The sequence below is a fragment of the Streptomyces venezuelae genome, from assembly GCF_008642335.1.
GTDB classification, from domain to species: Bacteria; Actinomycetota; Actinomycetes; order Streptomycetales; family Streptomycetaceae; genus Streptomyces; species Streptomyces venezuelae_F.
Genome location: NZ_CP029191.1, coordinates 7,047,045 through 7,104,715 on the forward strand (window position 1 = coordinate 7,047,045; position 57,671 = coordinate 7,104,715).

The 57,671-nt window shown below is 70.6% G+C and carries 43 protein-coding genes and 2 pseudogenes (2 of these 45 cut by a window edge); 26 read left to right on the forward strand and 19 right to left on the reverse strand.

The window, feature by feature from the left end:
• Positions 1-629, reverse strand: the start of a protein-coding gene (locus tag DEJ49_RS31535) for an OmpL47-type beta-barrel domain-containing protein (RefSeq protein WP_223833252.1). 1,600 nt of this gene lie to the left of the window's left edge; 629 of the gene's 2,229 nt are visible here — the first part of the coding sequence; the start codon lies at positions 627-629; its stop codon lies beyond the left edge, outside the window.
• On the reverse strand, positions 629-3,154 hold the full coding sequence (locus DEJ49_RS31540; protein WP_150187262.1) for a ThuA domain-containing protein: 2,526 nt from the start codon (positions 3,152-3,154) through the stop codon (positions 629-631). Before DEJ49_RS31540 ends, DEJ49_RS31535 begins: the two co-directional genes overlap by 1 nt.
• Positions 3,155-3,377: 223 nt before the next feature.
• Here DEJ49_RS31540 and DEJ49_RS31545 point away from each other — a divergent pair, with 223 nt between their 5' ends.
• Positions 3,378-4,424, forward strand: coding sequence for a multicopper oxidase domain-containing protein (locus DEJ49_RS31545; protein WP_150188602.1), 1,047 nt, complete (start codon positions 3,378-3,380; stop codon positions 4,422-4,424).
• Here the strand turns inward: DEJ49_RS31545 and DEJ49_RS31550 are convergent.
• Positions 4,421-5,905, reverse strand: a complete 1,485-nt coding sequence (locus tag DEJ49_RS31550; protein WP_150187263.1) for a HEAT repeat domain-containing protein — start codon at positions 5,903-5,905, stop codon at positions 4,421-4,423. The genes DEJ49_RS31545 and DEJ49_RS31550 overlap by 4 nt on opposite strands.
• 148 nt (positions 5,906-6,053) lie before the next feature.
• On the opposite strand from DEJ49_RS31550, the gene DEJ49_RS31555 reads away from it, so the two are divergent.
• Both DEJ49_RS31555 and DEJ49_RS31560 read left to right on the forward strand, forming a co-directional pair.
• Positions 6,054-7,976 (forward strand): restriction endonuclease, encoded by a 1,923-nt coding sequence (locus DEJ49_RS31555; RefSeq protein WP_190329504.1) that lies wholly within the window; start codon positions 6,054-6,056, stop codon positions 7,974-7,976.
• Between the two features lie 91 nt (positions 7,977-8,067).
• On the forward strand, positions 8,068-9,135 hold the full coding sequence (locus DEJ49_RS31560; RefSeq protein WP_150187264.1) for a LacI family DNA-binding transcriptional regulator: 1,068 nt from the start codon (positions 8,068-8,070) through the stop codon (positions 9,133-9,135).
• Positions 9,136-9,181: 46 nt separating this feature from the next.
• On the opposite strand, the gene DEJ49_RS31565 is transcribed toward DEJ49_RS31560, so the two are convergent.
• The gene (locus tag DEJ49_RS31565; RefSeq protein ID WP_150187265.1) at positions 9,182-10,438 is read right to left on the reverse strand and encodes a glycoside hydrolase family 64 protein; all 1,257 of its coding nucleotides are present in this window, start codon (positions 10,436-10,438) and stop codon (positions 9,182-9,184) included.
• A gap of 236 nt (positions 10,439-10,674) precedes the next feature.
• Between DEJ49_RS31565 and DEJ49_RS31570 the strand changes: the two genes are divergently transcribed.
• Both DEJ49_RS31570 and DEJ49_RS31575 read left to right on the forward strand, forming a co-directional pair.
• Positions 10,675-11,469, forward strand: coding sequence for a VOC family protein (locus DEJ49_RS31570; protein WP_150187266.1), 795 nt, complete (start codon positions 10,675-10,677; stop codon positions 11,467-11,469).
• Between the two features lie 208 nt (positions 11,470-11,677).
• Positions 11,678-11,926, forward strand: a complete 249-nt coding sequence (locus DEJ49_RS31575; protein ID WP_150187267.1) for a WhiB family transcriptional regulator — start codon at positions 11,678-11,680, stop codon at positions 11,924-11,926.
• Between the two features lie 128 nt (positions 11,927-12,054).
• On the opposite strand, the gene DEJ49_RS31580 is transcribed toward DEJ49_RS31575, so the two are convergent.
• Positions 12,055-14,535 carry a hypothetical protein gene (locus DEJ49_RS31580; RefSeq protein WP_150187268.1) on the reverse strand — a complete coding sequence of 827 codons (2,481 nt, stop codon included), beginning with the start codon at positions 14,533-14,535 and terminating at the stop codon, positions 12,055-12,057.
• 143 nt (positions 14,536-14,678) lie between these two features.
• On the opposite strand from DEJ49_RS31580, the pseudogene DEJ49_RS31585 reads away from it, so the two are divergent.
• A pseudogene (locus tag DEJ49_RS31585) lies at positions 14,679-15,002 on the forward strand (response regulator transcription factor); the annotation flags it as partial.
• 17 nt (positions 15,003-15,019) lie between these two features.
• Here the strand turns inward: DEJ49_RS31585 and DEJ49_RS31590 are convergent.
• The 4 genes from DEJ49_RS31590 to DEJ49_RS31605 form a co-directional block, all read right to left on the reverse strand.
• Positions 15,020-15,991 (reverse strand): acyl-ACP desaturase, encoded by a 972-nt coding sequence (locus tag DEJ49_RS31590; RefSeq protein ID WP_150187269.1) that lies wholly within the window; start codon positions 15,989-15,991, stop codon positions 15,020-15,022.
• 162 nt (positions 15,992-16,153) lie between these two features.
• On the reverse strand, positions 16,154-16,930 hold the full coding sequence (gene ddaH / locus DEJ49_RS31595; RefSeq protein ID WP_150187270.1) for a dimethylargininase: 777 nt from the start codon (positions 16,928-16,930) through the stop codon (positions 16,154-16,156).
• Positions 16,931-16,971: 41 nt separating this feature from the next.
• On the reverse strand, positions 16,972-19,320 hold the full coding sequence (locus DEJ49_RS31600) for an ATP-binding cassette domain-containing protein (protein WP_150187271.1): 2,349 nt from the start codon (positions 19,318-19,320) through the stop codon (positions 16,972-16,974).
• Between the two features lie 10 nt (positions 19,321-19,330).
• Complete coding sequence (locus DEJ49_RS31605) at positions 19,331-20,974, reverse strand: ABC-F family ATP-binding cassette domain-containing protein (protein ID WP_150187272.1); 1,644 nt, start codon at positions 20,972-20,974, stop codon at positions 19,331-19,333.
• Between the two features lie 318 nt (positions 20,975-21,292).
• Between DEJ49_RS31605 and DEJ49_RS31610 the strand changes: the two genes are divergently transcribed.
• Positions 21,293-21,979 carry a GOLPH3/VPS74 family protein gene (locus tag DEJ49_RS31610; protein ID WP_190329505.1) on the forward strand — a complete coding sequence of 229 codons (687 nt, stop codon included), beginning with the start codon at positions 21,293-21,295 and terminating at the stop codon, positions 21,977-21,979.
• A 33-nt stretch (positions 21,980-22,012) separates the two neighbouring features.
• Here the strand turns inward: DEJ49_RS31610 and DEJ49_RS31615 are convergent, their stop codons facing one another.
• Positions 22,013-22,429, reverse strand: coding sequence for an SsgA family sporulation/cell division regulator (locus DEJ49_RS31615; protein WP_150187274.1), 417 nt, complete (start codon positions 22,427-22,429; stop codon positions 22,013-22,015).
• Between the two features lie 222 nt (positions 22,430-22,651).
• Here DEJ49_RS31615 and DEJ49_RS31620 point away from each other — a divergent pair, with 222 nt between their 5' ends.
• On the forward strand, positions 22,652-23,755 hold the full coding sequence (locus tag DEJ49_RS31620; protein ID WP_411757214.1) for a WD40/YVTN/BNR-like repeat-containing protein: 1,104 nt from the start codon (positions 22,652-22,654) through the stop codon (positions 23,753-23,755).
• Positions 23,756-23,784: 29 nt separating this feature from the next.
• Here DEJ49_RS31620 and DEJ49_RS31625 read toward each other — a convergent pair whose 3' ends face one another.
• From DEJ49_RS31625 to DEJ49_RS31640, 4 genes and pseudogenes are all read right to left on the reverse strand, one after another.
• Positions 23,785-24,084, reverse strand: a complete 300-nt coding sequence (locus DEJ49_RS31625) for a YciI family protein (RefSeq protein ID WP_150188604.1) — start codon at positions 24,082-24,084, stop codon at positions 23,785-23,787.
• Positions 24,085-24,153: 69 nt separating this feature from the next.
• Positions 24,154-24,438 (reverse strand): annotated as a pseudogene (locus DEJ49_RS36595) (N-acetyltransferase family protein); the annotation flags it as partial.
• Between the two features lie 13 nt (positions 24,439-24,451).
• Positions 24,452-25,888, reverse strand: a complete 1,437-nt coding sequence (locus DEJ49_RS31635; protein WP_150187276.1) for a flotillin family protein — start codon at positions 25,886-25,888, stop codon at positions 24,452-24,454.
• Positions 25,889-25,979: 91 nt separating this feature from the next.
• Positions 25,980-26,495, reverse strand: a complete 516-nt coding sequence (locus tag DEJ49_RS31640) for a hypothetical protein (RefSeq protein ID WP_150187277.1) — start codon at positions 26,493-26,495, stop codon at positions 25,980-25,982.
• A gap of 166 nt (positions 26,496-26,661) precedes the next feature.
• Between DEJ49_RS31640 and DEJ49_RS31645 the strand changes: the two genes are divergently transcribed.
• Entirely contained in the window at positions 26,662-27,351 is a 690-nt protein-coding gene (locus DEJ49_RS31645; RefSeq protein ID WP_150187278.1) for an endonuclease V, read from the forward strand.
• 80 nt (positions 27,352-27,431) lie between these two features.
• On the forward strand, positions 27,432-28,877 hold the full coding sequence (locus DEJ49_RS31650) for a glyceraldehyde-3-phosphate dehydrogenase (RefSeq protein ID WP_150187279.1): 1,446 nt from the start codon (positions 27,432-27,434) through the stop codon (positions 28,875-28,877).
• A 70-nt stretch (positions 28,878-28,947) separates the two neighbouring features.
• Here DEJ49_RS31650 and DEJ49_RS31655 read toward each other — a convergent pair whose 3' ends face one another.
• Positions 28,948-30,168, reverse strand: a complete 1,221-nt coding sequence (locus DEJ49_RS31655) for a saccharopine dehydrogenase family protein (RefSeq protein ID WP_150187280.1) — start codon at positions 30,166-30,168, stop codon at positions 28,948-28,950.
• A 179-nt stretch (positions 30,169-30,347) separates the two neighbouring features.
• Between DEJ49_RS31655 and DEJ49_RS31660 the strand changes: the two genes are divergently transcribed.
• From DEJ49_RS31660 to DEJ49_RS31680, 5 genes are all read left to right on the forward strand, one after another.
• A complete protein-coding gene (locus tag DEJ49_RS31660; RefSeq protein WP_150188605.1) occupies positions 30,348-31,481 on the forward strand; it encodes a CaiB/BaiF CoA transferase family protein in 1,134 nt (377 codons plus the stop codon).
• A gap of 106 nt (positions 31,482-31,587) precedes the next feature.
• A complete protein-coding gene (locus DEJ49_RS31665; protein ID WP_150187281.1) occupies positions 31,588-32,730 on the forward strand; it encodes an acyl-CoA dehydrogenase family protein in 1,143 nt (380 codons plus the stop codon).
• Positions 32,731-32,779: 49 nt separating this feature from the next.
• Positions 32,780-33,994, forward strand: a complete 1,215-nt coding sequence (locus tag DEJ49_RS31670; protein ID WP_150187282.1) for an acetyl-CoA C-acetyltransferase — start codon at positions 32,780-32,782, stop codon at positions 33,992-33,994.
• 254 nt (positions 33,995-34,248) lie between these two features.
• On the forward strand, positions 34,249-36,432 hold the full coding sequence (locus DEJ49_RS31675) for a 3-hydroxyacyl-CoA dehydrogenase NAD-binding domain-containing protein (RefSeq protein ID WP_150187283.1): 2,184 nt from the start codon (positions 34,249-34,251) through the stop codon (positions 36,430-36,432).
• Between the two features lie 112 nt (positions 36,433-36,544).
• Positions 36,545-37,276 (forward strand): hypothetical protein, encoded by a 732-nt coding sequence (locus DEJ49_RS31680; protein ID WP_150187284.1) that lies wholly within the window; start codon positions 36,545-36,547, stop codon positions 37,274-37,276.
• A 21-nt stretch (positions 37,277-37,297) separates the two neighbouring features.
• Here DEJ49_RS31680 and DEJ49_RS31685 read toward each other — a convergent pair whose 3' ends face one another.
• Complete coding sequence (locus tag DEJ49_RS31685) at positions 37,298-38,035, reverse strand: MerR family transcriptional regulator (protein WP_150188606.1); 738 nt, start codon at positions 38,033-38,035, stop codon at positions 37,298-37,300.
• A gap of 119 nt (positions 38,036-38,154) precedes the next feature.
• On the opposite strand from DEJ49_RS31685, the gene DEJ49_RS31690 reads away from it, so the two are divergent.
• The 5 genes from DEJ49_RS31690 (at position 38,155) to DEJ49_RS31710 (ending at position 44,070) form a co-directional block, all read left to right on the forward strand.
• On the forward strand, positions 38,155-39,966 hold the full coding sequence (locus DEJ49_RS31690; protein WP_150187285.1) for an AMP-dependent synthetase/ligase: 1,812 nt from the start codon (positions 38,155-38,157) through the stop codon (positions 39,964-39,966).
• Between the two features lie 159 nt (positions 39,967-40,125).
• A complete protein-coding gene (locus tag DEJ49_RS31695; RefSeq protein ID WP_150187286.1) occupies positions 40,126-41,595 on the forward strand; it encodes an amino acid permease in 1,470 nt (489 codons plus the stop codon).
• A gap of 201 nt (positions 41,596-41,796) precedes the next feature.
• Positions 41,797-42,192, forward strand: coding sequence for a hypothetical protein (locus tag DEJ49_RS31700; protein ID WP_150187287.1), 396 nt, complete (start codon positions 41,797-41,799; stop codon positions 42,190-42,192).
• Between the two features lie 71 nt (positions 42,193-42,263).
• Complete coding sequence (locus DEJ49_RS31705) at positions 42,264-43,058, forward strand: alpha/beta fold hydrolase (RefSeq protein ID WP_150187288.1); 795 nt, start codon at positions 42,264-42,266, stop codon at positions 43,056-43,058.
• A 67-nt stretch (positions 43,059-43,125) separates the two neighbouring features.
• A complete protein-coding gene (locus DEJ49_RS31710; RefSeq protein WP_150187289.1) occupies positions 43,126-44,070 on the forward strand; it encodes an oxygenase MpaB family protein in 945 nt (314 codons plus the stop codon).
• On the opposite strand, the gene DEJ49_RS31715 is transcribed toward DEJ49_RS31710, so the two are convergent.
• On the reverse strand, positions 44,058-45,572 hold the full coding sequence (locus DEJ49_RS31715) for a M1 family metallopeptidase (protein ID WP_150187290.1): 1,515 nt from the start codon (positions 45,570-45,572) through the stop codon (positions 44,058-44,060). The two genes, DEJ49_RS31710 and DEJ49_RS31715, sit on opposite strands and share 13 nt — an antisense overlap.
• Before the next feature lie 202 nt (positions 45,573-45,774).
• Here DEJ49_RS31715 and DEJ49_RS31720 point away from each other — a divergent pair, with 202 nt between their 5' ends.
• From DEJ49_RS31720 to DEJ49_RS31740, 5 genes are all read left to right on the forward strand, one after another.
• On the forward strand, positions 45,775-47,745 hold the full coding sequence (locus tag DEJ49_RS31720; protein WP_150187291.1) for a Xaa-Pro dipeptidyl-peptidase: 1,971 nt from the start codon (positions 45,775-45,777) through the stop codon (positions 47,743-47,745).
• The gene (locus DEJ49_RS31725) at positions 47,742-49,022 is read left to right on the forward strand and encodes a M14 family metallocarboxypeptidase (protein ID WP_150187292.1); all 1,281 of its coding nucleotides are present in this window, start codon (positions 47,742-47,744) and stop codon (positions 49,020-49,022) included. Before DEJ49_RS31720 ends, DEJ49_RS31725 begins: the two co-directional genes overlap by 4 nt.
• Before the next feature lie 136 nt (positions 49,023-49,158).
• The gene (locus DEJ49_RS31730; protein WP_150187293.1) at positions 49,159-50,838 is read left to right on the forward strand and encodes a BCCT family transporter; all 1,680 of its coding nucleotides are present in this window, start codon (positions 49,159-49,161) and stop codon (positions 50,836-50,838) included.
• Positions 50,839-50,965: 127 nt separating this feature from the next.
• Positions 50,966-52,000, forward strand: a complete 1,035-nt coding sequence (locus DEJ49_RS31735; protein WP_150187294.1) for an oxidoreductase — start codon at positions 50,966-50,968, stop codon at positions 51,998-52,000.
• A complete protein-coding gene (locus tag DEJ49_RS31740; protein ID WP_150187295.1) occupies positions 52,000-53,655 on the forward strand; it encodes an ABC-F family ATP-binding cassette domain-containing protein in 1,656 nt (551 codons plus the stop codon). Before DEJ49_RS31735 ends, DEJ49_RS31740 begins: the two co-directional genes overlap by 1 nt.
• Positions 53,656-53,686: 31 nt before the next feature.
• Here the strand turns inward: DEJ49_RS31740 and DEJ49_RS31745 are convergent, their stop codons facing one another.
• Positions 53,687-56,119 (reverse strand): Tex family protein, encoded by a 2,433-nt coding sequence (locus DEJ49_RS31745; RefSeq protein ID WP_150187296.1) that lies wholly within the window; start codon positions 56,117-56,119, stop codon positions 53,687-53,689.
• A gap of 296 nt (positions 56,120-56,415) precedes the next feature.
• Positions 56,416-57,309, reverse strand: coding sequence for an SCO6745 family protein (locus tag DEJ49_RS31750; protein ID WP_150187297.1), 894 nt, complete (start codon positions 57,307-57,309; stop codon positions 56,416-56,418).
• A gap of 112 nt (positions 57,310-57,421) precedes the next feature.
• Between DEJ49_RS31750 and DEJ49_RS31755 the strand changes: the two genes are divergently transcribed.
• Positions 57,422-57,671, forward strand: partial view of a GlxA family transcriptional regulator gene (locus DEJ49_RS31755; RefSeq protein WP_150187298.1) — the 5' portion only. It continues 758 nt past the right edge of the window; the window shows 250 of its 1,008 coding nt (coding positions 1-250); it begins with the start codon at positions 57,422-57,424; its stop codon lies off the right edge, out of view.

The following is a 57,671-nucleotide window of genomic DNA, read 5'->3' on the forward strand; positions in this document are numbered from 1 at the left end:
CAGGCACCGTCCGCCCCCACCGCGTACTCGACCTTGTCGACGCCCGAACCCTCGTCCGTCGCCGTCACCACCACCGTCGCCGAACCGACGTACGCGCCCTCGGAGTTGGTGGTCCCCTCGACCTTCGCCGCGGCCTCCGGCGCCTTGGTGTCCTCGCCGCCTCCTTCCGTCACGACCAGGATGCCCTGCATCGAACCGTGGCCGGGGATGGTGCAGTGGTAGCGGTAGCGGCCCGGGGTGAGCGTCACCTCGGCGGTGTGCTTGCCGCCCTTGTCGTCGTTGGGGTTGGCCATGATGTTGAGCGTGACGTCGTTGTTGAACTCCGGGTCGGAGGTGTCGAACGTCAGCGTGTGCGGCATGCCGGTCGTGTTGCCGGTCGCCTCGCTGTTCTCGAACACGATCGTCGTCGGACCCGCCACCGCCGTGGTCGGCGCCGACTTGTACTTGCTGATGTCGTTGTCGGCGGTCCACGTGAGTGTCTGCGCCTGCGCGGACACGCCCGTGTTGTCGGGGCGGGCCACCGCCGCCGTCGACGTCAGGCCGAGCACCATCAGGAGCGCGGCGAACAGCGCCGTGTACAGTCTTCGCCGTTGCGCCGACCGTGAGGTCCGCGACATAGGAGATCGCATCATCCCGCCTTCCTGGCCAGGTCGTCGGCGGCCGGTGTCGGCGCCCCGCCCTTGTACGTCACGCGCCACAGCGCCGACTTGGAGTCCGAGGTGAAGAAGCCGCGGCCGTAGTCGAGGACGTACAGCGAGCCGTCCGGCGCGAACTTCCAGTCCATGAGGTTCTTGATGCCGTCGTTGCCGACCGGAATGATCTTCTTCAGCGACTCGGCGTGGACGGGCAGACCGCCCTTGCCGACCGTCTTCGGGTCGGTCACCACCGCGTGCCGCGGCTGGTCCGAGTCGTAGAAGTCACCGACGAACCACTTGCCGTCCCAGTACGCGGGCCACTTGTCGGCGCTCGTGCTCGCCGCGTCGAAGCGGTAGACCGGGCCGTTCATCGTGGCCTGGCCGCCGCCCTTGAGCCACGGCAGGAGAATCTTCTGCTCCGCCGTCTTGTAGCTCGGCACACCCTTCGCGTCGCGCGGATAGTCGACGCCGCCGCCCTGCGGTGAGTACCAGATGTTGTTCGGCTCGGCCGGCGGGATGTTCACCAGGCCGTCGTTGTTCGGCGACTCGTTCTTGAGGTTCTCGCAGTCGTACCAGCCGAGCGGCTTCGACGGGTCCGGCAGATTCCGGTCGCGGTAGGGCTGGTTGTTGCCCATGCAGTACGGCCAGCCGCGGTTGGAGGCGTGGGTGATCGCCGCGAACGTGTCGTACTTCGCCGGGCCCCACGTCGTCGACGGCGCGCCCGCGTCCGGTCCCACCCAGCCCGCGTACAGCGTGTCCGTCTTCTTGTCGATCGAGATGCGCGCCGGGTTCCTGACGCCCATCACATAGATCTCGCCGCGCGTCTTGCCGCCGCCCTCGTCCGGCTCCTTGCCGGTGAAGAGGTTGCCCGACGGGAGCGTGTACGTCCCGTCGGGCTCCGGGTGGATGCGCAGGATCTTGCCGTTGAGGTTGTTGGTGTTCCCGGCCGTGCGGCGCGCGTCGGCGAAGGAGACGCCCTTGAAGTTCGGCTGCGGGTTGTTGCCCGAGTAACCGTCCGAGAACTGCGAGGAGTTGTTGTCACCCGTCGCGATGTAGAGGTTGTCCTTGGAGTCCCAGGCCATCCCGCCGCCCGCGTGGCAGCAGCTGTGGATCTGCACCGGCCACTTCAGGAGCACCTTCTCGCTGCCCATGTCGAGCTTGCCCGTGCCCTGGTCGTAGGTGAACCGGGAGACGTACCGCTGCGCCATGTGCGTCTCACGGTTGATCTGCGAGTGGGGTGTGTAGTGCAGGTACACCCAGCCGTTCTGCTCGAACTTCGGGTCGAGCTCGATGCCGAGGAGGCCCTCCTCGACCTTGATCAGCTCGTCGCCGCCGCCCTTGTTGCCGAAGACGGTCAGCGCGCCCGCGAGCGTCGACTTCTTGGTCTTCGGGTCGTAGACGTGGATCTCGCCCGTGCCCTTGCCGATGTCCGGGTTGTTCCAGTCGGTGACGACGGGCCGCGAGGAGTCCGCGCCGCCGCGGCCGATGTGGAAGACCTTGCCGTCGGGCGCGGTGACCAGACCGTGCGGCTCGCCGATCTGGTCGTTCTTGCCCGGCTGGTTGGCCTGCGTGAGGCGCTCCGCCTTGTAGTCGGCGTTGATCGTCGCCTGGCAGTCGGCGCGCGCGATGCGCGTGGTCCAGAGCAGGGCGCCGCGCAGATGGCTGCGGAAGTCCGCTTCGTCGTACGAGGCCGCGGTGCCGCCCATGCCCGTGTAGAAGGAGCGCCCGCCGTCGTAGTCGCGGCACCAGGACACGGGGTGGTCCCAGCCGTTCTTCCCGGTGCCAGGCTGGTAGGTCGACTCGCGGACGCGGGCGACCGTGTGGACGTCGCCCGAGGGGTTCTTCGTCCAGTTCAGCCACCGGTCGGGGCGCTTCCACTGGAGCGGCAGGCCCTTGGTCGCCGGGTGCTCGCGGTCGCCGACCTCGACGGTGGCGCGCTGGACGTCCGTCGGGCTCGCGTCGGCGGGACGGGCGCCGATCAGGCCAGTGAACCAGCTCGAATACGGTTCGGCGCGGGCCGCGTCGTGGATGCCGAGGAAGCCGCCGCCGGCCTCCATGTAGGCCTCCAGGCCCGCCTCCTGCTCGGCGTCGAGGACGTCACCGCCGCCGGTGAGGAAGGCGATGGCGTTGAACTTGCCGAGCTTCCTCTCGTCGGTGAAAACGGACGCGTCGTCCGTCGCCACGATCTTGAACCGTTCGGCGGCGGGGCCCGACTGCCCGATCTTCTCGATGGCCTCGATCCCTGCGTTGACGACGGGCGACTCGTCGCCGTCCGCCGCTGACCCGTGGAAGACGAGCACCTTGACGTTGGCCCCGCCGGGCGGCGAGGGAAGGGACATCGTTGTCAGCGGTGGTTCCGGGAACGGCCGCGCGGACGCGGCCTGTGCGGAGAGGGCCCCGGTGACCAGGGCGCCGGACAGCAACGCGGCCGCCCAGGCCCGGTGCTTGTGGTCCGGTCTACGTCGAGTTCTGCTCAACCCTCGTATGGTCAAGGGCCTTTGATGCGGTGTGCGCCGCATGAGTACACCCACCCCTCGTCGGTCACAGCAACAGCGCCGACGAAGCTAGACCTCTTTTCGCGCCTCGCCAATAGGTATCACCGCGATAGCACCAACTTTGTCCTGCGTGTGGATAAACAAAGATCCGGCCGATACCGTGTGGCCGTCCCCGGGGCCTCCTGCGCCCCGTCAGTCTCCGTACCGCAGTGGGGAGTTCGTCATGGACCGACTGAACCGACGGGATCTGGACAGGCGCAGCTTCAACCGTCGGATGCTCGTCGGCGGCGCGGCAGCGGCGGCGGGGGTGACATCGTTGTCGGTGGCGGGCGCGCCCGACGCGAGCACAGCCGAGGCGCCGCCGAGGACGGCACCGGCGGGCGGCGAGGTCAAGCGCATCAAGCTGTACGCGGAGAAGCTCCCGGACGGGCAGATGGGGTACGGCCTGGAGAAGGGCAAGGCGTCCATTCCCGGCCCGCTCATCGAGCTCAACGAGGGCGACACGCTGCACATCGAGTTCGAGAACACGATGGACGTCGACGCGAGCCTGCACGTGCACGGCATGGACTACGAGATCTCCAGCGACGGCACGAGACACACCAAGAGCCACGTGGAGCCGGGCGGCAAGCGCACGTACACCTGGCGCACGCACAAGCCGGGCCGCCGCAAGGACGGCACCTGGCGCCCCGGCACGGCGGGCTACTGGCACTACCACGACCACGTGGTCGGCACGGACCACGGCACCACGGGCGTGCGCAAGGGGCTCTACGGCCCGCTGATCGTGCGGCGCAAGGGCGATCTGCTGCCCGACAAGACGTTCACCGTCGTGTTCAACGACATGACGATCAACAACAAGGCGGGCCACGACGCCCCCGCGTTCGAGGCGACCGTGGGCGACCGTGTCGAGTTCGTCTCGATCACCCACGGCGAGTACTACCACACGTTCCACGTGCACGGTCACCGCTGGGCGGACAACCGCACGGGCCTCCTGACCGGCCCCGACGACCCTAGCCAGATCCTCGACGACAAGATCACGGGCCCGGGCGACTCCTTCGGCTTCCAGGTCATCGCGGGGGAGGGCGTGGGGGCCGGGGCGTGGATGTACCACTGCCATGTCCAGAGCCACTCGGACATGGGGATGGCGGGGCTGTTCCTGGTGAAGAAGGCGGACGGGACGATTCCGGAGTATGAGGCGCATCATGCAGGGGCGTCGAGCTCATCGAAGTCGCCGAAACCCTCAGGCTCCTCGAAGTCGCCGGACGCGTCGGACTCGTCCGGAGGGCACCACCACTAGTTCGTGCCGGCGCGCAGCCGCTCCATCAGCTGAGAGAGCATTTCGGCGAGGTCGTCCGGATCCGGGTAGCCGTCCGGCACCGCGCACCGGTCGGCCCAGCCGTCGGCCTCCAGCCGCTCCAGGCGTTCGAGGACGCGGGGACGGAGGTCGTCGGGGACCCGGAACCCGTCGTCCAGCGCGGCGAACAGGCAGCCCGCCACGAACGCCCAGTGCACGTCCGGGGATTCGAGCTCGTGCAGCAGCCGGTCGTACGCGTCCGGGATGTGCCGTGCGAGGGCGTCGCGGAAGCTGACGGCGCGGAGGGCGGGGACCGGCGAGTCGGCGTGCCGCTGCAGCGCGTCGGTGACGGCACCGACGTGGCGTTCCTCGGCGCAGTCGAGACCGGCCAGCGCCTGCGCGGCGGCGACGCGGACGACGGTCTCCTCGTCGTGGTCGAGGAGCCGGACGAGCCCTTCCACGGCCTCGCCCTCCACGGAGGACCCCGCGGCCATCGGGTTGAGGCCGTCGGCGGCGGCCCGGCGCACGTCGGCGTCGGGGTGTCGCAGGGCTTCGAGGAACAGCGGGTAGGGCGGCTCGTCCAAGGGCTTGTGCATCTGGAGCTCGTCGTAACAGCGCAAGACCTCGGCCAGGACGCGGGGGACGGGCTGTTGCCCCGCGCCCAGCCGGTCCAGGGCCCGGCGGACCGGTCCGTACCGGAGCGTGTCGTTGAACAGCAGCAGGTCCGAGAGCGTCTCGACACCGAGGGTGGTGCGGTCCGAGTCGTCGTCGGCGCAGAGGTCAAGAGCCTCGTCGATCAGCAGACCGACCTGCGCGCGCTCGCTCCACGACTCCCCGTCGGCGCTCCGCGCGAGGGTGACCAGGATGTCGGTGCGCTCCTCGGAACCCGGCGCGAGGGGCAGCGCTTCCGCGAACACGTCCCGCGCCCGCTCCCGCAGCCGGTCCGCGTCCTCCGCGCCCAGCGGTTCGTTCCTGCGTACGACGAGCGACGCCAGCATCACGGCGAAGTCGAACGCGAGATCGCGCTGGAAGTCCCCGGGCCGTCCGACCCCGTCGAGCCCCTGCGGGGTCCAGCCCTGCCCGCGCAGATACGCGAGGCGTTCCCGCATGTCGTCCTGCATGTCCTCGCCGACCTCCCGCAGGGCCGGGGGCCCGCCGAGCTCCTCGACGAACCGGGTCCACGCCCGCAGGAACCCCTCGGGGTCGTCCAGGTGCGCGGCGACGATCCCCTCGACGCGCCGCCGTACCCCGTCGTCGCGTCGCAGCGCGGCACAGAACCCGTCGACCACGGTCTCGTGGAAGTCGTCCGTCCACGGCTCGCGCGCCACGGCCCCGGCCAGTTCCCGAAGCGCCCACTCCAGCTCGGCACCTTCGGCGGCGGCGACCGCGGCCTTGGCACGAACGGCCACGTCGGGGTCGCGCAGAGCGCCTCCCAGCTCCTGATGCAGCTCGGCCAGCTTGCGCTCTCTCCGCTTCTTGAACATGGGGGCAGGGTATGTGGAAGGGACTTCGCTCGGCTGTGCCGACTGGATATGCGGGGCGGCGGCTGGTCGGTAGAGTCGTTGTGTTACGGCTGATTGTGGGGACAATCGGCCGGTATTCGGCTGCCGATGTCCCGGGGGGCTGCAGCATATGAGTCGTCGATCCAGCGGTTTTGTCGGTGTGTGGGCCGAAATGCAACGGCAACAACAGCGCCAGTCGGAAGCTGAAGCCAGGCGGCAGCGACAGCAGGCTCAGCAAGCGCGGGCGTATCAGTGGCGCGCCGCCCAGAGCCATCGCGAGTACCGGCAGGCCGAGGCGCAGCGACGCACCGAGGAGCTGGACGCGCAGGTCGCGGCGCTGCAGGGGATTCTTGCCGCGGGCTGCCGGGCCGCGCCCTTCAGGTCCTCCTCGCTCATGCGCCCGGAGGAGGTTCCGCCGTTCGCCCCCGGACCATTGACGCAGCCCGAGCAGCTGGCCGCCTACCAGCGGGAGTACCGGGCGTGGGCCGATGGACAGCTGGCCGAAGTGCGTGCCCACAACGCAGGCGTCGCCGCCGTGACCCAAGGAGTGAGGCGCCGGGATCCTGATGCGGTGGTCGAGTACTTCTCGGCGGCTCTGTATGCGTCGACGGGATGGCCGGAGGGATTTCCGCGGCAGGTCGCGGCCGCCTATGACCCTGCCGCCGGCCAATTGGTGCTTGATTGGGAACTGCCCGCCTACGGCGTCGTTCCTGAGGTCAAGTCGGTTCGGTACATGTACGGGACCGACCAGGACAAGGAGATAGCTCGCCCGACGAGCCAACGCCGTGCTCTGTACAGAGAAGTCCTCGCCCAGTGCATGCTGCTTGTGTTGCACGAGGTCTATGCTTCGGACGAGTTTGGCGTTCTCGATTCCGTTGCCCTGAACGGATTCGTCGACGGGCACGACCCCACGACAGGCCGGCCGGGGCGTATTTTCCTCGCCACCGTGATGGCGTCCCGTTCTTCGTTCCGTGAGCTCTACTTGGCACAAGTGGACGCCTGCAGCTGCCTGGCCGAAGCGCTGAGGGGGCAGCTCTCGTCGCGCCCCGACCAACTGGCGTCGGTCAGGCCCGGGCGACGTCCGCAGGACGTCGGGAACCGCGTCGTCGCCCACGGCAGCGACGAGGAACCGGACCTTTACGCGATGGACCCGGTCGCATTCGAGAATCTCGTCGCCGAACTCTTCCGGGCCATGGGAATGCAGGCCGTGACGACGGCACGGTCCCATGACGGCGGTGTGGACGTCGACGCCCTGGATCCGACGCCGATCCGTGGCGGCAAGATGGTCGTGCAGGTCAAGCGCTACCGCAATACGGTGCCGCCCACCGCTGTGCGTGATCTGTACGGGACGGTGCAGGACGCGGGGGTCAACAAGGGTGTCCTCGTGACGACGTCGGGGTTCGGTCCTGGATCCCACACTTTCGCCAACGGGAAGCCGCTGGAGCTGATCTCGGGTGCCGAACTCGTCGATCTGCTGCATCGGCACGGTCTGCGCGGACGGCTCGGCGGCGGAAACGGGCAGTCGGAGGCTCCGTCGCCCCTCTCGGAGCCGGACCCCCGACTGCCCGACGACTACAACGTTCTGGGCATGTCGTGGACAGGAAGCGTCGCCTTGGACGTATGCACACTCGTCTGCCGGGGCACTCGTGTCATCGGCGACGACTTCTTCGTCTTCTACAACAATCTGCAGACTCCGGACGGTTCCGTGCGGGCAGTGGCCGCCGCCGCGCCCGACAAGGCCGCGGTCTGCGTCTCCTTCGACGCACTGCCGGCCGAGGCCGACCGACTCGTGCTGGCGGCCGCAGTCGACCCCGAAGTCAACCCGGACGCCGACCTCTCTGGATTCACGGATGCCTGTATCCGCCTGCTCGACCCCGAACTGACCGAGCTCGGTACCCTCGAGGTCTCCGACGGCCGCCCACGCGAAACCGCTCTCGTACTCGGTTCGTTCCGTCGCAGGGCGAACGGGGACTGGGACTTCGTCCTGGGAGGCAAGGGTTATACGGGAGGTCTGGAAGAGCTGGTGCAGGACTTCGGCATCGAGGTGGAGTAGAGAAGCGGGGCGGAGCTTGTAAGTGGGGCGGTACCCACGGCCGGCCATACGGAAAGATGCCTCCTGACATCGTCAGGGAGGAGTGCCGAAGGTGACCGAGGAACCGCGTCCCACTCTGGAGGCCGTGGCCGCTCGTGCCGGGGTTTCCAGGGCCACCGTCTCGCGCGTCGTCAACGGGGACCCGGGGGTGCGGGAGGTGCTCGCCGAGAAGGTGCGGCAGGCCGTCGACGAGCTGGGGTACGTGCCCAACCGGGCCGCCCGGAGCCTGGTCACGCGGCGCCACGACGCGGTCGCCGTCGTGATCGCCGAGCCCGAGACGCGGGTCTTCGCCGACCCGTTTTTCGCGCTGCAACTGCGCGGCATCAGCAAGGAGTTGACGGCGCATGACATCCAGCTCGTGCTGCTCCTCACGGAGGGGCGGGACGATCACGAGCGGGTGGGGCGGTATCTCGCGGGCGGGCACGTCGACGGCGCGCTCGTCTTCTCGCTGCACTTGGACGACCCGCTGCCCGGCATCATCCGCCGCGCCGGCGTCCCGACCGTCTTCGGCGGGCGCCCCGGCTGGCCCGAGGCGGAGGGTGGCGGGCCGGACGCGCCCTACGTCGACTGCGACAACCGGGGCGGCGCCCGGGAAGCCGTGCGGCATCTGGTCGGCCTCGGACGACGCCGTATCGCGCACATCACCGGCGCCCTCGACCAGACCTCCGCGGTCGACCGGCTCGACGGGTACCGCGACGCCCTGCCCGACGTCGACCCCGCACTGATCGCCGAGGGCGACTTCACCCCGGCGGGCGGGGAGCGTGCGATGCGAGAACTGCTCGACCGTACGCCCGAGTTGGACGCCGTCTTCGCGGCCAACGACCTGACCGCGTCCGGCGCCCTCCGGGTGCTCCGCGAACGAGGTCGCAGGGTGCCGGACGACGTGGCGGTGGTCGGCTTCGACGACATGCTCCCGGTCGCCGAGCAGACCGAACCGCCCCTCACCACGGTCCGTCAGGACATAGAGGAGATGGGGCGGTTGATGGCCAGGATGCTGCTCAGGGGGAGGGGAGTGCAGGAGCGCGGCGCAGGTACGGAGGGGGAGGGGGCAGTGGAGAGTGGCGGCGGGCCTGCCGGTGTGGTTCTGCCGACGGCCCTCGTGCGCCGCGCCTCCGCATAGCACGTAACGGGCTCCTGAGAGAGGGGTTGCGAAGGGTGCGTGAGCGCTACGAACCCACGCTCACCGTGAACCGGCGCGGATTGCCGTCGTGCGCCGCGCCCGACACGTCCGGCTGCCCGTCGGGACGTACGTCGTCGTACGGGAACGCGTACCCGATGGGGGAGTTGGCGTGTACCACGCGTGACCAGTGATTGGTCACCGGGTCCCGGTAGTAGTCCGCCGTGCTCGTGCCGTTCGGCTGCGAGGGGTGGGTGAGCATGATGCTGCGGTTGAAGCCCGCCGCGAGCCGGGCCAGCAGGGCCTTCTTGTCGTCGGGGTCGTTCGGGTTGTTGGCGAACGGGCCGTGGTTGCAGGTGAAGATGTCCTTCGAGGTCGGCTTGGGGAAGGAGTGGCCGCCGTTGAACGTCAGGACATTGCCGTTGACCCGCCCGGTGAACACGCCGCGCCCGCCCTGGAGGTCGATCCTGAGGTCCGTGCCGCGGTATTTGTCCCACACCTTGTCGATGTAGCTGTTCCACACGTCGCGGAACGGCATCTGGTCCGGGCGGTCGAAGTACGGTGCCATGAGGTTCTGCGGCGAGATGACGCGCAGGACGCCGCCATTGTCACCGCGGATGACCAGCTTGTCCCAGGGCTGACCATCCTTCCGCGCCTGCGCCGTCAGATCCGCCGCGATCTTGTCGACGGCACCGCCGGGCAGCGGGGCGACGGTGTGCCTGCCGTCGCCCTCCAGGGTCAGGCCGATGGGCAGCGCGGTCACCAGGTCGACGTAGCTGATGTTGGCGTACAGCTGCTGCGGGTTGAAGGTGAACTCGCAGAACGACCACGTACGGCCGTAGTTGGGGTCCGCGCGGGTCGCGAAGGCGGGCTCGACCAGGGCGGGGCCCGGGTTGAGGAAGAAGTCCAGCTTGTCGTCGCGCACGAAGTAGACGCGGGCGCCGAACATCTGGGGCAGGGTCAGTATCTTCGGGGCGGAACCCGCGGCGCCGAGTGGGATGGCGCAGTCGACCAGGAGCGGCGTCTGCGGGGCCGAGGGCGACTCGGGTCGGTAGACGCCGCCGTCCGGCTTGAGGAGCACCCAGCGGCCGGTGCCCTGCTCGTGCCCTGTGACGTAGGCGCGCACCTGGCCGGGGAGCGACTTGTTCGCGAGGGCCAGCTCGCAGGTGGCGGGCGCGGCCCCGCCGCCCGTCCGGCCCGCCTGGCCTGCTTGCGCGCCGGGGCTCAGGGCGCTGCCCCAGACGGGGTAGGTGAGGGCGCCGGCGGCGCCGGCTGCGGTGGTCAGGAACGTTCGACGCGATATCACGGAAGGTCTCCTGCACGGTTGCGTGGGGGGTTGTGGTGTGTGGGGGCACCACGGGAGCACCACTGTCTCGGCGGGCGGGTACGGCGTCAAGAGTTGTGACTGAGAGCGCTCTCACAAATGTTTTTCCTTCATCAAATGACGTAGTGAGGGGCGTCTGGGGGCGCGGGCAGCCCGATTGTCAGTGGCGAGTGCCAGACTTCTGAGTGCGGAAGAGAGATCCGACAAAGGAGTCGATCATGCTCAATAACCGTTTCGTGACAGGTGCACCCGTCTGGGTGGACATGTGCGCTCCTGACCTCGGCAGCGTCAGCGGGTTCTACCGCGAGCTGTTCGGCTGGGAGCTCCAGCAGGGCGCCGCGGACGTCGGCGGCTACAGCCAGTACCAGCTCTCGGGCCGCACCGCCGCGGGCGCGATGGCCATATCGGGCGACGAGGCCGCGCCGGCCTGGACGCTCTACTTCCGCACACCGGAGGTGGACGCCACGGTGAAAGCGGTCGAACAGGCAGGTGGCAGCACCCTCTTCGAGGCCGTGGACATCCTCGACCTCGGCCGCATGGCGGGGCTCGTCGACGCCGGGGGCGTGCCGTTCTCCGTGTGGCAGCAGGGCGAGCTCAAGGGACTCGATGTTCTGAACGAACCGGGCGGTCTGATCTGGACCGAGCTGTACACCCCGGACGTCGCCGCGGCCACCGCGTTCTACGGCGCCGTGTTCGGCTGGCAGACGACCGAGGCGGCCTTCCCCGGCGGGTCGTACACGATGGTGCACCCGGCGGACGGCTCGGCGGACGACATGTTCGGCGGCATCGTGCCGCTGGCGAGCGACCCCTCCGAGACCGGGGCGTACTGGCTGCCGTACTTCCAGGTGGACGACTGCGACGCCGCGGCCGCCAAGGCCAGGGAGGCCGGTGGTGAGGTGCGCATGGAGCCCCTGTCGATGGAGGGCGTGGGGCGCTTCGCGAAGCTCGCGGACCCGGCGGGTGCGAAGTTCGCGGTGCTGCAGCCGTCGCCGCCCGGGGAGCAGGGGCAGTAGGGCCGGCGGAGGGTCGGGGGCGTAGCGGCGCAGCCTTCGGTGCCCGGACCGCGTGGTCAGAGCCGGGTGCCGACGGGCGTTTCGCGGTGCCCGCGGCTGGGCAGCCCTCAGCGGGGCGCCCGACGGGCACAGCCGCCTTGAGGCCGGATAGACGTTCGTTGATCGTTCGTTGATCGGTTGTTTCGCGCGGTCGGACAGCATGGGTTCCATGCAGATCGAGATGACAGCCGAGCCCGAACTCGCCTGGCAGGAGCAGGCTCTGTGCGCCCAGACCGGAGCCGAGTTCTTCTTCCCCGAGCCCGGTAGCTCGGTGCGCGAGGCGAAGGACATCTGCCAGATGTGCGAGATGCGCACGGCCTGCCTGGAGTACGCACTGAACAACGACGAGCGGTTCGGCGTCTGGGGCGGCCTCTCCGAGAAGGAGCGGTATGCCCTCAGACGCGAAACCCGCGCCTGAATCACCGAAACCGATTCGCCGATACGCAGACACACCGACACGGCCGGTACGCCGATGCCTCGAACCCGCGGACCCTTGCCGATCATGGGTCCCGCGGGTTCTCGGCCGTGCCAGGCGCGTCAGGCGTATCAGGTGTACGTCACCACGAACCGCCGCGTCCCCGCGGGGACCTGCACGTCGTCACCGGAGACGGGCAGCTGCCGACCGTCCGCCGACACCGACCGCACCGGTCCGAACCGGCACGGATAGACGTACCGCACCCGCGCCGGAGCCTCGGTCACCTCCACCGTCACCGTCCTGCGGCCCGCGTCGTGCGTGAGCCGGTAGCCGAAGGGCTCCCCGAACAGCGTCGGAGCGGATTCGACGGCCACCGTCTCGCCGTCCGGCACCCAGTGCGGACGGACACCCGGCGCGATGTACATGTGCGGATCGCGGTCCTCGTCCGCCTCGAACAGCAGGATGTCGCGGAGCAGGAGCAGATACTCCGCGGCGGCCCAGCCGTGCGGGATGTCGCCCATGTACCAGTGCCGGGCGGGCACTTCGTGGAAGTCCGACGCGATCGTGAAGGCGTGCTGCTCGTTCCAGGCGCCGAGCGCCACCGCCCGCTCCTCGGTCCGCGGGAACGCGGCCCCGACGATCCAGCCGAGCAGCGCGTCCATCCGCGCCGGATCGCCCGCGAGCAGATAGGCGTGCGCCAACTGCGTGGTGAGGTAGGGGCCGTAGGCGTTCCACGCGGACTCGTGCCGGTAGCCGCCCCGCACGAAGTGGGCGTACATGGTGTCGAGCGTGAAGCGCGCCGCCGCGTCGATGTCGGTGCCGAGCTTGCTGCCCATGTGCAGCCGCAGCGGGTGGAAGAACGCCGCGGTGCCGATCATCGTCGAGTCGAGCCTGCCGACGTCGCCGGGGCCGGTGGGGATGTACGTCTCCCAGGCGCCGCGCCTGCGCTGCTCAGCGAGGACCCAGCGCACCGAGGCCGCCGTGGCACGCTTCACGTCGTCGAAGGCCGCCCACAGTTCGGGCACGTCCGGAGAGCCGATGCGCTCCGCGAGCCGCGCCGCCTCGTACAGTCCGGCGAGCGCCCACAGGTCGTCCCAGTAGTGCGGTTTGTCGCGCTCGCCGAGGTGCTCGGCGCTCCAGCCGCTGTGCAGCAGCCCGTACTGGTCGCGGTTGTCCCGCAGCCAGCGGGCACCGTCGATCACGTACGGCGTGTAGAGCTTCGCGCCGAACGCGGCGGCGCGGCCCTTCGTGCGGTCGTAGCGGCCGATCGCCCAGAGAGCCTGCCCGTTGCTGTCCCACTCGCGGTCGTCCCGCTCGTGCGGACCGCCGTAGAAGCCGTACTCGGCGCACGGTCCGATCCGGCCCGTGCCGCGGTTGAACTTCAACGGGTAGTGCGTGCCCAGCTGGTGCTCGGCGAGCGCGCCGTCGCCCACCAGCGAGCAGGCCGTGGCCTCGACGGACGAGTCGCGGATCCAGAACGAGTCGTACACCGTGGGGCCGGGGTGGATCTCCCCGTGGTCGGAGAGGATCAGCAGCTGCGACCGCGACTGGCGGAACAGGTCGGTCAAGTGCGCGACGGGCCGCGGGAGCTCGGGCTGCAGGCCCTGTCCGAGGAGCTTCGTCGTCCAGAACGCCCGGTTGGCCTCCTCCAGCTCACCGGCCGGTACGGACCTGATCTCCGCGAGATCGGCTGCCCCACTGTACAGATCGACGGGCAGCCGTACGTCCAGCTCGAACATCTCGTCGTCGACGACCCGGAACGGCCACGCGAATGCCGCGCTGCACAACCCCGCCACCTGGTCCTGTGCCTGCCCGGCGCCGTTCAGCTTGCCGCCGTTGACCAGGTCGTGGAACGGGCTGTGCGCCAGATAGGAGGCCGGGTCGTAGCTGAAGTCCGGGTTGCCGTACACGCCGTACTGCTCGGGCACGGTGTCGAACACCGGGCCCCAGCCGCTGTTCGTCTCCACCCGGTTCTCCGCCGGCAGGTGCCGCAGGAACGTCAGCCGCCGGTCGGTGATCTGCCTGCCGTTGCGGTCGTGCCGCTGGAAGCCGCTCGGGCCCGCGGGCATCACCGCCGCGCACAGCCAGCCCTCGCGCGGCTGGCCGGTCGCGGTGCCCACCGTCACGCGGGTCACCACGAGGTCGCGCTGCCGTGCGCCGACGGTCGTCGCGAAGGTGCGCTGCACGAACGCGACGCCGTCCGGGGCGCGGAAGTCCGTGAGGACGACCGGCAGGTGCGGTGCCTCCATGCGCTGGGACACCGTGCCGTCGCCGGGCAGCTGCGGCAGGTGCAGGGCGCCCGTCGCCGGGTCGTAGAGGAAGAAGAACAAGCAGTACTTGTCGTAGACCGGCTCGATCTCACCGGCCTGACCGATCAATGACTCCTGACGGTGGTCCTTCACGCCCACCATGTGCCAGTAGCGGTACAGGGCATTGGAGGCCAGGGCGGCTTCCTTCGTCTCGTACGTTCCCGAGTCGAAGTCGTCGCTCCAGCGCCGGAAGGCCTGCTGCGCCCACCACGGCACGGGACAGGGCACGTGCGCCCGGCCCGCCCAGCTGCGCCACATGACCTCGTAGAACATCCACTCGTGGGTCTGCGCCATCTGCGCCATGGGTTCACCCCCTGACCCACCGTTGCACCGAGGGGGACGGTCGTAAATCGATGCGACAGCGCGGTGTGACCGTGGAGCGGGCAAGGGGACTTTCGACGAGGCCCTCGACCGCTGGGCGGCGCAGGGAACGCTGCCGGAGGGGCTCGGACGGCACGCCCGTGCACTACCACGCCTCCTACCCGGTCCTCGCGGATGTCGCCGCCGTCGCTGCCCGCAGCGGTCGGCGCGAAGAGGCCGGAGCGGTCGTCGAGCGCGCCGCCCGGACACTGGGGGAGAACGCCTCACCCCGCCTGCGCGCGCTGATAAGCGCAGCAGCGGCAGATCGTCCGGCTCGCGGCGCGCGGGCTGACCGACCGGGAGATCGGGGAGCGGCTCTTCCTCTCCCCGCGCACGGTCGGCTCCCACCTCTACCGCAGCTTTCCCGACTGGGAATCACGGCACGCGCCCAGCTCCGTGACCTCGTCGAGAGCGCGGGTGCCCGGAGTCAGGCGCCCCGCGCCGCCATCCGCGCCTTGCGCGCGGCCAGCCTCTCGTCGAACTTCGACGCCTCCGCGTCGAGCCCGCTCATGAAGAAGCCCAGCTCCTCCTGCGCCTTGAGGCCGTCGGGGCCGAGTTCGTCGATCTCCAGGACCCTCAGGAAGCGCAGCACGGGCTGCAGCACGTCGTCGTGGTGGATGCGCATGTTGTAGACCTCGCCGATGGCCATCTGCGCGGCGGCGCGCTCGAAGCCCGGCATGCCGTGGCCGGGCATGCGGAAGTTGACGACCACGTCGCGCACGGCCTGCATCGTGAGGTCCGGCGCGAGCTCGAACGCGGCCTTCAGGAGGTTGCGGTAGAAGACCATGTGCAGGTTCTCGTCCGTGGCGATGCGCGCCAGCATGCGGTCGCAGACCGGGTCGCCCGACTGGTGACCGGTGTTGCGGTGCGAGATGCGCGTCGCGAGCTCCTGGAAGGCGACGTACGCGACCGAGTGCAGCATCGAGTGGCGGTTGTCCGACTCGAAGCCCTCGCTCATGTGCGCCATCCGGAACTGCTCCAGCTGGTCCGGGTCGACGGCGCGCGAGGCGAGGAGGTAGTCGCGCATCACGATGCCGTGCCGGCCCTCCTCGGCGGTCCAGCGGTGCACCCAGGTGCCCCAGGCGCCGTCGCGGCCGAAGAGGGAGGCGATCTCGTGGTGGTAGCTGGGGAGGTTGTCCTCGGTGAGCAGGTTGACCACCAGCGCGATGCGGCCGATGTCGGTGACCGGGGACTGGCCCTTCTCCCACGCCTCGCCGTCCTCGAAGAAGCCGGGGAAGTTCCGGGCGTCCGAGAACGGGACGTACTCGTGGGGCATCCAGTCCTTGGCCACCTTGAGGTGGCGATTGAGTTCCTGCTCGACCACTTCCTCCAGCGCGTAGAGCAGCCGGGCGTCGGTCCAGCTGTCCGCGCTGCCGAGGTGGGGAGAGGTGATCGTCACGGGGGCTCCAGGGGGACGGGAGTACAGAGAGTTGCACGGGCAGTGCGAGCGGTGCACTACCTACGGTGTCGTAGGTTACGTTGCCGTAGGTTAAACCCTCCGTAAAGAGGCTGTGAGCCCGGCCCCCACCCGTATCGACTGCCTCTGCGGCCTCAGTGCTGGTCAGGCGTACAGTTCACGGAGCCGGACCGAGAGGCACGTCACACATCCTTCGAGCTTCTCGAACTCGCTGATGTCCACCGGAACCGGGTCGAATCCGAGATCGGCGAAGAGGTCCGCGGTGCGGGGCGCGCTCGCCGCCATGAGCAGTCTCGAGCCGCCGAGCAGCACCACGTGCGCGCCCGCCTCCTCCGGTACGGGCAGGAGGCGGGGGAAGAGGGAGGGGCTGTCGACGAGCGGCTCGTACCCGATGACCGTCCCGTCGGGCAGCGCCGTCACGGCGGACTTGAGATGCAGGACCTTGGCCACGGGCACGGAGACGACCCGCGCCCCGAGCGGTTCGAAGACGGCCCGCAGCTGCCGCACCCCCTCGGCGTCGGTCCTGCCGCCCCGCCCGACGTACAGGGTGTCGCCGATCTTGAGCACGTCGCCGCCCTCCAGCGTGCCCGGCTCCCACACCCAGTTGACCGAGCATCCGAGCCGGCCCACCGCCTCCTCGACGCCGGTCGCCTCGCCCCGCCGTGAGCGGGCGCCGGACCGGGCTATCAAGGCTACGTTCCGGAAGACGACGACCGCGTCCTCCACGAAGACCGAGTCGGGGCACGCGTCCGCCGGCTCCACCTCGAAGGTCTCCCAGCCGTGGGCGTCCAGCGCCGCCACGTACGCCTCCCACTGCCGCATGGCGAGGCCCACGTCGACCGGGGTGCGTTGCAGGTGGGTGACCAGGCCCTCCGCGAGGCGCGGGCTCGGGCGGCGGATCAGGGCCTTCTTGCTGGGCACGGACGGCTCTCCTCACGCGGGCGGGACGGGTGGCCGCAACATCATGCAGCGCGCCGCCCGCCCCCGCCCAGGGCGCCTCGCAAGTGATCCGCCGTGAACGAGCCCTCGGCTTCGAGCAGTTGCGCCGGTGTGCCCTCGAAGACGATCCGCCCGCCGTGCTTGCCGCCGTCGGGGCCGAGGTCGATCACCCAGTCCGCGTGCTTGACGACGTCGAGGTTGTGCTCGACCACGATCACCGTGTTGCCCGCGTCGACGAGCCGGTCGAGCAGGGCGAGCAGTCCGTCGATGTCCGCCATGTGCAGCCCGGTGGTCGGCTCGTCCAGGACGTACGTCGTGCCCGTGCGGTGCAACTGGGTCGCCAGCTTGATGCGTTGGCGCTCGCCGCCGGAGAGGGTGCTCAGCGGCTGTCCGAGCGTGAGGTAGGTGAGGCCCACGTCCCGCAGCGCCCGCAGCCGGGGGCCCACCGACGTGTCGTCGAGGTGGGCGAAGAAGTCCAGGGCCTGCTCGGCGGTCATCTCCAGTACGTCCACGACGGACCGGCCGCCGACCGTGAGCCGCAGCACCTCCTCCTTGAAACGGCGCCCCTCGCACGCCTCGCACGTCGTGGTCACCGGATCCATGAACGCCAGGTCGCTGTAGATGACCCCGCGCCCCTGGCAACGCTCGCACGCGCCATGCGTGTTGAAGCTGAACAGACTCGCCTTCGCGCCGGTCTCGCGCGCGAACAGCTTGCGCACCGTGTCCATGATCCCCAGGTACGTCGCCGGGGTGGAGCGGCCCGAGATGCCGATGGACGACTGGTCCACGACGACGGCGTCCGGGTACGCGTCGGTGTACACCTTCGACACCAGGGTGCTCTTGCCGGAGCCCGCGACGCCGGTGACCGCCGTGAGGACCCCGGTGGGCACCCGTACGCTCACGTTCTTGAGGTTGTGCAGGTCGGCGCCCTTGATCCAGTGGCCGCCGACGGGCTCGCGCGGGCGCTCCTTGATGCCGGTGGCGCGCCGCAGGTGGCGGCCGGTGAGGGTGTCCGCCCGGCGCAGCTCCGCCGGAGTGCCCTCGAAGACGACCAGGCCGCCCTCGGTGCCGGCCGCCGGGCCCATGTCGACGACGTGGTCGGCGATCGCGATCACGTCGGGGTCGTGCTCGACGACCAGGACGGTGTTGCCCTTGTCGCGCAGCCGGAGCAGGAGGTCGCCCAGGCGCCCCACGTCGCGCGGGTGCAGCCCGACGCTCGGCTCGTCGAAGATGTACGTCATCCCGGTGAGGCTGGATCCGAGATGGCGCACCATCTTCAGGCGCTGGCCCTCGCCCCCGGAGAGCGTGGACGTCTCGCGGTCCAGGCTGAGATAGCCGAGGCCGATCGCCTCGATCCGTTCCAGTGCCGCCACCGCGGCCGCCGCGATCGGCCCGGCCACCGGGTCGTCGACGCGCCCCAGCTCGGCGATCAGGTCGGTGACTTCCATCCGGGTGCAGTCGGCGATGCCCAGACCGTTGACGCGGGTGGCCAGCGCCGCCGGGTTGAGGCGGGCGCCGTGACAGGCGGGGCAGGACCCCTCGTGCAGGAAGTCCTGCACCATGTCGCGCGTCCGCTGGGAGAGCGTGGACAGGTCGCGGTTGAGGTAGAGCCGCTCGAAGCGGTCGGCGAGCCCCTCGTAGTCGATGTCCCGCGCGCCGCCCGTGTTGTTGACGTTCACCTTCTTCCGCGCGCGTCCGCCGTCGCCACCGCCCCGCAGCAGGAACCGCCGTTCCGCCGCGCTGAATTCGCCGACCGGCTTGTGCGTGTCCAGGTCGGGTGTGTTCGTGTACGTCTGGCCCTGCCAGGTGCCCGCGGCGAACGGCGGGAAGAGGATCGCGCCGTCCGCCAGGGATTTGGTGGGGTCGAGGATGCGGTCGTAGTCGGGCCGAACCGTGCGCCCCAGCCCGTCGCACTCGGTGCAAATGCCCGACGGGTCGTTGAACGAGTACGCCGTCGCCGGACCCGCGCTCGGTGTGCCGTGCCGGGAGAACAGCACGCGGATCACGGAGTAGATGTCCGTCATCGTGCCGACGGTGGAGCGGGAGTGGCCGCCCACCGGCTTCTGGTCGACGACGATCGCGGGGGAGAGCTCCTCGATGGCGTCCGCGTGCGGCCGCTCGTACTTCGGCAGCCGGTTGCGGACGAACCAGGTGAACGTCTCGTTCAGCTGCCGCTGCGACTCCACCGCGATCGTGTCGAAGACGACCGACGACTTCCCCGACCCGGATACCCCCGTGAAGACGGTGAGCCTGCCCTTGGGAATGCGCAGGCTCACCTCCTTGAGGTTGTTCTCACGGGCTCCGTCGACGGTGATGTAACGGTGCGTGTCCAGCTGGGTCTCTCGGTGCGTGTCCTCGTGCTTCTGGTCCATGCATCCGACGCTAGGCCGAATACCCGACAGCTTCTGTCTTCTTTTCCTGAGTGATCTCCTTGAGTTCTCCGTCCAGGAGCAGCCACCGCGTGATGCCGATGGACTCCAGGAACGGCAGATCGTGGCTGGCCACGATCAGCGCGCCCTCGTACGACTCCAGGGCCGTCGACAGCTGCTGCACGCTCGCCATGTCGAGGTTGTTCGTCGGCTCGTCGAGCATCAGCAGCTGCGGCGCGGGCTCCGCGAGCAGCAGCGCCGCCAGCGCCGCGCGGAACCGCTCGCCGCCCGACAGGGTCGCCGCCCGCTGATCGGCCTTGGCTCCCTTGAACAGGAAGCGGGCCAGGCGCGCCCTGATGCGGTTGTTGGTCGCGTCGGGAGCGTACGCCGCCACGTTCTCGGCGACGGTCAGCTCGCCGTCGAGCACGTCGAGGCGCTGCGGCAGGAAGCGCATCGGCACATGGGCCAGCGCCTCGCCGGAGACCGGTGCCAGCTGTTGCGCGATGGTGCGCAGCAGCGTGGTCTTGCCCGCGCCGTTCCGGCCGATCAGCGCGATCCGCTCGGGGCCGCGCAGCTCGAACTCGCCCTTCACGCGGGCGCCGTAGCACAGTTCGAGGTTGCTCAGGGTGAGCACCGTGCGTCCCGGGTGGACCAGGGTGTGGGGCAGGTCGACGCGGATCGCGTCGTCGTCCCGCACCGCCTCGACGGCGTCGTCCAGACGCTCCTTCGCCTCGGCCAGCCGCTCCTCGTGCATGATGCGGTGCTTGCCCGCCGACTCCTGCGCGGCGCGCTTGCGGGCACCCATGACGATCTTGGGTTCGCGCTTCTGGTCCCACATCTTCTGGCCGTACCGCTTGCGGCGGGCCAACTTGACCTGGGCGTCCGCCAGTTCCCGCTTCTGCTTGCGCAGGTCGGTCTCGGCGACGCGCACCATGCGCTCGGCCGCCTCCTGCTCCACGGCGAGGGCTTCCTCGTACGCGCTGAAGTTGCCCCCGTACCAACTCACCTCCCCGTCGCGGAGATCGGCGATCTGGTCGACCAGGTCCAGGAGTTCACGGTCGTGGCTGACGACGACCAGGACGCCCGGCCATGCCTCGACGGCCGCGTACAGGCGCCGACGGGCGTACAGGTCGAGGTTGTTGGTCGGCTCGTCGAGGAGCAGTACGTCGGGGCGGCGCAGCAGCAGCGCCGCCAGGCGCAGCAGCACCGACTCGCCGCCGGACACCTCGCCGGTGGTGCGGTCGAGTCCGATGTGGCCGAGCCCGAGCTGGTCGAGGGTGGCGACGGCGCGCTCCTCCACGTCCCAGTCGTCGCCGACCGCGGTGAAGTGCTCCTCGCGCACGTCACCCGCCTCGATGGCGTGCAGCGCGGCGCGGGTCGCGGCGATGCCGAGCACCTCGTCGACGCGCAGGCCGGTGTCGAGGGTGACGTTCTGCGGCAGGTATCCGACGTCCCCGGCGACGCGCACCGCGCCCTCGGTGGGCGTCAGTTCACCCGCGACGAGCTTCAACAGGGTTGATTTACCGGATCCGTTGACGCCGATGAGCCCGGTCCTGCCGGGTCCGAAGTAGACCTGGAGGCCGTCGAAGACGCCGGTGCCGTCGGGCCAGCCGAAGGAGAGCGACGTACAGCTGATGGAGGTGGGGTGAGTAGACATACAGGCCTCGCGGTTGCGTGGTGTGGAGCGCGGTCAGGGGCAACGCGTTCGAGACACCGCGGCGAGGGAAGGCCGGAGAACGAGAAAAGGCCTGTGCCGGGGGACGGGACGGCTCGTGATGCCGAGGTCGCACACGGCGTGCACGGCAGCGAAAGCTGCGTGACGCGGTGTCTCATGACCTCAGACGAGCAACGTCCTTCTCCTATCGACGGCAACAGAACCGCTGTACACCGTAGGTCGGGCTCCGGGGTGTGTCAACGTTTTATCGGGGGCCCGCACCCGGCCCCGTGGACGCCGACCCAGGACCTAGGAGGCGCCGTGCACTACGGCACGCTGTCCCTGCCGGCCAGACTCCTGCTCCTGTCGTGGAACGGGGAGAAGGGAAAGTTCACCGGCGGCCCCGACCTGCACCTCGTCATCCGCGCCGGCGCGCTGGCGGAGCTCGCGCAGCGCGGAGTGATCGTCGAGTCGGGCGGCATCGTCACCCCGGTGACCGGCGCGCGCACGGGCGACACGGTGCTCGACGCGCTCGCCGAACTCATCGAGGAGTCCCGGCCGCGCAAGTGGCGCGGGTGGATGACCCACCGCTCCGGTAACACCCTGAACGAGGTCCGCGACCAGCTCACCGCCCACGGCTATCTGCGCCTGGAGCGACGGCGCGTCCTCGGCCTCTTTCCCGTCCGGCACTGGGAGCTGGAGCGCGCCGGCTACGCGGAAGCGCTGCAGGCCGACGCGGGCACGGTGCTGCGCGGCCCCCGGCCGGTCACGGAGGTGTCCGAGAGCGAGGCGGCCCTCGTGATGTGCGCGGCCACCGGCAAGGTACGCCCGTTCGTCACCGGCAGGGACCGCAGGCGCTACAGGGACAGGATCGCCGAGCTCACCGACCGCGGCGGCGGCGCGTCGCTGGAGGTCACCCAGCAGATGCGCGCCCTGCGCAAGGCGCTGGCCTCGGCGATCGCGGCCGCGGAGACGGCGCGCTCGTCGAGCGGGGGCGACGGCGGCTGAGCGCGAGAACCTTGCCTGCCCCTCTCATCCCTCTCAGCAGGCGTCCCGCATCAGCTCGGCCAGGTCCTGGTCCAGATTCACGTGCCGGCTCTCCTGTCCGGCCGGCACCAGCGCCATCGTGCGGTGCAGGAAGCGCCGGAGGTCGCCGGTGCGGATGTGGACGATCGCGGTGCCCTCGGGGGCGTGGAACTCCACGACCGTGCGGTCGAACCCGTAGGGACGCACGCGCACGTCGCCGTCGCCCACCGCACGCTCCACGCCGTGGACGAGCAGCTCGCGGGCGAAGGTCCAGTAGACCTCGATGCCCTCCAGGGTCGCGGGAGCGGGGAAGCTCATGCGCACGGCGAACGGATCCCGCCGGTCGTAGTGGAGCGTCGCGGGAATGGTCGGCATCCGCGGCTCGGCGGCGACCAGGCGGGCCTCTACGGCTTGCTCGATGACGGTGGACAACGCCTGCTCCCTCACTGACTGCTGGACGACTGGGGTCGGCACTTGAATAGACGACGGAAACACCGGATGCGTGCACACGGAGGGCGGTTCGGAGCGAGTGACCTCTGTCACCGCGACACCCTGGCGGGGCCCGCGGTTCCCGGCGACCACCTCATGGGGGACACCTTCAGGCCATCTGGACGAGGCCCCGCGCGTCGGCTAGCTTCGCCCGCCATGAGGGGCATGGGGAAGACGAAGTCGACGAGGCGGATGGTACTGACGGGACTGTGCGGCGCGATGCTCGCCGGAACCGTCCTCGGCGCGCCGGGGGCCGCGGGGGCGGACGGCGGCGCGCACCATCCGGACCGGCAACCGCGCTGGCAGCTCAAGGACAGCGGCACCGACGCCCGCTTCCGGGGGCTCGCCGCCGTCAGCCGGGACACGGCGTGGGTGGCCGGTACGAAGGGGACGGTGCTGCGTACCGCCGACGGCGGCGAGACGTGGCGGGAAGTCTCCCCGCCCGGCGCCGCCGGTCTGGAGTTCCGCGACATCGAGGCGTTCGACGGGCGCCGCGCCGTGGTCCTGGCCATCGGCGAGGGTGAGGCGTCGCGAGTGCTGCGCACCGAGGACGGCGGAGCCACCTGGACGGAGTCGTTCCGCAACACCGACGCCAAGGCGTTCTACGACTGCATGACCTTCTTCGACCGGCGCCATGGCCTGGCGATGAGCGATCCCGTCGACGGCAGGTTCCGCATCCTGTCCACGGCCGACGGGGGCCGGTCCTGGAAGGTCCTGCCGAACGCGGGCATGCCCGTGGCGCAGGAGGGCGAGGCGGGCTTCGCGGCGAGCGGCCAGTGCCTGGTGAGCAACGGGCCACGGGACGTGTGGCTGGCCACGGGCGGCGGGGCACGCGCGCGTGTCCTGCACTCCGCGGACCGTGGGCTGACCTGGAAGGCCACCGACGCGCCGATCCCGGCGGGCGACCCGGCCCGCGGTGTCTTCGGGCTCGCCTTCCGCGACCGTGCGCACGGCATCGCGGTCGGCGGCGACTACCGCGCAGACCAGCCGTCGCCGAAGGCGGCGGCCGTCACCCGGGACGGCGGCCGCCGCTGGGACCCGGCGGGCAAGCCCCCGTCCGCCTACCGCTCGGGCGTCGCGTGGTTCCCGCACAGCCGCTCCGCCGCGCTCGCGGTCGGCCCGACGGGCACGGACGTCACGACGGACGGCGGCCGGAGCTGGCGGACGGTCGACTCCGGGTCGTACGACACCGTGGACTGCACGCAGGACCGGGGCTGCTGGGCCGCGGGGGAGAAGGGGCGGATCGCCCGCCTCGAAGACAGGCTCTGAGGTCTTACGCGGGGACAGGCTCTGAGGTCTTACGTGGGCAACTGCTCGCGGTACGTCGCCAGGGCCGGGGCCGTCTTCGTCGCGTAGAACTCGGTGATCCGGTACGTGCACACCTCGGCCACGGTGAACGGGTCCTCCGCGACGATCTTCTCGATCTCCGCGCGGTCCTGCGCGACGGCGATGAGCACGCCGCCGTCACGCGGGTTCTTGCGGCCCGATGCGAGCACGACACCCGCCTCGTACTGCTGGTCGAGCCAGGCGACGTGCGCTTCCAGGTGCGCGTCGACGGCGGAGAGCGGCGCGGTGTAGGTCAATTCGAGGATGAACATGATCGCGAGGCTACCGGGCGCCCCGGACCACGGATCACCGGGCGGCCCTGACCATGAAGACGTCGCGCCGAGGACCGCCGAGCCGAGGCCGCGCCCCTGGACCCGGGGCGACAGATAGAAGTGCTCCAGCCACTGCCCGTCGGCGGCGGGTCGCAGGGCGACGCACCCCGCGACCGCGCCGCCGCTCTCGACCACGGACGTGTGCTCCGCGCGGAACGCGTCCCGGAACCGCTGCCGCACCCGGTGCGGATCGAAGCGGCCGAGCCGTTCGAGATCAGGGCGCATGACGACGGCCCGGAGATCCACGAGTATCCCGATGTCCGCCGTACTCGCGGAGCGCACCGTCCAGTCCATGATCGAAGTATGCCTAGTCGGTGACTTCGATCTTTCCGTTGGCCGAAGCAGTCGGGCGCGCGGGACCCGCGGGGCTCGCGGACCTGCCGCCCGTGATGTTCTTGAGGAGCTCGGCGAGGTCGACCCCCGTGGTCGAGTTGAGGAGCTCGACGCCCTGGGCGACGTTGTCGGCGACCGTACGGGACAGCTGCCCGGCCCCGTCCGTCGAGATCACCGTCATCTTGTCCACCGCGGCGAGCGGCTCGGACGCCTTGCCGACCACGCTGGGCAGGACCTCGACGAGCATCTGCAGGACGGCCGCGTCGCCGTACTGCGCGAACGCGTCGGCCTTCTTGCGCATCGCCTCCGCCTCCGCGGCACCCCGAGCGCCGATCGACGCGGCCTCGGCCTCACCCTCCAGGCGTACGGCGTCGGCCAGCGCGGCACGGTGCGCCTTCTCGCCCTCACCGGTCAGGCGGGCCCGCTCCGCGTCGGCCTCGGCCTGCTTGACCAGGCCGATCCTGCGGGCCTCCGCCTCCTGCTCGGCCTGGTAGCGCGCGGCGTCGGCGGGCTTGCGGACCTGGGTGTCCAACTCGCTGTCGGTGAGCGCCGCCTGGCGCTTGGCGACCTTCTCCTGCTCCGTGAGCACGTCCTGCTGCCGTGCGGCCTCGGCGAGCGGCCCCGCGGCGCTCGCGCGCGCCGCCGCCTCGTCCGTCTCGGCCTTGATCTCGGCCTGCTTGAGGTAGAAGGTCCGCTGCGCGACGGCGATCTCCTCCTCCGCCTTCAGCCGTGCCTGCTCGGCGGCGCGGCGCGCCACGGCCTCGGCGATGTCCGCCTCCTGCTTGGCGCGGGCGGCCTCCGGTCGGCCCAGGTCCTCCAGGTAGGAGCCCTCGGTGGTGATGTCCTGGATCTGGAAGGCGTCCAGGACCAGGCCCTGCCCGGACAGGCTGGCCTCGGCCTCTTCGGCGACCTGCCCGGCGAACGCGGCACGGTCCCGGATGATGTCCTCGACCGACATGCGTCCCACGATGGAGCGCAGCGCGCCGGAGAGCACTTCCTGGGTGAAGCCGACGATGCCGTCCTGCTGGACGAGGAAGCGCTGCGCGGCGGCGCGTATCGAGTCCTCGGTGCCGCCGACCTTCACGATGGCGACCCCTTCGAGGTTCGCCTTGACGCCGCGCAGCGTGACCGCGCCGCGCACGGCGATCGGGATGTGCCGCGAGGACAGGTCGAGCGTGAACTTCTGCTGCACGAACGGCACGACGAAGACGCCGCCGCCGACCACGACCTTCTGGCCGCTGTTGTCGGTCATGACCCGGCCGGTGTCCGGATCCGTGGACTTCTTGCCGCGCCGGCCCGTCACGATGAAGGCCTCGCTCGGCCCCGCGACCTTGTAGCGCGTGATGACGACGAGCGCCAGCAGGACGAGGAGTACGACGACTCCCACGACCGAGATCAGGACTGGACTCATGGTGCATTCCCCCCTTGCCACCCGGGGACGGCAGATCGGTTGCGAAGGTTGGTGAGCGGTGAACGGCGGGCTGCCGGGAGCAGGGGCCGCGTCAGCGTTCGACGGGCCGGACCGCGACCGACGTCGGCGACAGCGCCGCGTCGACCCAGATCTCGGTGCCCCGGGCCACCGCGGCGGAGCTGCGGGCCGCGTACTTCACGCGCTGGCCCGCGAGGTGCAGCAGCACCTCGCCGTAGCCGTCGGCCGGAATCGCCGTGACCACGGATCCCGCGGTGCCCACGAGGTCGTCGCCGCGCGGCGTGGGCGCGGTCTGGTCGCGCATCAGGGCGCGGGTGAGCCTCCACGTCGCCCAGCCCGCCCCGGTACCGGCGCAGGCTCCCGCGACGGTGGCGGGACCGGCGCCCAGGCCGGTCGTGCCGAGCACGAGCGCTCCGCCGAAGCCGAGCATGGAGACGAATCCCGCGACGACCGGCAGGGACAGGAGCCCGTCGAAGAGCCCGTCCAGTGCCCCCGCTCCTCCGAAGAGCCCTTCCAGGACCCCGTCGAGGAGGAGCGAGAGCACCAGCAGCACGATCCCCGCGATGCCGAGACCAAGAAACACCGTCATCGGATCACTTCCCCCGTCGCGCCGTTCACCTCGGTACGGGGGAATCCTGACATGGCGGACCGGCACCGTTCATTGCCTGAATCCGGCAATCTTTACGCGTCTTTAATGCCGGGCGCGTTCGGCCGGGCGGAGGGCCTTTTTCGCGCCAACTAGGCTTCCCGGCACTATGAGCAGCTACGCGATGCCCTCCGACTGGCCCACCGACGAGCGGACGGCACGCGCCGTCCAGGACGCACTGCGCACCCGCGTCGTCCTCGACGAGGCGGGCCCGCCGCCTGGCACGGGCCATGTGACCGGCGTGGACGTCGCGTACGACGACGAGCGGGACATCGTGGCCGCGGCCGTGGTCGTCCTCGACGCCGCGATGCTCGACGTGGTCGAGGAGGCGACGGCCGTCGGCAAGGTCGCGTTTCCGTATGTGCCCGGCCTGCTCGCGTTCCGCGAGATCCCGACGGTCCTGGCGGCGCTGGACGAGCTGTGGTCGGACCCCGGGCTCGTCGTCTGCGACGGCTACGGAGTGGCCCATCCGCGCCGCTTCGGCCTGGCGAGCCACCTCGGCGTCCTGACAGGGCTGCCGACCATCGGCGTCGCCAAGAACCCCTTCGCCTTCGCGTACGAGGACCCGGCCGCCGGAAGGGGGAGCGCGTCGCCGCTGCTGGACGGCGCGGAAGAGGTCGGCCGTGCGCTGCGCACCCGCGAGGGCGTGAAGCCGGTCTTCGTCTCGGCGGGACACCGGGTCTCCCTGGACCGGGCCTGCGCGCACACCCTGCACCTCACGCCCCGCTACCGGCTGCCGGAATCCACCCGCCGCGCGGACGCGCTGTGCCGCTCCGCGCTGCGCGAGGCGGCCGGGTGACAGCCGGAAAGACGCCGGTTGAAAGCCGGAAAGACGAGCGGGTTAGCATATGAGCGCCGCCTAGCTCGAAAGATACTCCTGTGACTGTCAATGACGACTCGTTCACCAATTGGAAGCACCGCGAGGAGATCGCGGAGTCGATGATCCCGATCATCGGGAAGCTGCACCGCGAGCGGGACGTGACGGTCCTGCTGCACAGCCGCTCCTTGGTGAACAAGTCGGTGGTCAGCATCCTGAAGACCCACCGATTCGCCCGGCAGATAGCCGGTGAGGAGCTCTCGGTCACCGAGACGCTGCCGTTCCTGCAGGCCCTCACCACGCTCGACCTCGGCCCGTCGCAGATCGACCTGGCCCTGCTCGCGGAGGCCTACAAGGCCGACGACCGCGGCCTGACCGTCGAGCAGTTCACCGCCGAGGCGGTCGCCGGTGCCATCGGCGCCAACAAGGCCGAGCGCAGCGAGGGCCGCGACGTCGTCCTGTACGGCTTCGGCCGCATCGGGCGCCTCGTCGCCCGCCTCCTCATCGAGAAGGCCGGTTCGGGCAACGGGCTGCGGCTGCGCGCCATCGTCGTGCGCGGCGGCGGCGACCAGGACCTCGTCAAGCGGGCCTCGCTGCTGCGCCGCGACTCCATCCACGGCCAGTTCCAGGGCACGATCACCGTCGACGAGGCGAACAGCACGATCGTCGCCAACGGCAACGCGATCAAGGTGATCTACGCCAACGACCCGTCCGAGGTCGACTACACGGCGTACGGCATCAAGGACGCCATCCTCGTCGACAACACCGGCAAGTGGCGCGACCGCGAGGGCCTCTCCAAGCACCTGCGCCCGGGCATCGACAAGGTCGTCCTGACCGCCCCCGGCAAGGGCGACGTCCCGAACATCGTGCACGGCGTCAACCACGACACGATCAAGCCGGACGAGCAGATCCTGTCCTGCGCCTCCTGCACCACCAACGCGATCGTCCCGCCGCTCAAGGCGATGGCGGACGAGTACGGCGTGCTGCGCGGCCACGTGGAGACCGTCCACTCGTTCACCAACGACCAGAACCTTCTGGACAACTACCACAAGGCCGACCGCCGGGGCCGCTCCGCGCCGCTCAACATGGTCATCACCGAGACCGGCGCCGCCTCCGCCGTCGCGAAGGCGCTGCCCGACCTCAAGGCCCCGATCACCGGCAGCTCGATCCGCGTGCCCGTGCCGGACGTCTCGATCGCCATCCTCAGCCTGCGCCTGGGCCGCGAGACCACCCGCGACGAGGTCCTCGACCACCTGCGCGAGGTGTCGCTGCACTCGCCGCTGAAGCGGCAGATCGACTTCACGACGGCGCCGGACGCCGTGTCGATGGACTTCGTCGGGTCGCGCCACGCGTCGATCGTCGACGCCGGTGCCACCAAGGTCGACGGCGACAACGCGATCCTCTACCTCTGGTACGACAACGAGTTCGGCTACTCGTGCCAGGTCATCCGGGTCGTCCAGTACGTCTCCGGGGTCGAGTACCCGACCTACCCGGCCCCGGTGGCCTGACCACCGGACCGCCGCACCACGTGAAGATGCCCCGCACGCGCGCGTGCGGGGCATTTTGCGGACCGTATCCCTAGGAGTGCTGCACCTCGCGCTCCGCGACGACCCGGAACGTGAGCCCGACCGCTCGCAGCCGCTCGATCAGCGCGTCGCCCATCGCCACGGCCGTCGTGACCTGCCCCGCCGTCGGCGGCAGGGAGTCGAGGGCCAGGCACAGCGCCGACTCGCCCAGCATCCGCGCCGTCTCGTCGTACCCCGGGTCGCCGCCCGAGACCTCGGTGAACACCCGCTTCCCGCCGCCCTCGCCGACGAACCGGACCGAGAACCACGACGACGCACGGCGTGCCTCGTCAGGCCCGTCCCCGGGCTTCAGGCGCGCGGACAGCCACCGCCGCGCGGGCGGCAGCTGCGCGACCGCCAGGAGCCCGCCGAGGGCCACGGGGGCGCCCAGCGCGACCGGCAGCGACTTCACGGCCGCGTAGTGCCGGTAGCGGAAGTCCGGCCCGTACCGGTCCAGGGCGCGCGCCGAGCGCTGCACCACCTGCGGGTCGATCGTCGGCAGCGGCAGCGCCCACGCGCCGACCTCGCCCGCGTACCGGGGCGCGCCGGGCGGGGCGTACGCCTTGCGGCCCACCGCACGCGGTTCGTGCCGTCGGCGGTCCTTGGCGGCGGCGACCATCTGTGGGCCCCGCCCGAACTGGTTGAGCGCGGAGGCGAAGGTGCCGCCGGAGAACCGCGCGCCCACCCGGACGAACCCGTCCACGCGCAACGGCACATCCTCAGGCAGCTGCCGCACGGTGAAGTACGCGCCCAGGTCGTGCGGGACCGAGTCGAAGCCGCAGGAGTGTACGAGCCGCGCGCCGGTCTCCCGCGCGCGGGCGTCGTGCTTCACGTACATCAGGTCGACGAACTCCGGCTCACCCGTCAGGTCCACGTAGTCCGTGCCCGCCTCCGCGCACGCCCCGACCAGGTCCTGTCCGTACGTCAGGTACGGACCGACGGTGGTGGCGACCACGCGCGCGTGGGAGGCCATGTCCCGCAGCGACGCGGGATCCGACACGTCGGCACGGACCAGCGGGAGTTCGACGCACTTCGGGTTGATCGCGGAGAGCCGCTTCCGCAGCGCTTCGAGCTTGCCGGTGTCGCGGCCCGCGATGGCCCACCGCACCTCTTCGGGGGCGTGGGCCGCGAGATGCTCCGCGGTGAGCATCCCCACGAAACCCGTCGCTCCGAAGAGCACGATGTCGTGCGCGCGCTCACTGACGTTGCTGTTGTCGCTCTTTCGACCGGTCATGGCACCTCTCCGTCGTGGGCCCCCGCGCAGTTGTCGATGGCCGAGGCTAGCGCGCGTCGCGACGGCGTGGCCAGAATTGTCTAAGCGCTTGCTCGCCAGGGGCTTGTGCCCAGTGGAACACGTTCTTAGCATCACTGGTGTTACATCAGTTGTGTCACAGTGCTGGGGGCTCAATGACGATGCCGGGCAAGGGCGTTCACGGACCGCTCGCCGGAGTGCGTGTGGTGGAGCTTGCGGGCATCGGGCCCGGCCCGTTCGCGGCCATGCTGCTCGCCGATCTCGGCGCCGACGTCGTGCGCGTCGACCGTCCCGGCGGCGGCGGCCTCGCGATCAACCCCGAGTACGACGTGACCAACCGCAACAAGCGGTCCGTCGTCATCGACCTCAAGGCCGACGGAGGCCCGGCCCGCGTCCTCGACCTGGTCGAACGCGCCGACGTCCTCATCGAGGGCTACCGGCCGGGCGTCGCCGAGCGCCTCGGCGTGGGACCCGACGCCTGTCATGCCCGCAATCCGAAGCTGGTCTACGGCCGCATGACCGGCTGGGGCCAGGAAGGCCCGCTCGCCCAGCGTGCGGGCCACGACATCGCGTACATCGCCATCACCGGCACCCTCGGCATGATCGGCAACCCCGACGAGCCGCCCGCCGTCCCCGCGAACCTCGTGGGCGACTACGCGGGCGGCTCGCTCTACCTCGTCGTCGGCATCCTCGCCGCGCTGCACCACGCGCGCGAACACGGCACCGGACAGGTGGTGGACGCCGCCATCGTCGACGGCGCGGCCCACCTCTCCACGATGATCCACGGCATGCTCGCGGCCGGCGGCTGGCAGGACCGGCGCGGCGCCAACCTCCTCGACGGCGGCTGCCCGTTCTACGGCACGTACGAGACCGCGGACGGCGGCCACATGGCCGTGGGCCCCTTGGAGCAGCAGTTCTACGACGAGTTCACCGCTCTGCTCGGCCTCGCCGACACCGCGCCCGCCCGCAAGGACCTGGCCCGCTGGGACGAGCTGCGCGAAGCCGTCGCCGCCCGCTTCAAGGGCCGTACGCGCGACGAGTGGACGGCCGTCTTCCAGGACTCCGACGCGTGCGTGGCCCCCGTCCTCTCGCTGCGCGAGGCACCGGCCCACCCGCACCTCGCGGCCCGCGGCACCTTCACCGACCACGGCGGCATCACCCAGCCCGCCCCCGCCCCCCGCTTCTCCGCGACCCCGACCCGGGTCCGCAGCGGCCCCGCACAGCCCGGCGCCGACACCGCCGACGTGGCCCGCGACTGGGACGTACCGGCGCTGAACGAGAAGGACGACCACTGAGGCGAATCCCCGTCGGCCCCGGGCCGGCCCACTCGATCGAATCCGTCAAGGGCCGGCCCTGAAAGGGCCCGCCGGCTCACCCAGGGCTCCAGGAGGCCACGTACAGATGAAGCGGCAGATCTTCTCCGCCGAGCACGACGCGTTCCGCGAGACCGTCCGTACCTTCCTCGCCAAGGAGGTGCTGCCCCACTACGAACAGTGGGAGAAGGACGGCATCGTCTCCCGCGAGGCCTGGCTCGCCGCCGGCAAGCAGGGGCTGCTCGGCCTCGCCGTCCCCGAGGAGTACGGAGGCGGCGGCAACGCCGACTTCCGCTACTCCGCGGTCCTCGCCGAGGAGTTCACCCGCGCGGGCGCCGCGGGGCTCGCCATCGGCCTGCACAACGACATCATCGGCCCCTACCTGACCTCCCTCGCCACCGACGACCAGAAGCGGCGCTGGCTGCCCGGCTTCTGCAGCGGCGAGACCATCACGGCCATCGCGATGACCGAGCCCGGCGCGGGCTCCGACCTCCAGGGCATCCGTACGAGTGCCGAGGACCGCGGCGACCACTGGGTGCTCAACGGCTCCAAGACGTTCATCTCGAACGGCATCCTCGCCGACCTCGTCATCGTCGTCGCCAAGACGTCCCCCGAAGGGGGCGCCCACGGCCTGTCCCTGCTCGTCGTCGAGCGCGGCATGGAAGGCTTCGAGCGGGGCCGCAACCTCGACAAGATCGGCCAGAAGTCCCAGGACACCGCCGAGCTGTTCTTCAACGACGTACGCGTCCCCAAGGAGAACCTGCTCGGCGAGCTGAACGGCGCCTTCATCCACCTGATGACGAACCTCGCGCAGGAGCGCATGGGCATCGCCGTCGCCGGGATCGCCGCCGCCGAGCACCTCCTGGACATCACCACGACGTACGTGAAGGAGCGGGAGGCCTTCGGGCGTCCGCTCGCCAAACTGCAGCACATTCGCTTCGAGATCGCGGAGATGGCCACGGAGTGCGCCGTCACCCGCACGTTCCTCGACCGGTGCATCGTCGATCACTCGAACGGGGAACTCGACGCCGTGCACGCGTCGATGGCGAAGTGGTGGGCCACCGAACTCCAGAAGCGCGTCGCCGACCGCTGCCTGCAACTGCACGGCGGATACGGCTACATGACGGAGTACCGCGTCGCCAAGGCCTTCACCGACGGACGCATCCAGACCATCTACGGCGGCACGACCGAGATCATGAAGGAGATCATCGGCCGTTCCCTCCTCGGCTGACCCGCAGCGGCCGACCCCTCATCCTGACGAACCCTCGAAAGGCACACGCGTGACCACCGAAGCGTACGTATACGACGCGATCCGCACCCCGCGCGGACGCGGCAAGGCCAACGGCGCCCTGCACGGGACCAAGCCCATCGACCTCGTCGTCGGCCTGATCCACGAGATCCAGGCGCGCTTCCCCGACCTGGACCCGGCCGCCATCGACGACATCGTCCTCGGCGTGGTCGGCCCCGTCGGCGACCAGGGCTCCGACATCGCGCGCATCGCGGCCATCGCCGCGGGGCTGCCCGACACGGTCGCGGGCGTCCAGGAGAACCGCTTCTGTGCCTCCGGTCTGGAAGCGGTCAACCTCGCCGCGATGAAGGTCCGCTCCGGCTGGGAGGACCTGGTCCTCGCGGGCGGCGTCGAGTCCATGTCGCGCGTGCCGATGGCCTCGGACGGCGGCGCCTGGTTCGCCGACCCGATGACCAACTTCGAGACCGACTTCGCGCCGCAGGGCATCGGCGCGGACCTCATCGCCACGGTCGAGGGATTCACGCGGCGCGACGTCGACGAGTACGCGGCGCTCTCCCAGGAGCGGGCCGCCGCGGCCTGGAAGGAAGGCCGCTTCGCCCGGTCCGTCGTGCCCGTCAAGGACCGCAACGGCCTCGTCGTCCTCGACCACGACGAGCACATGCGTCCCGGTACCACCGCCGACTCCCTCGGCAAGCTGAAGCCGTCCTTCAAGGACATCGGCGACCTCGGCGGATTCGACGCGGTCGCGCTGCAGAAGTACCACTGGATCGAGCAGATCGACCACGTCCACCACGCGGGCAACTCCTCCGGCATCGTCGACGGGGCGTCGCTGGTGGCCGTCGGCACGAAGGAGGTCGGCGAACGCTATGGCCTCACCCCGCGCGCGCGGATCGTCTCCGCGGCGGTCTCCGGCTCCGACCCGCTGATCATGCTCACCGGGCCCGCGCCCGCGACGCGGAAGGCGCTCGCCAAGGCGGGGCTCACGATCGACGACATCGACCTCGTCGAGATCAACGAGGCGTTCGCGGCGGTCGTGCTGCGCTTCGTCAAGGACATGGGGCTGTCCCTGGACAAGGTGAACGTCAACGGCGGCGCGATCGCCCTCGGTCACCCGCTCGGGGCGACCGGCGCGATGATCCTCGGGACGCTCGTGGACGAGCTGGAGCGGAGGGACCTCCGGTATGGGCTGGCCACGTTGTGCGTGGGCGGGGGCATGGGCATCGCGACGATTGTGGAACGGCTGTAGGGGTCGCGCCGTACGGGGCGGGGGTGCGCTGCCGACTGCGGGCCGGTGGTCCGTCCTCGCGCAGTTCCCCGCGCCCCTACAGGCCAGCGGCTCCGCCGCGCCTTTCCCCGACGGCCGCTGAGACGGCGCACGGAGTGCGCCTCTCAGGGGCGCGGGGAACTGCGCGACAAGCCCCCACCGACGGCCAGTCGGCCATGACACCGCAACCACCCACCCCGGGCCCCGCCCCCCCCAGACTTCACGGAGAGAAGAACATGACCGCAAGTACCACCATCCGCTGGGAACAGGACGACACCGGTGTCGTCACCCTCGTCCTCGACGACCCCAACCAGTCCGCGAACACCATGAACCAGGCGTTCAAGGAGTCCATCGCGGCGATCGCCGACCGCGCGGAGGCCGCCGTCCAGGCCGACAAGGACGCCATCCGCGGGTTCATCTACACCTCCGCCAAGAAGACCTTCTTCGCGGGCGGCGACCTCAAGGACATGATCAAGGTCGGCCCGGAGAACGCCCAGGAGGCGTTCGACGCCGGCACCGCCATCAAGCGCTCGCTGCGCCGCATCGAGACCCTCGGCAAGCCCGTCGTCGCCGCGATCAACGGCGCCGCCCTCGGCGGCGGTTACGAGATCGCCCTCGCCTCGCACCACCGCATCGCCCTCGACGCACCCGGCTCGAAGATCGGCCTGCCCGAGGTCACCCTCGGCCTGCTCCCCGCGGGCGGCGGCGTCACGCGTACCGTGCGCCTCATGGGCATCGCCGACGCCCTCCTGAAGGTGCTGCTCCAGGGCACCCAGTACAACCCGAAGCGCGCCCTGGAGAACGGCCTCGTCCACGAAGTGGCGGCCACGCGCGAGGAGATGCTGGAGAAGGCGCGCGCTTTCATCGACGCCAACCCCGAGTCGCAGCAGCCCTGGGACAAGCCCGGCTACCGCATCCCCGGCGGCACCCCGGCCAACCCGAAGTTCGCCGCGAACCTGCCCGCCTTCCCCGCCACCCTGAAGAAGCAGACGGCAGGCGCCAACTACCCGGCGCCGCGCAACATCCTCGCCGCGGCCGTCGAGGGCTCGCAGGTCGACTTCGAGACCGCGCTGACCATCGAGGCCCGGTACTTCACCGAGCTGGTCACCGGCCAGGTCGCGAAGAACATGATCCAGGCGTTCTTCTTCGACCTCCAGGCCGTCAACTCCGGCGCCAACCGCCCCAAGGGCATCGAGCCCCGCCAGGTCCGCAAGGTCGCCGTGCTCGGCGCGGGCATGATGGGCGCCGGCATCGCGTACTCGTGCGCCCGCGCGGGCATCGAGGTCGTCCTCAAGGACGTCTCCGCGGAGGCGGCGCAGAAGGGCAAGGCGTACTCCGAGAAGCTCTGCGCCAAGGCCGTGGCCAAGGGACGTACGAGCCAGGACAAGGCGGACGCGCTGCTCGCCCGCATCACGCCGACCGCGGACCCGCAGGCCCTCGCGGGCTGCGACGCCGTGATCGAGGCGGTCTTCGAGGACACCTCGCTCAAGCACAAGGTGTTCCAGGAGATCCAGGACGTCGTCGAGCCGGACGCGCTGCTCTGCTCCAACACCTCCACCCTGCCGATCACCACGCTCGCCGAGGGCGTCTCGCGTCCCGTCGACTTCATCGGTCTGCACTTCTTCTCACCGGTCGACAAGATGCCGCTCGTCGAGATCATCAAGGGCGAGCGGACCGGTGACGAGGCGCTGGCCCGTGCCTTCGACCTGGTGCGCCAGATCAACAAGACGCCGATCGTCGTGAACGACTCGCGCGGGTTCTTCACCTCGCGCGTCATCGGGCACTTCATCAACGAGGGCGTCGCGATGGTCGGCGAGGGCATCGAGCCCGCGTCCGTCGAGCAGGCCGCGGCCCAGGCGGGCTATCCGGCGAAGGTCCTCTCCCTCATGGACGAGCTGACCCTCACGCTGCCCCGCAAGATCCGCAACGAGACGAAGCGGGCCGTCGAGGAGGCCGGCGGCACCTGGGCGGGCCATCCCTCCGACAGTGTCATCGACCGCATGGTGGACGAGTTCGGGCGCCCCGGCAGGAGCGGGGGAGCGGGCTTCTACGAATACGTGGACGGCAAGCGGGACCGGCTCTGGCCGGGCCTGCGCGAGCACTTCACCAAGCCGGGGCACGAGATCCCGTTCAAGGACATGCAGGAGCGGATGCTCTTCTCCGAAGCGCTCGACACCGTACGCCTGCTGGAGGAGGGCGTCCTGACCTCCGTCGCCGACGCCAACATCGGCTCCATCCTCGGGATCGGCTTCCCGGGCTGGACGGGCGGCGTCCTGCAGTACATCAACGGCTACGAAGGCGGCCTGCCCGGCTTCGTGGCACGCGCGCGTGAACTCGCCGAGACCTACGGGGAGCGGTTCGCGCCGCCCGCGCTGCTCGTCGAGAAGGCGGAGAGCGGCGGGAAGTTCAGCGACAGCTGAGGGTCCCTTCGGAGGCTCCGGTTCCGCCTGGCCAGGGGCGGGAACCGGAGCCGTCGCCCCCGCGTCGTATCCTGCCGAAGAGCATGATCACGACAACTGAAGGGTGACCGCTGTGCGGTTCACGACCGGGGGAACGACGCGAGCGGTCGGCGTCGGAGTGCTGGTCCTCTCGCTGGCCCTGACCGGCTGCGGAGGCAAGAAGGACAAGAAGAAGCACAAGCGGGGCTCCTCGACCTCGCACGGCCGCACGGTGGGCGGTCACACGGGCGGCAAGGGCACCGGCGGCAGCGCGGGCACCGGATCGCTGAGCGCCGCGCGCCGGGCCCAGGCGATCCTGCCGCCCCTCGACACGATGCCCACCGCCCTGCGCCACGTCGGCACGGAACTGCACAGCCGCGCGAAGGCCCCCTCCGTGTGCGAGGACCCGGGCGGCAAGTGCAAGGGAGCCGTCGCCAACGGGCGGGTGGGGTACCTCACCGGCGACAAGACCGAGGGCGCGAGCTACGAGCTGATCGCGTACAAGAACACGCGTGCCGCCGAGCGCGCCTTCGCCGCCTGGGAGAGCTACGCGCACAACGCCAAGCGCGAGATCACGGTCCTCGACGGCGCCCCGCAGGGCAGCGAGAGCACCATCTACGCGTACAAGACGCCGGCGAAGAAGAACACCGTGACGATGGTGATCCGCCAGGACGAGTACATCGGCACGCTCGACCTGCGGGACACCTCCGGCCGCGCGGCCGGACGGAAGGATCTGGCGGCCCTGTCCGAGGTCTACGCCGAGCGCCTCGCGCAGGCCACACGGAACGAGACGCCGAGCGCGACGGCGGCCCACGTCAAGGTCTGACGACCAGCGGCGAGGACTGGCTCAGCTCTCCTTGAGCCACTCCCTCAGCTCCTCCTTGAGCGAGCGCTGGAACGCCGTCACCAGCGCCTGCACCACCATCGGCTGCATGTGCGCCGACAGCGACCGCACCGCGGCCACCTGCTCGGCGTCCTCGGCGCCCGGTTCCCGCTCGCGGTAGGGGCCCCAGACCTCGTCGCGGAAGAGCCGGGACAGCTCGCCGGCCGCCGAGCGCGTGTGTTCGAGGAGGACCGTGCGCGCCGCGAGGATCGTCTCGTGCGCGATGGGCACGTCCAGGAGCTGCACGCCCAGGCGCAGCAGGCCCAGGTCCACGCGGTACGTCCCCGGGGCCCGGGTCCCGGAGATTACGCCCATCGCCGCGAGCCGCTCCAGGTCCTCGTCGTCGAGCGTGCGGCCCGCCCTGCGCTCCAGCTCGGCGCGCGGGACGTCCTCCGCCGAGTCGGGTGCCCAAGAGGCCACCAGGGCGCGGTGGATGGCCAGGTCGTGCGCGCTCAGGTCGGCGGGCAGCTGCTCCAGATACCGCTCGATCGCGGCGAGCGTCATGCCCTGGTGCTGCAGCTCCTCGATGAGCGCGAGCCGCGACAGGTGCTCCTGGCCGTAGTGACCGACGCGGCGCGGGCCGATCACCGGCGGCGGCAGCAGGCCCTTGGTGCCGTAGAAGCGGATCGTGCGGACCGTGACCCCCGCGCGCGCGGCGAGTTCGTCGACCGTGAGCGACGGCCCGCCGGTCTCGGTCGCCACGCCCTCGGTATCGGTCGTCATGGTGCAACAGTATTGCTGGCACACCAGTGTTGTGAAACCCTCCGGCCCCATCGATGGGCTACATCGACGGGCCAATTCGATGGCACCAGGAGGCGGTCATGACCACGATCCTGCGACTCCCCGGAGATCCTGCCGACATCACGCTCCCCGCCCTGCTGCTCCGCAATGCCGAGGACCACGGAGATCTTCCCGCGCTCTCCTGGCGCGCGGGGGAGGCGTGGTCGACGCTCACCTGGCGCGAGGCGCGGCGCAAGGTCGCCGTCCTGGCCGCCGGTTACGCCGCACTCGGCGTCGAGCGCGGCGAACACGTCCTGATGATGATGGGCAACCGTCCCGAGCACTGGCTGACCGACCTCGCCCTGGTGCACCTCGGTGCCGTCCCCGTCACCGTGTACGGCACCTCGGCCCCCGAACAGGTCGCCCACATCGTCCGGCACAGCCGGGCCCGCTTCGCGATCGTCGAGGGCGCCCGCGAACTGCCGCGCTGGGAGCCGCTCCTGGCGGACGACACCGCACCACTGGAGCGCCTCGTCGTCGTGGAGGCCGCCGAGGCGGGCGAGCACCGCACGTACGGCTCCCTGCACGCCACCGGCAGCCGTCTGTTCAACCCCGACGCCTTCGAGAAGGGGTGGCGCGAGAACCGCCCCACCGACGCCCTCACCGTTGTCTACACCTCCGGCACCACCGGCGACCCCAAGGGCGTTCGTCTCACCCACCGCAACGTCCTCGTGGGCGGCATCGCCCTGGACGGCGTCGTCGAGTTCCCCGACCACGTGGGCCACATCTGCTACCTGCCGTTCGCGCACATCGCGGAGCGCCTGCTCGGCATCTACCTGCCGGTGCTGCGCGCGGCCCACGTCTACCTGTGCGCCGACCCCGCCCACGTAGCGGCCACCGCGCGCGAACTGCACCCCCTCCAGTTCTTCGGCGTCCCGCGCGTGTGGGAGAAGCTCGCCGCCTCCGTACGGGCGGCGCTCGCCGGGCTGCCCGAGGAGCAGCGCCGCGCCATCGAGGCAGCCAACGAGACGGCACGCGCGCACGTGGCCTGCCGGGAGCGGGGCGAGGAGCCCTCCGCCGCGCTGCGGTCCGCGTACGAGCAGGCCAGGCGGGACGTCCTCGACCCGCTCCTCGCGCTGGCCGGGTTCGACCGGCTCGTATGGACGGCGAGCGCCTCGGCGCCGATGCCGCTGGACGTCTCCCGCTTCTGGGCCGGGTTCGGTCTCGTGATCATGGACGCGTGGGGGCTCACCGAGACCTCCGGCGTGGTCACCACGAACAGTCCCGACGGGTTCCGGCTCGGCTCGGTGGGCCGTCCCCTGGAGGGGCTCGACATACGCATCGCGGAGGACGGCGAGATCCTCGTGCGCGGCGCCACCGTCTTCGACGGGTATCTGCGGCCCGACGGGGGCCTCGACGACGCCCGTGACGCGGACGGCTGGTTCGCCACCGGTGACATCGGCCGCCTCGACGAGGACGGCTATCTCTGGCTCACCGACCGCAAGAAGGAAATGATCGTGACGTCGACGGGCAAGAACGTCTCGCCCGCCCTCGTCGAGAACACGCTCAAAGAGCACCCTCTTATAGGGCAGGCCCTCGTCCACGGGGACGGCCGCTCGTATCTCGTGGCGCTGCTCGTCCTTGACCGCGAGATGACGCCCGCCTGGGCCGCCGCGCGCGGGATCGATGTAACGGGCGATCCGGCCACGAACGAAGCCGTGCGGGCGGAGGTGGCGCGCGCGGTCGAGGCCGCCAACGCGCGCCTGAACCGCACCGAGCAGATCAAGCGCTACCGGCTCCTCACCGAGGAATGGGGACCCGAGACGGGCGAGCTGACACCCTCCCTCAAGCTGCGCCGACGGGTGATCCGTGACAAGTACATGCAGGTCATCGACGGTATGTACACCCCCTGACCAGCATGTGAGAAGTCCCGCTATGTGACGTGCGCCACCGCGTGGGGGGCGATCTCTGGGGGAAGGTGTCCCGTCGGTTCGCGCGCGTCAGGGGTGCGCGGACCGGGGCACATCCGGACCCCGGGAGTTCTTCCGGGCACCAGAGAGTAGATCCACCACGTGAGCAAGGAAGCCGTAGATTCGGCCATCCTGGACGCACCCCGCACGGATGCGACCCAGGCCCCCGCGGACGCGGGCGACGCCGGATACAGCAAGGACCTCAAGGCCCGTCACGTCAACATGATCGCGATCGGTGGCGCGATCGGCACCGGCCTCTTCCTGGGGGCGGGCGGCCGTCTCCACTCGGCGGGCCCCGCGCTCGCCCTTGCCTACCTCGTGTGCGGCGTCTTCGCGTTCTTCGTCGTCAGGGCGCTCGGCGAGATGGTCCTCTACCGGCCGTCGTCGGGTTCGTTCGTCTCGTACGCGCGTGAGTTCCTCGGCGAGAAGGGCGCGTTCTTCGCCGGTTGGATGTACTTCCTCAACTGGTCGACCACCTGTATCGCCGACATCACGGCGATCGCGCTCTACACGCACTACTGGAGCTTCTTCACCGACATACCCCAGTGGGTGCTCGCGCTGATCGCCCTCGCGGTCGTGCTCTCGGTGAACCTCGTCTCGGTGAAGTACTTCGGCGAGATGGAGTTCTGGTTCTCGATCATCAAGGTGGCCGCGCTGAGCGCCTTCATGATCATCGGTATCTGGCTGCTCGCCAGCCAGCACAAGCTGAACGGCGAGAAGCCGGGCCTCAACATGATCACCGACCACGGCGGTCTCATGCCGAACGGTCTGATGCCGGTCGTGATCGTCATGCAGGGCGTCGTCTTCGCGTACGCCTCGCTGGAGCTGGTCGGCGTCGCGGCGGGCGAGACCAAGGACCCGCACAAGATCGTCCCGCGCGCGGTGAACTCGATCATGTGGCGCGTCGGCCTCTTCTACGTCGGCTCCGTGGTGCTGCTCGCGCTGCTGCTTCCCGGTGTCGCGTACTCGGCCGACCAGAGCCCGTTCGTGACGGTCCTCTCCAAGATCGGCGTGCCGGCCGCGGGCGACGTCATGAACTTCGTGGTCCTCACCGCGGCCATGTCCTCGCTCAACTCCGGCCTGTACTCCACCGGCCGCATCCTGCGCTCCATGGCGATGTCGGGCTCCGCCCCGAAGTTCACCGCCAAGATGAACCGCAACCAGGTCCCCTACGGCGGCATCCTGCTGACCGCGTCCCTGGGCGTCGTCGGCGTCGGCCTCAACAAGGTGGTCCCGGGCAAGGCCTTCGAGATCGTCCTGAACGTGGCCTCGCTCGGCATCATCGGCACCTGGATCACGATCATGGTCTGCCACCTGGCCTTCGTGCGCAGCGCGAAGCGCGGCGAGATCACCCGGCCGAAGTTCCAGCTCCCGTTCAGCGGTGTCACCGAGTACGTCACCATCGCGTTCCTGCTCGCCGTCCTCTGCCTGATGTGGAAGGACGCGGAGGTCGGCCGCAAGACGCTCTTCCTCATCCCGGTCGTGGGCCTCGCCCTCGTCGCGGGCTGGTTCGGCGTCAGGCGCCGGGTGGGCCGTCAGCCGGAGGGCGTCACCGGGCCGCAGGACCAGTAGCCCGTCCGCCACTGTCAGTGGCAGCCCGCACGGTGGCGTCATGTCGGAGATCACGTATGTCCGAGGTGACGCCACCGCGCCGTTCGGCAGGGGCCCCAGGTCGTTTCCCCGGATGCGCGGGACGGCGCACATGCCGACAACTGCCTTAACTGCCCTGCATGTGTGCGTTGTTGTGCACGGATGAGCGGGTAGAGCCCCGTCATGCAGTCCATCCGTGTCCTCGCCGCACGCCTCCTGCTCCGTATGGAGCGCGCCCTCATGCCCGTCCCCGCCTTCGTGCCCGTCGCCGTCCCCGGCTTCGCGGAACCGGCCCCGCCCGGCGGCCGGCGGCGAACGGCGTCGACGCTGTTCGCCGAGGCGCACACGGACGGGCCGTGGGAGGCCGAGGGAGCGCCGGCCACCGGGCAGGCCAGGGGAGAGGCGGAGCGCGCCGAGGCCGAGGCCGAGCTGCGCCGCCAGATCTCCGAGTGGGCCTCCGAGGTGGCGGGCCGCGCCGCGGCCGACCCGCTCGCCGGACCCGTGGCGGGACCGGGCGCGCCCCCCGGAACCGACTCGTCCGCCGACCCCGGCACCGATCCATCGGGTTTTGGCCGCTAGGCGTACGCATTCACGCCCTCGTCCCCCGCCACCACTGGCGGCCCCGCCGTCGCGCCCCGAGACTCGCAGGCATGGACGTCATGGTCTCGGTCAAGGACGGCGAACTGTGGTCGCACGACTCGGGTGAACCGAGCGGCACGGGCGGCGGAAGCCTCCCCCTGGTCCTCCTGCACCCCGGCGTGGGCGACTCCCGCGTCTGGGACGGCATCCTGCCGCGCCTCACGGAGCGGCACCGGGTGATCCGCTACGACGCGCGCGGGTACGGCAGGTCGCCCGCGCCGACCGCCCCGTTCTCGCTGGTCGAGGACCTGATCGCGGTCCTGGACCACTACGGCGTGGGCCGGGCCGTCCTGGCGGCATCCAGCATGGGCGGCGCGACAGCGATCAGCCTCGCGCTCCGCGACCCCGCGCGGGTGGCGAGCCTCGCCCTGATCGTCCCCGGCATCACCGGCGCCGACGACATCCTGCCGCCCGAGTTCATGGCCGAGGTCGGCCGGCGCGCCCAGGCGGGCGACATCGACGGCATCGTGACGATGATGCGGCGCGTCTCCGGCGCGGCGGGCACCGGCGCCGACCCAGAAGTGACGGCGCTGCTCAAGGCCGTCGTCCCGGCCTGGTTCGCCGTGCATCCGTACCACGTGCCGGACCCGCCCGCCATCGACCGGCTCGGCGAGCTCGACGTCCCCTGCACCCTGGTCATCGGCGAGCGCGACCAGCCCGAGGTGGTCCAGCTGAACGAGACCATGGCGCAGCGCATTCCGGGCTGCCGCGTGGTGCGGCTCGCGCACAGCGACCACTTCCCGACCCTGCGGGAACCGGACGCGGTCCTCGACGTCATCCTGGAGGCGTACGCCGAGGCCCGCTGAAAGGCGGTCCTGATCCGGTCGCATACTTGGACGTGCACCAACCGGGCACGTCCGAGGAGCACGGCGCATGAACCACCCGGCCGACGCACGCGAGAAGCGCGCGGCCCGCGACACGAACGAATCCGCCGACACGTCCCCGCCCCCGCCCGGCGGCATCCTCTGGAACATCGCCGGTGACATCCGCATGCTCCTGATGCTGCCGCCCGCGCTCACCATGCAGGTGGCGCACCCGGCGGTCGGCGCGGGCGTCGACGAGCACTCCGTGTTCCGCACCGACCCGTGGGGGAGGGGCGAGCGCTCGATCCGCTCGGTCCTGCTGTGGGTGTACGGCGGGGAAGAGGCGGCCGCCGAGGGCCGCAGGCTGCGCGTGCTGCACCGCACCATCCAGGGCACGGACACCCGAGGCCGCCGCTACCACGCGCTGACGCCCGCGAACTACGCCTGGGTGCACGCCACCGGCTTCCCCGTCTACCGGCACGCGCAGCAGTACCTGGGCCGCCCCTTCACCGAGGCGCAGGAGCGGCAGCTGTACGCCGAGTGGCTCCAGGTCGGCCGGATCCTCGGCATCCACGACCGGGACATGCCGCAGACCCCGGAGGAGTTCTGGCCGCACTACCGCAAGATCCTCGCCGAGGAGATCGAACTCACCGCCGTCGCCGCCGAGCTGACCGCCGTCGACAAGACCGTCCCGCCGCCGGACCGCGGCCCGGCTCCCCTACGGCTGCTGCTGCGCGTCCTGTGGCCCGTGCTCCTGCCTCCGCTGGCCCGCTTCCGCCGCTTCGTCACGATCGGCCTGATGCCCCCGGACGCCCGCGAGGCCATCGGCCTCCCCTGGACCGACGCACAGGAGCGCGGCCTGCGCCGCCTCAGCCGCGTCGTCCGCACGGTCGTACCGCTGCTGCCCGAGCGCCTGCGCTACCTCCCGGCGGCCCGCAAGGCCCGCGCACGCCACCGCGCCGCCGGGAACCGGGTCCCGACGGCGCGTCGCGCACCGGATGCTCAGCGAACGTGATCGTGGTCGTGCCCGTGGTCGTGCACGCCGTTCGTCGCCGCGATCTGCTTCCATGACTTCGGCTTGGCCGGGGCGGCCGCCGAGCGGGCGATGCCGGCCTCGCGCACCGCGGGCGCCTCGGGCCGCGACGGCTGGTACAGCCACGTGTCGAACAGCTCCGCGAGCGGCTTGCCCGAGACCTTCTCCGCGTACTTCACGAAGTCGTTCACCTTGGCGTTGCCGTACGCGTGCTTCTGCGGCCAGCCCTTCAGGATCTCGAAGAACGTGTCGTCGCCGACCTCGTTGCGCAGGGCCTGCAGGGCGACCGCGCCCCGGTCGTAGACCGCGCCGTGGAACTGGTTGTCCGGGCCCGGGTCGCCGGGCTTGACCTTCCAGAACGGGTCGTCGGCGGGGTGCTGGGCGTACACGTAGTCGGCGAGCTCCTGCGCCGTGCCCTCGCCCTCCTTCTCCGACCACAGCCACTGGCTGTAGCGCGCGAAGCCCTCGTTGACCCAGATGTCCTTCCAGCCGTCCACGGAGACGCTGTCGCCGTACCACTGGTGGGCCAGCTCGTGGACGACGATCGAGGCGTTGGAGCCGTTCGCGAACGCGGCGGGGCTGTAGAAGGGCCGCGTCTGGGTCTCCAGGGCGTAGCTGCTCTTCACGTTCGGGACGTAGCCGCCGAGCGCGTTGAACGGGTACTTGCCGTAGAGCGTCTCCAGCCACTCGGCGACCTCGGTGGTCCGCTCGATGCTGGCCCGCGCCGCGCCCGCGTTGTCGCCCAGGTCCTTGCTGTACGCGTTGAGGACGGGCAGACCGCCCTCCGTCTTGTCGGTCGTGATGTCGAACTTGCCGACCGCGAGCGTCGCGAGGTAGCTGGCCTGCGGCTTGTTCGACCGCCAGCTGTAGCGGGTCCAGCCGAGCTTGGAACTCTGCGCCTGCAGGACGCCGTTGGAGATCGCCTGGGTGCCGTCGGGCACCGACACGGACACGTCGTAGGTCGCCTTGTCGAGCGGGTGGTCGTTGGAGGGGAACCACCACACGGCGGCCTCCGGCTCCTGCGCCGCGACACCGCCGTCCGGCGTCCGGTGCCACGCCGTGTACCCGTTGATCTTCAGCTCGGACGGCTTGCCCGCGTACCGCACGACGACCGTGACCGCCGTGCCCTTGGGCAGCCCGGCCGACGGCGTGATCTCCAGCTCCTGGTCGCCGGTCTTCTTGAACTTCGCCTTCTTGCCGTTGACCCGCACCTCGGAGACCTGCAGACCGAAGTCGAGGTTGAAGCGCGAGAGGTCCTGCGTGGTGCGGGCGTTGAGCGTCGCCGTGCCCTCGAGCAGGTCGGTCTTGGGCTGGTACTTCAGTCGCAGGTCGTAGTGCGAGACGTCGTATCCGCCGTTGCCGCTCGCCGGGTAATAGGGGTCGCCGATGCCCGGGGCCCCGGGGGAGAAGTCGGCGGCCGATGCCGGGATCGCCAGCAGGAGAGAGGCCGCCAGAGCGCCCGGGGCGATGAGTCTGCGGTGCACAAGAGCTCCAAGTCGTAGGTTCACAACAAGTGTTCGTCTTGGTCGTCGAGCCTATTCAGCCCCTTCCGCACACGTCATGTCCATGGCCCCACCCGTCACATGATTGCCATTCGGCCGACATGTGCCTCAATGTCCCACGCACCTGTCGCCGCTGCGTGCGGCCCTCTGTCGCACGCGAGTTCACCGGTGTACCTTCCGCGCCATGCCGATACGTGCGCGACGCACCCGCATCCTGTGGAGAACGCTCCTGACGGCGGCCCTTGCCGCCCTGATCGCCGGCCTCATGTCCCCGGGCGCGGCGCAGGGCGCCGCCGAGTCCTCGCGCACGCCGCGCGAGAGCAGACCCGTGTACTCGTACGAGGACGCGATACGCGAATCCGTATGGGTCGACACCAGGATCGACGGCGACGCGGACGGGAGGACCGACCGCGTCGCCGTCGACATCGTCCGGCCCCGTGAACTCGACCGCCGGGGCCGCCGGATACCCGTGATCATGGACGCGAGCCCGTACTACTCGTGCTGCGGACGCGGCAACGAGAGCCAGAAGAAGACGTACGACGCGAACGGCAACCCCGTCCAGCTCCCGCTGTACTACGACAACTACTTCGTGCCCCGCGGCTACGGCTATGTCGCCGTGGACCTCGCCGGCGCCAACCGCTCCGACGGCTGCGTCGACGTCGGCGGCCGCTCCGACGTCCAGTCCGCGAGGGCCGTCGTCGACTGGCTGAACGGCCGCGCCCGCGGCTACACCAGCCGCACCGGCACCGAGCGGACGCGGGCGACCTGGAGCAACGGCGCCACCGGAATGATCGGCAAGAGCTACGACGGGACCGTGGCGCAAGGCGTCGCCGCGACCGGAGTCCCGGGCCTGAAGACCATCGTGCCGATCGGCGCGATCTCCTCCTGGTACGACTACTACTTCGCCAAGGGCGCCCCGCTCTACGGCAGCGGCCCAGACCGCCTCGCGAGCGGCATCGAGAGCGCCGAGGCCCGCGCCCGCTGCGGCGCGGTGAAGCAGCGCCTCATCGAGGGGGCGCCCCGCACCGGCGACTGGACCCCGCTGTGGAGCGAGCGCGACCACGTCCCGGACGCCGACCGGGTGCGCGCCAGCGTCTTCGTCGTCCACGGCATGCAGGACCTCAACGTCCGCACCAAGCACTTCGGCCAGTGGTGGGACGCGCTCGCCGAGAACGGGGTCGAGCGCAAGATCTGGCTCAGCCAGGCAGGCCACGTCGACCCGTTCGACCTCCGCCGCGCCGACTGGGTCCGCACCCTGCACCGCTGGTTCGACCACGAACTCCTCGGCTACGACAACGGAGTCGACCGCGAGCCGATGGCCGACATCGAACGCGCACCGGACCGCTGGAGCACCGACCGCGTCTGGCCCCCGCGCGGCACCCGCGCCGTCGAACTCCGCCCCGCCAAGGGCACGGAGCCCGGCGTCGGCACCCTCGGCACCCGGCGTGGCAAGGGCACCGAGACGTTCACGGACGACCCGCGCCTGAGCGAGAAGGCATGGGCCGAGAACATCGACATGTCGACACCGGCCAAGGCGGGCTTCACCAGCAAGCCGCTCGCCCGTGACCTGCGGCTCTCCGGCTCCTCCAAGGTCACCGTCACCGCGACCCCGACGACCCGCACCGCCCACCTCTCCGCCGTCCTCGTCGACCTCGGCCCCGACACGATCCGCGACTACGCGGCGGCGGGCGAGGGCATCACCACGCTCCCCGAACGCACGTGCTGGGGAGCGAGCACCACGGGCGACAGCTCCTGCTTCAAGGAGACGCGCGCGAACACCGCCGACGTCGACTACACGATCTTCAGCCGGGGCTGGGCCGACCTCGGCAACTGGGCCGACGCCGGCCACGGCCGCCCCCTCACCCCGGGCGAGCCGCACACCATCACCCTCGACCTCGCCGCCACCGACCACGTCGTGCCCAAGGGCCACCGGCTCGCCCTGATCGTCGCGGGCACCGACCGCAATCTGATCGAGCCTCCCGCCGACACCCCGACGCTCACCCTCGACCTGGCCCGCACCTCGGCGAAACTGCCGCTGGTGGGCGGGGCCGACGCGTTCACCACCACCGCGCCCGTCACTCCCCGCGAAGCCCGTCTCGACGGCGTGGCCCCGCCGCGCCGCATCAACCCCGTCCCGGGAGGCAGCACTTCATGACACCGCGCATCCGCTCCCTCGCGCTCGTCTGCGCCACCGCCGCGCTCGCCGCGCCGCTCCTGACGGCGCCCGCGCAGGCGACGCCGACCCCGCCCCGTACCGGATTCGAGGAGACGAACGGAGCGCGCTGGACCACTCAGCCCGAGGAACAGGATCTCCTCGCCACCGTGGACCGGGCCACCAACAGGGTCGCGGTCGACCGCATCGGCACCACCAAGAAGGACCGGCCCGTCCAGCTGGTCCGCATCGGCGAACGCCCGGCGAGGAACACCGTGCTGCTGATCTGCAGCCAGCACGGCGACGAACCCTCGGGCCGCGAGGCCTGTCTGTCCACGATCCGCGACCTGGCGTACGCGAAGGACAAGAAGACCGAGCGCTTCTTGCGCCGCACCACGCTCCTCGTCGTGCCGACCGCCAACCCCGACGGGCGCGCCGCCGACACCCGAGGCAACTCCGACGGCGTCGACATCAACCGCGACCACCTCTCCCTCAAGACCGCCGAGGCGCGTGCGATGGCCGCCGTGATCCGGGACCGCAAACCTGACGTCATCTACGACCTGCACGAGTACGGCGCCACGCCCAAGTACTACGACAAGGACCTGTTCGACCTCTGGCCGCGCAACCTCAACACCGACGACGCCGTGCACGCGGAGGCACAGACGCTGTCCAAGGCGTACGTGCGGCCGGCCGCCGGGCACGACGGGTACACGACGGGCACGTACGGCATCTGGACCGACCCGGTCACCGGCGACCCCATCAAACAGACCGCGGGCGACGGACAGGAGCGCATCCTGCGCAACATGTCCGGCATCAAGCACGCGGCGGGGCTGCTGATCGAGAGCCGCGTCGACCCCCTCACCGACGCCGAGAAGAAGGATGAGGCGCTCAACAACCGGCGCCGCGTCGCCTCCCAGCGCTCCGCGCTCGGCGGCCTGTTCGACTACACCGACGAACGCCGCGGAAAGCTGGAGGCCGCCACCGGCGCGGCCCGGGTGGCGGGCTTCCTCGACCGCGGTCCTGTCTACCTCGGAGGCGCCGACAACGACCCCGCCGAGCCGTCCGAGATCATCCAGGACCCGCCCTGCGGATACCGCCTGGACGCCGCGCAGTACGGCGACATCAAGGACGAACTGGCCCTGCACGGCGTCACCGTGAAGCGCACGAAAACTGGCGCATATGTTCCCCTGCGACAGTCGGCCCGGGCGCTCGTGCCCCTGCTGCTCGACGAGCGCGCGCCGTATCACATGGTCACAGGTCGGCCCGACATGGCCTGTTGAGAAGGTGAGAGGTACGTCACATGTGGTAGGGGGTAACGAAGAACAAACTCTCGACTCAATACCGACCCCCTGAAAGGTGTCACTTGTGACGCAGGATCAGCATAAAGCGGACGACGGGGGAGGGACGTCAGAGATCATGACGCCCGCCCCCGGCGGCCGATCCCCGCAGACGGACCGGGTGGTGTTCGGCGTCACCGCCGTGCTCACCCTCGCGTTCGTGGTCTGGGGCGCGGTGTCGACGGACTCGCTTGAGAATGTCTCCACGGACATGCTCAACGGTCTGATGCACAACGGCGGTTGGTTCTTCATGCTGACCGCCACGGGGTTCGTCGTCTTCGCGCTGTGGCTGGCCGTCAGCCGGTACGGAAAGATCACCCTCGGCAAGGAGGGCGAGGACCCGGAGTTCCGCACCGTCTCCTGGGTCGCCATGATGTTCAGCGCCGGCATGGGCATCGGCCTCATGTTCTACGGAGTGAGCGAGCCCCTCGCGCACTTCAAGGACCATCCGCCGGGAACCGACCCGGCGGACGCGCCCGCGGCCATGGAGACCGCGATGGCCACCACCCTCTTCCACTGGACGCTCCACCCGTGGGCGATCTACGCGGTCGTGGGCCTCGCCATCGCGTACAGCACCTTCCGCCGCAACCGCCGGCAGACCATCAGCGCCGTCTTCGAGCCGCTCATCGGCGAGAAGCACGCCCGCGGCGCATGGGGCCGCGTCATCGACATCCTCGCCATCTTCGCCACCCTCTTCGGCTCGGCCGCCTCGCTGGGCCTCGGCGCCCTGCAGATCGGCAGCGGCATGGAAGAGGTCGACTGGATGGACAAGGCGGGCACCGGCCTGCTCGTCGTGATCATCGCCGTGCTGACCCTGGCCTTCGTGGCGTCCGCCATCTCCGGTGTGGAGAAGGGCGTGCAGTGGCTCTCCAACATCAACATGGTGCTCGCCGGGCTCCTGGTCGTCTTCGTCTTCATCGCGGGCCCGACCGTCATCATCCTCGACATGGTGCCCACCTCCATCGGCGCCTACCTGAACGACCTGCCGCAGCTCATCGGCCGCACCGAGGCGTCCAGCGGTGAAGGCGTCGCCGAGTGGCTGAGCAGCTGGACGGTCTTCTACTGGGCCTGGTGGATCTCCTGGACGCCCTTCGTCGGCATGTTCATCGCGCGCATCAGCCGCGGCCGTACGATCCGACAGTTCGTCGGCGGCGTCATCCTGGTGCCGAGCACCGTCAGCCTCATCTGGTTCGCGGTCTTCGGCGGCAGCGCCATGACGGTCGCCGACCGCGGCGGGCTCAAGGGCGACACGACCCAGGAGGCCCAGCTCTTCGGCCTCCTGAACGAGTACCCGATCGCGACCGTGACCAGCCTGCTCGTCATGATCCTCGTCGGCATCTTCTTCGTCTCGGGAGCCGACGCCGCGTCCATCGTCATGGGCACGCTCTCCCAGAAGGGCGCCCTCGAACCCGGCCGGTTCGTCGTGATCTTCTGGGGCATCGTGACCGGCGCCGTCGGCGCGGTCATGCTGCTCATCGGTGACGGCAACGACGACGCGCTCACCGGTCTGCGCAACCTCACGATCCTGGTCGCAGCGCCCTTCACCCTCGTGATGATCGGCATGTGCGTGTCCCTCATGCGGGACCTGCGCCACGACCCGCTCATCGTGCGCGGCGAGCACGGCACGGAGGTCCTGGAGAAGGCCGTCATCGCCGGCCACGAGCACCACGACGGTGACTTCGAGCTCCGGATCGGCCCCGCGACCGACGACAACGGCGACGGCCCGGAACGGGACAACGACCCGGTAGCTCCCCGCTGACCGGCGGCCCCGGGGGCGGCGCCCACCATGCGTGCCGCCCCCCGGGACGACGACCACACGGTGCACCTGCGTATCGGAATGTGCAATGCCGTGCTCACATCCCACCTCAGGTGGGAATACTTACGGCATGTCTGCCGAGTACGCGACCTTCGGTCTGGCACCGGCCATCCGCGCCGGTGGGGTTCTCGCCAACGGTGACTACCAAGTGCACCGCGACTTCGTCGACTTCATCGTCGACGGCCGCCCCCTCCTCTTCCAGCTCTGCGACCTCGACGCGGTGTCGCCGCTGGCCTCCGACATTCCGCCGGCCATCTTCACCACACACGTACGCCGACTGCTCCTGGAGGCGCAGGCGCCGCTGGAGGAGGGGCGTTACGTCATCTACGGCTGCCCCGAGTGTGAAGGCCTGGAGTGCGGAGCCGTCACCGCGGTGATCGAAAAGGCGGGTGACGACAGCGACGACTTCGTCTGGCGCGACTTCGCCTGGCAGACGACGGAACGGGCCGACCTGGAGCTCAACGGATACCACGGCATAGGACCGTTCCGCTTCCGCGGCGACGAATACCGCGCGGCACTCGGGCAGTTGCTCGCCGAGGGCGACGCGGGGAACCGCCGCCGGGTCCTCCTCATCGGCGCGCGCGTGGCGACCCTCGCGAAGCTCGCCGCCGCGCTGCGGACGATCGGCGTCGGCGCGGAGATCGCGGCGGACGCGACGGGCGTGCCGGCCGACGAACTCCGCACGTACGGTGCCGTCGCCTTCGGGCCCACGGTGCCCGACGCCACCCGGCAGTCCGTGCGCGCCGCCTTCGACGCGGCGGACGTCCCGGTCGCCTACGTGGACGGCCTCGCCCCGATCGTCCCGCTCCTGGTCGCGCAGATCGAGGACGCGCTGGACCGCAGTCCCCAGGAACAGCGCCGCCTGACCCACCTCGCCGCTGGGCCCCGCGCGGCCGAGCTCGAAGTCACCTCGACGTGCCGGGTCCAGCTCACGGCGTACCGGATGGACCGGCTCTCCCGCACCCACGTCCACGAAGTCTTCGACGAGGTCCTGGAGCCGGGGCACCACAGGGTTCCCCTGGCGTCCAGAACGACCAAGGGCACGTCGTACGTGGTGGCCCGAACCTCAACACACGTCCTGGTCACCCCTACAATTGCCCCCTGATGACCGCAACCCTCGTCGCCAAAGATCTCGCCGCCGGCCACGGCGACCGCACCCTGTTCGCCGGGCTCGACCTCGTCGTCGCCCCCGGGGACGTCATCGGGCTCGTTGGGGCCAACGGAGCGGGGAAGTCCACCCTGCTGCGGCTGCTCGCGGGGCTCGACGTCCCCGAAGGCGGTGAGCTGAGGCTCTCGCCGGCCACCGCCTCCGTGGGACACCTCCCGCAGGAGCCGGACCGCCGCCCGGGCGAGACCATCCGCGCGTTCCTGGCCCGCCGCACCGGCGTGGCCGAGGCGCAGCGGACCATGGACCGGGACACCCAGGCACTCGTGGACGGCGCCCCGGGCGCGGACGACGCGTACGCGGCCAGCCTGGAACGCTGGCTGGCGCTCGGCGGCGCGGACCTCGACGAGCGCGCGGAGGAAATCGCCGACTCGCTCGGGCTCGCCGTGAGCCTGGACCAGCCGATGACCTCCCTCTCGGGAGGCCAGGCGGCCCGCGCCGGACTCGCCTCCCTGCTCCTCTCCCGCTACGACGTGTTCCTCCTGGACGAGCCGACCAACGACCTCGACCTCGCGGGTCTGGAGCGGCTCGAAAGCTTCGTGCGCGGCCTGCGCGCCGGAACGGTCGTCGTCAGCCACGACCGCGAGTTCCTCACCCGCACCGTCACCAAGGTCCTGGAACTCGACCTGGCCCAGCAGCAGATCAACCTCTACGGCGGCGGCTACGACGCGTACCTGGAGGAGCGCGACACCTCCCGGCGGCACGCCCGCGAGGAGTACGAGGAGTACGCCGACAAGAAGGCCGCGCTCCAGAGCCGCGCCCTGATGCAGCGTTCCTGGGCCGACAAGGGCGTCAAGAACGCCCGCCGCAAGGCCAAGTCGGGCGGCGGCGACAACGACAAGATCGGCCGGAACTTCCGCGCCGACGCCAGCGAGAAGCAGGCGGCGAAGGCCCGCCAGACGCAGCGCATGATCGAGCGCCTGGACGTCGTCGATGAGCCCCGCAAGGAGTGGGAGCTGCGGATGGAGATCGCCGCCGCACCCCGCTCGGGCGCGGTCGTCGCGAGCCTGCGCGACGCGGAGGTCCACCGGGGCGCGTTCACGCTCGGCCCGGTCACCCTGCAGATCGACTGGGCGGACCGGGTGGCGATCACCGGCGCGAACGGCTCGGGCAAGTCGACGCTGCTGGGGGCGCTCCTCGGCCGCGTCCCCCTGGACGAGGGCCACGCCGCGCTCGGCTCGGGTGTCCTGGTCGGCGAGGTCGACCAGGCACGCGCCCTGTTCCACGGCGAGGAGTCCCTGCTCGACGCGTTCTGCGCGGCGGTGCCCGACACCGAACCCGCCGAAGTCCGCACGCTGCTCGCCAAGTTCGGCCTGAAGGCGGACCACGTCCTGCGCTCGGCGGCGACGCTGTCGCCCGGCGAGCGGACCCGCGCGGGCCTCGCGCTGCTCCAGGGCAGGGGCGTCAACCTGCTCGTCCTCGACGAGCCGACGAACCACCTGGACCTGCCCGCGATCGAGCAGCTGGAGACGGCCCTGGACGCCTACAAGGGCACTTTGCTGCTCGTCACGCACGACCGCAGAATGCTGGACGCGGTCCACGTGACGCGTCGCCTGGAGGTGGCGGAGGGCAAAGTGACGGAACTGCCACTCTGACCTCCACCCCCTCAGTCGGGCCTACGACCCGTCAGCGCCGCTTCGGGTCGACGAGACCGGCCCGCCGCAGCGCCTCGGCCATCGCGTCGTTGGCGGGCGGCGGGCCCTGCCGCTGCGACTTCTGCCCGCGGCCACCGTCCCGCTGGCCCTGACCCTGACCCTGCTGGCGTCGGCCCTGACCGCTGCCGCCCTGGCCGCGCTGCCGCTGCTGAGGCGGTCGGCCCCCGCCCCGCCTCGGCTGCTCCCCGTCCCCGCCGGAGGCATTCGCCTCGTCGTCGAGACGCAGCGTCAGCGAGATCCGCTTGCGCGGGATGTCGACGTCCATGACCTTCACCTTGACGATGTCGCCGGGCTTCACGACGTCCCGCGGGTCCTTGACGAACGTCTTGGACATGGCGGACACGTGCACCAGGCCGTCCTGGTGGACGCCCACGTCCACGAACGCGCCGAACGCGGCCACGTTCGTCACGACACCTTCGAGGACCATCCCGGCGGCGAGGTCGGAGATCTTCTCGACGCCGTCCTTGAAGGTCGCCGTCTTGAAGGCGGGCCGCGGGTCGCGCCCGGGCTTCTCCAGCTCCTTCAGGATGTCCGTGACCGTGGGCAGGCCGAAGACGTCGTCCACGAACGCGTCCGGCTTCAGCGAGCGCAGCGCCGCCGTGTTGCCGATCAGCGAACCGACCTCGCCGCCCGTCGACTTCACCATCTTGCGCACCACGGGGTACGCCTCCGGGTGCACGCTGGAGGCGTCCAGCGGGTCGTCGCCGCCGCGGATGCGGAGGAAGCCCGCGCACTGCTCGTACGCCTTCGGGCCGAGGCGAGCGACGTCCTTGAGGCCCTTGCGGCTCTTGAACGGGCCGTTCGCGTCGCGGTGCGCCACGATGTTCTCCGCGAGGCCCGCGCCGATGCCGGAGACCCGGGCGAGGAGCGGGGCGGAGGCCGTGTTGACGTCCACGCCGACGCCGTTCACACAGTCCTCGACGACCGCGTCGAGGGAGCGCGACAGCTTCACCTCGGACAGGTCGTGCTGGTACTGGCCGACACCGATCGACTTGGGGTCGATCTTCACGAGCTCGGCGAGCGGGTCCTGGAGGCGGCGGGCGATGGACACCGCGCCGCGGATCGAGACGTCGAGGTCGGGCAGCTCCTGCGAGGCGAACGCCGACGCCGAGTACACCGAGGCGCCCGCCTCGGAGACCATCACCTTCGTCAGGTTCAACTCGGGGTGCTTGGTGATGAGTTCACCGGCGAGCTTGTCGGTCTCGCGCGACGCCGTGCCGTTCCCGATGGCGATCAGGTCGACGTCGTGCTCCTTCGCGAGCCGCGCCAGCGTCGCCAGGGACTGGTCCCACTTGTTGGCCGGGACATGGGGGTGGATCGTGTCGGTCGCGACGACCTTGCCGGTCGCGTCGACGACGGCGACCTTCACGCCCGTACGGAACCCGGGGTCCAGGCCGAGCGTCGCGCGCGTGCCCGCGGGCGCCGCCAGCAGCAGGTCGCGCAGGTTCGACGCGAAGACCCGCACCGCCTCGTCCTCGGCGGCGGTCCGAAGCCGCAGCCGCAGGTCGATGCCGAGATGCACGAGGATCCGCGTCCGCCAGGACCAGCGGACCGTGTCCTGCAGCCACTTGTCGCCGGGCCTGCCGCGGTCGGCGACGCCGAAGCGCTGGGCGACGATGCCCTCGTACGAGGACGGGGTGCCCGGCGTCCCGGCGGGCTCCTCGGGTTCGAGGACGAGGTCGAGGACCTCCTCCTTCTCGCCGCGCAGCATCGCCAGGATGCGGTGCGAGGGCAGGTCGGTGAAGGGCTCGGCGAAGTCGAAGTAGTCGGCGAACTTGGCGCCCGCCTCCTCCTTGCCCTCCCGGACCTTCGCGGCGAGCCTGCCGCGCACCCACATGCGCTCGCGCAGCTCGCCGATCAGGTCGGCGTCCTCGGAGAACCGCTCGGCGAGGATCGCCCGCGCGCCGTCCAGGGCGGCCTGCGGGTCCGCGACGCCCTTGTCGGCGTCCACGAACGCGGCGGCCGCGGCCTGCGGTTCGACGCCCGGATCGGCGAGCAGCCCGTCCGCGAGGGGTTCGAGCCCGGCCTCGCGCGCGATCTGCGCCTTGGTGCGCCGCTTCGGCTTGAAGGGCAGGTAGATGTCCTCCAGGCGGGCCTTCGTGTCCGCCTCGCGGATCCGCGCTTCCAGCTCCTCGGTGAGCTTGCCCTGCTCACGGACCGAGTCGAGGATCGCGGCGCGCCGGTCCTCCAGCTCGCGCAGGTAGCGCAGGCGCTCTTCCAGCGTGCGCAGCTGCGCGTCGTCGAGCATCTCGGTCGCTTCCTTGCGGTAGCGCGCGATGAAGGGCACCGTGGAGCCGCCGTCGAGCAGGTCGACGGCGGCCTTCACCTGCCGCTCCCGTACGCCGAGCTCCTCGGCGATCCTGCCTTCGATGGATGCTGGGGTGGACGTCTTCAAAGCTGCCACGTTCCGGTACCGCCTTCTCGCTGAGGTTGCCGGGCAATTGTGGCAGGTGACGCCGACAGAGGGTGCTCAGACCCGGCCTGCCCGAGCCGTGTGTCCCGACCGCCGCCCGCCCCGGCCCGCGGAACGCGACGCTCCGCCGAACAGCCGGGCCACGGCACGGAACATGAGAACTCCCCTTTCGTCCCCGGCCCGCCGGGGGGCGGCGGAGCCGGCGAACGAACGGGTACCTCGGACGCGCGAACCCATGCCCCGCGCGAGGCCATGCCCTGCGGCCGGTCCGGCCACCTCGGCGGAGATCAGCGCTTGCCGAGCAGGTCCGCGGGGAACGCCCCGGCCTGCAGCGCCGCCCCGGCGATGAGGGTGCCGATTTCGGTGAGCCGCTCGACGCCCGCCGCGCCCAGGTGTGCGTAGGGAGCCCGGTCCAGGCGGTCCGTCTCCGCCTCGATGTCCTTGCGCAGCGCCACTCCGCTCTCCGTCAACTCGCCCTCGCCGTCCAGGATTCCGCGGTCCCGCAGCCGGTCCTCGGCCGCGTCCCACTCCTCCTGGTTCCAGCCGCGCGTGGAGAACACCCACTTCGGCCGGGTGCCCTTGCCGGTCGCGGTGTGGCTCACCAGGGCTTCGAGGCCGTCGAGTCCGGCGCGGAGCAGTGCGGTCAGGTGGCCGTCGCCGCGGTGCTCGCGCAGCAGTGTCGCCGCGTGCCAGTAGGCGAGGTGCGGCTGCTCGGGGACGGGCAGGTCGGCGTGGGCGGCGTACAAGGGGCGGGCGCCGCGCGTGCAGGCCTCGGTGGCGCGCAGCGCGAGTTCCGCGGCCTCGACCATCTCGGGCGAGGCGACGAGCTCCTCGCCGAGCAGCCGTCGCAGCGTCGTGTCGACGCCGCGCAGACGTGCCGCGAGGACGTCCTCCGGGGAGGCCGTCCGCCACACCTGGGGGACGTGGGCGGCGACGAGCTCGTACTTGTAGTTGTAGAAGGTCGCGGCGACCGTCCCGGGGCCGACGGCGCCCAGCGCCGCCGCGCGCACGGCGAAGTTCACGGCCGTGGGATGGGTGATGCCGAGGCCCTTCAGCTCCCGGTTCACGTCCGGCGAGAAGTAGTGCGTCGAGTGCAGGGCGTTCAGGACGGAGTGGCAACGGCGTCCGGCCCGGGACTCCAGTGCGGCGGACGAGGAGGACGAGGTCGTCGAAGAGGTCATGGGTGCACGTTACCTACTGGTCGGTATGTAGTCCGTGGGGTGGTCACTCATGGCAGGAAAGGTGGGATCCTCGTCATTGCGGCCATCGGAGTCCGGGCGAAGAATCGACGGCATGACGCAGCGAATCGTCCTGGTCGTCCTCTTCGACGGCGTCCAGAGCCTGGATGTCACGGGGCCCGTGGAGGTGTTCACGGGCGCCGGTCTCTGCACGGGCGACACCCAGGACGGCTACCTCATCCGTACGGCCTCCCTCGACGGCGAGCCCGTACGCACCTCCAGCGGCCTCACCCTCGTCCCGGACTCCGCGCTCACCGACGCCCCCGTGCCGCACACCCTGCTGGTCCCGGGCGGCCAGGGCACAC

What these genes read in the sequence shown, in the direction of transcription:
- DEJ49_RS31730 (WP_150187293.1), top strand. Translation starts at nt 49,159, where the DNA reads ATGACGCCCGCCCCCGGCGGCCGATCCCCGCAGACGGACCGGGTGGTG.
- DEJ49_RS31570 (WP_150187266.1), top strand. Translation starts at nt 10,675, where the DNA reads ATGCTCAATAACCGTTTCGTGACAGGTGCACCCGTCTGGGTGGACATG.
- DEJ49_RS31600 (WP_150187271.1), bottom strand. Translation starts at nt 19,320, where the DNA reads ATGGACCAGAAGCACGAGGACACGCACCGAGAGACCCAGCTGGACACG.
- DEJ49_RS31720 (WP_150187291.1), top strand. Translation starts at nt 45,775, where the DNA reads ATGCCGATACGTGCGCGACGCACCCGCATCCTGTGGAGAACGCTCCTG.
- DEJ49_RS31710 (WP_150187289.1), top strand. Translation starts at nt 43,126, where the DNA reads ATGAACCACCCGGCCGACGCACGCGAGAAGCGCGCGGCCCGCGACACG.
- DEJ49_RS31690 (WP_150187285.1), top strand. Translation starts at nt 38,155, where the DNA reads ATGACCACGATCCTGCGACTCCCCGGAGATCCTGCCGACATCACGCTC.
- DEJ49_RS31665 (WP_150187281.1), top strand. Translation starts at nt 31,588, where the DNA reads ATGAAGCGGCAGATCTTCTCCGCCGAGCACGACGCGTTCCGCGAGACC.
- DEJ49_RS31625 (WP_150188604.1), bottom strand. Translation starts at nt 24,084, where the DNA reads ATGTTCATCCTCGAATTGACCTACACCGCGCCGCTCTCCGCCGTCGAC.
- DEJ49_RS31575 (WP_150187267.1), top strand. Translation starts at nt 11,678, where the DNA reads ATGCAGATCGAGATGACAGCCGAGCCCGAACTCGCCTGGCAGGAGCAG.
- DEJ49_RS31655 (WP_150187280.1), bottom strand. Translation starts at nt 30,168, where the DNA reads ATGACCGGTCGAAAGAGCGACAACAGCAACGTCAGTGAGCGCGCGCAC.
- DEJ49_RS31580 (WP_150187268.1), bottom strand. Translation starts at nt 14,535, where the DNA reads ATGGCGCAGATGGCGCAGACCCACGAGTGGATGTTCTACGAGGTCATG.
- DEJ49_RS31705 (WP_150187288.1), top strand. Translation starts at nt 42,264, where the DNA reads ATGGACGTCATGGTCTCGGTCAAGGACGGCGAACTGTGGTCGCACGAC.
- DEJ49_RS31555 (WP_190329504.1), top strand. Translation starts at nt 6,054, where the DNA reads ATGAGTCGTCGATCCAGCGGTTTTGTCGGTGTGTGGGCCGAAATGCAA.
- DEJ49_RS31735 (WP_150187294.1), top strand. Translation starts at nt 50,966, where the DNA reads ATGTCTGCCGAGTACGCGACCTTCGGTCTGGCACCGGCCATCCGCGCC.
- DEJ49_RS31725 (WP_150187292.1), top strand. Translation starts at nt 47,742, where the DNA reads ATGACACCGCGCATCCGCTCCCTCGCGCTCGTCTGCGCCACCGCCGCG.
- DEJ49_RS31675 (WP_150187283.1), top strand. Translation starts at nt 34,249, where the DNA reads ATGACCGCAAGTACCACCATCCGCTGGGAACAGGACGACACCGGTGTC.
- DEJ49_RS31740 (WP_150187295.1), top strand. Translation starts at nt 52,000, where the DNA reads ATGACCGCAACCCTCGTCGCCAAAGATCTCGCCGCCGGCCACGGCGAC.
- DEJ49_RS31700 (WP_150187287.1), top strand. Translation starts at nt 41,797, where the DNA reads ATGCAGTCCATCCGTGTCCTCGCCGCACGCCTCCTGCTCCGTATGGAG.
- DEJ49_RS31540 (WP_150187262.1), bottom strand. Translation starts at nt 3,154, where the DNA reads ATGCGGCGCACACCGCATCAAAGGCCCTTGACCATACGAGGGTTGAGC.
- DEJ49_RS31635 (WP_150187276.1), bottom strand. Translation starts at nt 25,888, where the DNA reads ATGAGTCCAGTCCTGATCTCGGTCGTGGGAGTCGTCGTACTCCTCGTC.
- DEJ49_RS31750 (WP_150187297.1), bottom strand. Translation starts at nt 57,309, where the DNA reads ATGACCTCTTCGACGACCTCGTCCTCCTCGTCCGCCGCACTGGAGTCC.
- DEJ49_RS31645 (WP_150187278.1), top strand. Translation starts at nt 26,662, where the DNA reads ATGAGCAGCTACGCGATGCCCTCCGACTGGCCCACCGACGAGCGGACG.
- DEJ49_RS31620 (WP_411757214.1), top strand. Translation starts at nt 22,652, where the DNA reads ATGGGGAAGACGAAGTCGACGAGGCGGATGGTACTGACGGGACTGTGC.
- DEJ49_RS31605 (WP_150187272.1), bottom strand. Translation starts at nt 20,974, where the DNA reads ATGTCTACTCACCCCACCTCCATCAGCTGTACGTCGCTCTCCTTCGGC.
- DEJ49_RS31660 (WP_150188605.1), top strand. Translation starts at nt 30,348, where the DNA reads ATGCCGGGCAAGGGCGTTCACGGACCGCTCGCCGGAGTGCGTGTGGTG.
- DEJ49_RS31550 (WP_150187263.1), bottom strand. Translation starts at nt 5,905, where the DNA reads ATGTTCAAGAAGCGGAGAGAGCGCAAGCTGGCCGAGCTGCATCAGGAG.
- DEJ49_RS31640 (WP_150187277.1), bottom strand. Translation starts at nt 26,495, where the DNA reads ATGACGGTGTTTCTTGGTCTCGGCATCGCGGGGATCGTGCTGCTGGTG.